The 57671-nt window shown below is 58.1% G+C and carries 49 protein-coding genes and 3 tRNA genes (2 of these 52 only partly in view); 35 read left to right on the forward strand and 17 right to left on the reverse strand.

The window, feature by feature from the left end; translation table 11 throughout:
* Window positions 1-1070, forward strand: the 3' portion of a protein-coding gene (locus BLV81_RS01325) for a homoserine dehydrogenase (RefSeq protein ID WP_092351609.1). 241 nt of this gene lie to the left of the window's left edge; 1070 of the gene's 1311 nt are visible here — the last part of the coding sequence; the start codon falls outside the window, past its left edge; it ends in the stop codon at window positions 1068-1070.
* A 113-nt stretch (window positions 1071-1183) separates the two neighbouring features.
* Here the strand turns inward: BLV81_RS01325 and BLV81_RS01330 are convergent, their stop codons facing one another.
* The gene (locus tag BLV81_RS01330; protein WP_255364851.1) at window positions 1184-2092 is read right to left on the reverse strand and encodes a YicC/YloC family endoribonuclease; all 909 of its coding nucleotides are present in this window, start codon (window positions 2090-2092) and stop codon (window positions 1184-1186) included.
* Between the two features lie 95 nt (window positions 2093-2187).
* Here BLV81_RS01330 and BLV81_RS01335 point away from each other — a divergent pair, with 95 nt between their 5' ends.
* From BLV81_RS01335 to BLV81_RS01355, 5 genes are all read left to right on the forward strand, one after another.
* The gene (locus tag BLV81_RS01335; protein ID WP_061540532.1) at window positions 2188-3204 is read left to right on the forward strand and encodes a serine/threonine protein kinase; all 1017 of its coding nucleotides are present in this window, start codon (window positions 2188-2190) and stop codon (window positions 3202-3204) included.
* A 95-nt stretch (window positions 3205-3299) separates the two neighbouring features.
* Entirely contained in the window at window positions 3300-4214 is a 915-nt protein-coding gene (locus BLV81_RS01340) for a PP2C family protein-serine/threonine phosphatase (RefSeq protein ID WP_092351613.1), read from the forward strand.
* Window positions 4215-4223: 9 nt separating this feature from the next.
* Window positions 4224-4958, forward strand: a complete 735-nt coding sequence (rph, locus tag BLV81_RS01345; RefSeq protein ID WP_092351615.1) for a ribonuclease PH — start codon at window positions 4224-4226, stop codon at window positions 4956-4958.
* An 81-nt stretch (window positions 4959-5039) separates the two neighbouring features.
* Window positions 5040-5834: a TatD family hydrolase gene (locus BLV81_RS01350; RefSeq protein ID WP_092351617.1), complete on the forward strand. Its 795-nt coding sequence runs from the start codon at window positions 5040-5042 to the stop codon at window positions 5832-5834.
* On the forward strand, window positions 5827-6540 hold the full coding sequence (locus tag BLV81_RS01355; RefSeq protein WP_255364852.1) for an ankyrin repeat domain-containing protein: 714 nt from the start codon (window positions 5827-5829) through the stop codon (window positions 6538-6540). Before BLV81_RS01350 ends, BLV81_RS01355 begins: the two co-directional genes overlap by 8 nt.
* Window positions 6541-6557: 17 nt before the next feature.
* Here BLV81_RS01355 and BLV81_RS01360 read toward each other — a convergent pair whose 3' ends face one another.
* The 4 genes from BLV81_RS01360 to hpnC all read right to left on the reverse strand — a co-directional run bounded on the left by BLV81_RS01360 (window position 6558) and on the right by hpnC (window position 11020).
* Entirely contained in the window at window positions 6558-7688 is a 1131-nt protein-coding gene (locus tag BLV81_RS01360) for an alpha-hydroxy acid oxidase (protein ID WP_092351619.1), read from the reverse strand.
* A gap of 142 nt (window positions 7689-7830) precedes the next feature.
* The gene (gene hpnE / locus BLV81_RS01365; RefSeq protein ID WP_092351621.1) at window positions 7831-9177 is read right to left on the reverse strand and encodes a hydroxysqualene dehydroxylase HpnE; all 1347 of its coding nucleotides are present in this window, start codon (window positions 9175-9177) and stop codon (window positions 7831-7833) included.
* Window positions 9178-9225: 48 nt separating this feature from the next.
* Window positions 9226-10059, reverse strand: coding sequence for a presqualene diphosphate synthase HpnD (gene hpnD / locus BLV81_RS01370; protein WP_092351623.1), 834 nt, complete (start codon window positions 10057-10059; stop codon window positions 9226-9228).
* Window positions 10060-10207: 148 nt separating this feature from the next.
* Entirely contained in the window at window positions 10208-11020 is an 813-nt protein-coding gene (gene hpnC, locus BLV81_RS01375; protein ID WP_092351625.1) for a squalene synthase HpnC, read from the reverse strand.
* Window positions 11021-11217: 197 nt separating this feature from the next.
* Between hpnC and BLV81_RS01380 the strand changes: the two genes are divergently transcribed.
* The 12 genes from BLV81_RS01380 to BLV81_RS01435 all read left to right on the forward strand — a co-directional run bounded on the left by BLV81_RS01380 (window position 11218) and on the right by BLV81_RS01435 (window position 25808).
* The gene (locus BLV81_RS01380) at window positions 11218-12420 is read left to right on the forward strand and encodes an efflux RND transporter periplasmic adaptor subunit (protein ID WP_092351627.1); all 1203 of its coding nucleotides are present in this window, start codon (window positions 11218-11220) and stop codon (window positions 12418-12420) included.
* Complete coding sequence (locus tag BLV81_RS01385; protein ID WP_092351629.1) at window positions 12417-15512, forward strand: efflux RND transporter permease subunit; 3096 nt, start codon at window positions 12417-12419, stop codon at window positions 15510-15512. The genes BLV81_RS01380 and BLV81_RS01385 overlap by 4 nt, the downstream gene beginning before the upstream one ends.
* A gap of 174 nt (window positions 15513-15686) precedes the next feature.
* Window positions 15687-15773: transfer RNA gene (locus BLV81_RS01390), tRNA-Leu, on the forward strand.
* A gap of 168 nt (window positions 15774-15941) precedes the next feature.
* Entirely contained in the window at window positions 15942-16439 is a 498-nt protein-coding gene (locus BLV81_RS01395) for a CreA family protein (protein ID WP_092351631.1), read from the forward strand.
* 194 nt (window positions 16440-16633) lie between these two features.
* Entirely contained in the window at window positions 16634-17986 is a 1353-nt protein-coding gene (gene tig / locus BLV81_RS01400; protein WP_092351633.1) for a trigger factor, read from the forward strand.
* Between the two features lie 95 nt (window positions 17987-18081).
* Window positions 18082-18708, forward strand: coding sequence for an ATP-dependent Clp endopeptidase proteolytic subunit ClpP (clpP, locus tag BLV81_RS01405; protein WP_092351635.1), 627 nt, complete (start codon window positions 18082-18084; stop codon window positions 18706-18708).
* A 197-nt stretch (window positions 18709-18905) separates the two neighbouring features.
* Window positions 18906-20174 carry an ATP-dependent Clp protease ATP-binding subunit ClpX gene (gene clpX, locus BLV81_RS01410; protein ID WP_092351637.1) on the forward strand — a complete coding sequence of 423 codons (1269 nt, stop codon included), beginning with the start codon at window positions 18906-18908 and terminating at the stop codon, window positions 20172-20174.
* A 306-nt stretch (window positions 20175-20480) separates the two neighbouring features.
* Window positions 20481-22892 (forward strand): endopeptidase La, encoded by a 2412-nt coding sequence (lon, locus tag BLV81_RS01415; RefSeq protein ID WP_092351639.1) that lies wholly within the window; start codon window positions 20481-20483, stop codon window positions 22890-22892.
* Window positions 22893-23195: 303 nt separating this feature from the next.
* Window positions 23196-23468, forward strand: coding sequence for an HU family DNA-binding protein (locus BLV81_RS01420; protein ID WP_092351641.1), 273 nt, complete (start codon window positions 23196-23198; stop codon window positions 23466-23468).
* A 101-nt stretch (window positions 23469-23569) separates the two neighbouring features.
* Window positions 23570-23645: transfer RNA gene (locus tag BLV81_RS01425), tRNA-Val, on the forward strand.
* 59 nt (window positions 23646-23704) lie between these two features.
* Window positions 23705-23781 (forward strand) — tRNA-Asp (locus tag BLV81_RS01430).
* Window positions 23782-23870: 89 nt separating this feature from the next.
* Entirely contained in the window at window positions 23871-25808 is a 1938-nt protein-coding gene (locus tag BLV81_RS01435) for a SurA N-terminal domain-containing protein (protein ID WP_092351643.1), read from the forward strand.
* 131 nt (window positions 25809-25939) lie between these two features.
* On the opposite strand, the gene BLV81_RS01440 is transcribed toward BLV81_RS01435, so the two are convergent.
* Complete coding sequence (locus BLV81_RS01440; RefSeq protein WP_092351645.1) at window positions 25940-26632, reverse strand: arylesterase; 693 nt, start codon at window positions 26630-26632, stop codon at window positions 25940-25942.
* Between BLV81_RS01440 and BLV81_RS01445 the strand changes: the two genes are divergently transcribed.
* Together BLV81_RS01445 and BLV81_RS01450 are read left to right on the forward strand one after the other, a co-directional pair.
* Window positions 26631-27380, forward strand: coding sequence for an ABC transporter ATP-binding protein (locus tag BLV81_RS01445; RefSeq protein WP_092351647.1), 750 nt, complete (start codon window positions 26631-26633; stop codon window positions 27378-27380). The two genes, BLV81_RS01440 and BLV81_RS01445, sit on opposite strands and share 2 nt — an antisense overlap.
* A 100-nt stretch (window positions 27381-27480) precedes the next feature.
* Entirely contained in the window at window positions 27481-28395 is a 915-nt protein-coding gene (locus tag BLV81_RS01450; protein WP_092351649.1) for a LysR family transcriptional regulator, read from the forward strand.
* A 43-nt stretch (window positions 28396-28438) separates the two neighbouring features.
* Here the strand turns inward: BLV81_RS01450 and BLV81_RS01455 are convergent, their stop codons facing one another.
* A complete protein-coding gene (locus tag BLV81_RS01455; RefSeq protein ID WP_092351651.1) occupies window positions 28439-28861 on the reverse strand; it encodes a thioredoxin family protein in 423 nt (140 codons plus the stop codon).
* 164 nt (window positions 28862-29025) lie between these two features.
* Here BLV81_RS01455 and tsaB point away from each other — a divergent pair, with 164 nt between their 5' ends.
* Genes tsaB through BLV81_RS01475 form a run of 4 tightly spaced genes read left to right on the forward strand, consistent with a single transcriptional unit; the run spans window position 29026 to window position 32048 of the window.
* Complete coding sequence (gene tsaB / locus BLV81_RS01460; protein WP_092351653.1) at window positions 29026-29730, forward strand: tRNA (adenosine(37)-N6)-threonylcarbamoyltransferase complex dimerization subunit type 1 TsaB; 705 nt, start codon at window positions 29026-29028, stop codon at window positions 29728-29730.
* Complete coding sequence (rimI, locus tag BLV81_RS01465) at window positions 29727-30212, forward strand: ribosomal protein S18-alanine N-acetyltransferase (RefSeq protein WP_092351655.1); 486 nt, start codon at window positions 29727-29729, stop codon at window positions 30210-30212. Before tsaB ends, rimI begins: the two co-directional genes overlap by 4 nt.
* Window positions 30209-31075 carry a uracil-DNA glycosylase gene (locus BLV81_RS01470; RefSeq protein WP_092351657.1) on the forward strand — a complete coding sequence of 289 codons (867 nt, stop codon included), beginning with the start codon at window positions 30209-30211 and terminating at the stop codon, window positions 31073-31075. Before rimI ends, BLV81_RS01470 begins: the two co-directional genes overlap by 4 nt.
* Window positions 31056-32048, forward strand: a complete 993-nt coding sequence (locus tag BLV81_RS01475) for a DUF1853 family protein (RefSeq protein WP_092351659.1) — start codon at window positions 31056-31058, stop codon at window positions 32046-32048. The genes BLV81_RS01470 and BLV81_RS01475 overlap by 20 nt, the downstream gene beginning before the upstream one ends.
* Window positions 32049-32108: 60 nt before the next feature.
* On the opposite strand, the gene lplT is transcribed toward BLV81_RS01475, so the two are convergent.
* Window positions 32109-33371 (reverse strand): lysophospholipid transporter LplT, encoded by a 1263-nt coding sequence (gene lplT / locus BLV81_RS01480; protein ID WP_092351660.1) that lies wholly within the window; start codon window positions 33369-33371, stop codon window positions 32109-32111.
* A gap of 202 nt (window positions 33372-33573) precedes the next feature.
* On the opposite strand from lplT, the gene alr reads away from it, so the two are divergent.
* The 4 genes from alr (at window position 33574) to fghA (ending at window position 38138) form a co-directional block, all read left to right on the forward strand.
* A complete protein-coding gene (gene alr / locus BLV81_RS01485) occupies window positions 33574-34650 on the forward strand; it encodes an alanine racemase (protein WP_092351661.1) in 1077 nt (358 codons plus the stop codon).
* A gap of 81 nt (window positions 34651-34731) precedes the next feature.
* Window positions 34732-36102: a DNA repair protein RadA gene (radA, locus tag BLV81_RS01490; RefSeq protein ID WP_092351662.1), complete on the forward strand. Its 1371-nt coding sequence runs from the start codon at window positions 34732-34734 to the stop codon at window positions 36100-36102.
* Window positions 36103-36177: 75 nt separating this feature from the next.
* Window positions 36178-37284: an S-(hydroxymethyl)glutathione dehydrogenase/class III alcohol dehydrogenase gene (locus tag BLV81_RS01495; protein ID WP_092351664.1), complete on the forward strand. Its 1107-nt coding sequence runs from the start codon at window positions 36178-36180 to the stop codon at window positions 37282-37284.
* Window positions 37281-38138 (forward strand): S-formylglutathione hydrolase, encoded by an 858-nt coding sequence (gene fghA / locus BLV81_RS01500; RefSeq protein ID WP_092351666.1) that lies wholly within the window; start codon window positions 37281-37283, stop codon window positions 38136-38138. The genes BLV81_RS01495 and fghA overlap by 4 nt, the downstream gene beginning before the upstream one ends.
* A gap of 42 nt (window positions 38139-38180) precedes the next feature.
* Here fghA and BLV81_RS01505 read toward each other — a convergent pair whose 3' ends face one another.
* The 5 genes from BLV81_RS01505 to BLV81_RS01525 form a co-directional block, all read right to left on the reverse strand.
* Window positions 38181-38567, reverse strand: coding sequence for a DUF1801 domain-containing protein (locus BLV81_RS01505; RefSeq protein ID WP_092351668.1), 387 nt, complete (start codon window positions 38565-38567; stop codon window positions 38181-38183).
* Between the two features lie 117 nt (window positions 38568-38684).
* Window positions 38685-39095 carry an SRPBCC family protein gene (locus BLV81_RS01510; protein WP_092351670.1) on the reverse strand — a complete coding sequence of 137 codons (411 nt, stop codon included), beginning with the start codon at window positions 39093-39095 and terminating at the stop codon, window positions 38685-38687.
* Window positions 39092-39415, reverse strand: a complete 324-nt coding sequence (locus tag BLV81_RS01515) for an ArsR/SmtB family transcription factor (protein WP_092351672.1) — start codon at window positions 39413-39415, stop codon at window positions 39092-39094. Before BLV81_RS01515 ends, BLV81_RS01510 begins: the two co-directional genes overlap by 4 nt.
* Before the next feature lie 240 nt (window positions 39416-39655).
* On the reverse strand, window positions 39656-40378 hold the full coding sequence (locus BLV81_RS01520; RefSeq protein ID WP_369823779.1) for a TerC family protein: 723 nt from the start codon (window positions 40376-40378) through the stop codon (window positions 39656-39658).
* Window positions 40379-40715: 337 nt separating this feature from the next.
* Window positions 40716-41621 (reverse strand): LysR family transcriptional regulator, encoded by a 906-nt coding sequence (locus tag BLV81_RS01525; RefSeq protein ID WP_092351675.1) that lies wholly within the window; start codon window positions 41619-41621, stop codon window positions 40716-40718.
* Window positions 41622-41879: 258 nt separating this feature from the next.
* On the opposite strand from BLV81_RS01525, the gene aceB reads away from it, so the two are divergent.
* The 5 genes from aceB (at window position 41880) to BLV81_RS01550 (ending at window position 48320) form a co-directional block, all read left to right on the forward strand.
* A complete protein-coding gene (gene aceB, locus BLV81_RS01530) occupies window positions 41880-43466 on the forward strand; it encodes a malate synthase A (protein ID WP_092351677.1) in 1587 nt (528 codons plus the stop codon).
* A gap of 207 nt (window positions 43467-43673) precedes the next feature.
* Complete coding sequence (locus BLV81_RS01535; protein WP_092351679.1) at window positions 43674-44120, forward strand: RrF2 family transcriptional regulator; 447 nt, start codon at window positions 43674-43676, stop codon at window positions 44118-44120.
* Window positions 44121-44205: 85 nt separating this feature from the next.
* Window positions 44206-45432 (forward strand): NO-inducible flavohemoprotein, encoded by a 1227-nt coding sequence (gene hmpA, locus BLV81_RS01540; RefSeq protein ID WP_092351681.1) that lies wholly within the window; start codon window positions 44206-44208, stop codon window positions 45430-45432.
* A gap of 120 nt (window positions 45433-45552) precedes the next feature.
* Window positions 45553-47610 (forward strand): S46 family peptidase, encoded by a 2058-nt coding sequence (locus tag BLV81_RS01545; RefSeq protein WP_255364855.1) that lies wholly within the window; start codon window positions 45553-45555, stop codon window positions 47608-47610.
* A 143-nt stretch (window positions 47611-47753) separates the two neighbouring features.
* Window positions 47754-48320, forward strand: a complete 567-nt coding sequence (locus BLV81_RS01550; protein ID WP_176992693.1) for an NnrU family protein — start codon at window positions 47754-47756, stop codon at window positions 48318-48320.
* A gap of 35 nt (window positions 48321-48355) precedes the next feature.
* On the opposite strand, the gene BLV81_RS01555 is transcribed toward BLV81_RS01550, so the two are convergent.
* The 4 genes from BLV81_RS01555 to BLV81_RS01570 all read right to left on the reverse strand — a co-directional run bounded on the left by BLV81_RS01555 (window position 48356) and on the right by BLV81_RS01570 (window position 53327).
* On the reverse strand, window positions 48356-49861 hold the full coding sequence (locus tag BLV81_RS01555; protein ID WP_092351686.1) for an NAD(P)H-hydrate dehydratase: 1506 nt from the start codon (window positions 49859-49861) through the stop codon (window positions 48356-48358).
* Window positions 49862-50008: 147 nt separating this feature from the next.
* Window positions 50009-51286 carry an FAD-dependent oxidoreductase gene (locus BLV81_RS01560; protein ID WP_092351688.1) on the reverse strand — a complete coding sequence of 426 codons (1278 nt, stop codon included), beginning with the start codon at window positions 51284-51286 and terminating at the stop codon, window positions 50009-50011.
* Between the two features lie 103 nt (window positions 51287-51389).
* On the reverse strand, window positions 51390-52592 hold the full coding sequence (locus BLV81_RS01565) for a DUF2252 domain-containing protein (RefSeq protein ID WP_092351690.1): 1203 nt from the start codon (window positions 52590-52592) through the stop codon (window positions 51390-51392).
* Window positions 52593-52724: 132 nt separating this feature from the next.
* Entirely contained in the window at window positions 52725-53327 is a 603-nt protein-coding gene (locus BLV81_RS01570; RefSeq protein WP_092351692.1) for a short chain dehydrogenase, read from the reverse strand.
* 132 nt (window positions 53328-53459) lie between these two features.
* On the opposite strand from BLV81_RS01570, the gene BLV81_RS01575 reads away from it, so the two are divergent.
* Window positions 53460-54389 (forward strand): LysR family transcriptional regulator, encoded by a 930-nt coding sequence (locus BLV81_RS01575; RefSeq protein WP_092351694.1) that lies wholly within the window; start codon window positions 53460-53462, stop codon window positions 54387-54389.
* Between the two features lie 241 nt (window positions 54390-54630).
* Window positions 54631-57671 carry the 5' portion of a phosphoribosylformylglycinamidine synthase gene (gene purL / locus BLV81_RS01585; protein ID WP_092351698.1) on the forward strand. 973 nt of this gene lie beyond the right edge of the window, so the window shows 3041 of its 4014 coding nt (coding positions 1-3041); it begins with the start codon at window positions 54631-54633; its stop codon lies off the right edge, out of view.

The following is a 57671-nucleotide window of genomic DNA, read 5'->3' on the forward strand; positions in this document are numbered from 1 at the left end:
GCGGCTACGGCATCGCCAAGGATCTGGTGCTGCAGGCGATTGCGAACGGCAAGCATGTGGTCACCGCCAACAAGGCGCTGATTGCGACGCATGGCAACGAGATTTTCAAGGCGGCGCAAGAGAAGGGCGTGATCGTTGCCTTTGAAGCCGCGGTTGCCGGCGGCATTCCTATCATTAAAGCACTGCGCGAAGGCTTGACTGCCAACAGCATCCAGTGGATTGCCGGCATCATCAACGGCACTACCAATTTCATCCTGTCCGAAATGCGCGACAAGGGACTCGACTTTGATGTCGTGCTGAAGGAAGCGCAACGCCTGGGATATGCCGAAGCTGATCCGACTTTCGATATCGAAGGTGTGGACGCTGCCCACAAGCTGACCATCATGGCGTCGATTGCCTTCGGCATCCCGGTGCAGTTCAACAAAGCGCATGTGGAAGGCATTACCAAGCTGCAGGCGACCGATATCCGCTACGCCGAACAACTCGGCTATCGCATCAAGCTGCTCGGCATCACCAAGCGCACTGCGGGCGGCATCGAGTTGCGCGTGCATCCGACGCTGATCCCGAGCGCACGCCTGATCGCCAATGTCGAAGGCGCCATGAATGCGGTGCTGGTGCGCGGCGACGCTGTGGGCGATACGCTGTATTACGGCAAAGGCGCGGGTTCCGAACCTACCGCTTCGGCGGTGATTGCCGACCTGGTCGACATCACTCGCCTGGCGACCGCCGATCCTGAACATCGCGTACCGCATCTGGCGTTCCAGCCGAACGCCATGGCGGATACGCCGATCCTGCCGATGGCGGAAATCACCACCAGTTATTATCTGCGCATGCACGTCGCCGATCAGCCAGGGGTGCTGGCCGATGTCACGCGGATTCTGGCCGACTCGTCGATTTCGATCGATGCCATGCTGCAAAAGGAACCTGCGGCAGGCGAGACGCGTACCGATATCATCATGCTGACGCATCAGACGCAGGAAAAAAATGTCGAAGCGGCGATTGCGAAGATCGAAGCCTTGGCGACCGTGGTTGGCACGGTGACCAAGATCCGCTTGGAAGAGTTGGGTTAAGAACTTTATCGTCGCGTAGCAAGGGCCGGGAGAAATTGCCCGTATCACGCAAAAAGCCGCTGCAGATGCCATACCTGCAGCGGCTTTTCAGTTTACGGCGCTACGACGGCTTGCTATTCGAGGTTTTGCACCTGTTCGCGCATCTGGTCGATCAGCAACTTCAATTCCATCGACGCATCCGCCAGCTCCTTGATTGCAGCTTTCGAGCCAACCGTGTTCGCTTCACGATTCAATTCCTGCATCATGAAATCCAGGCGCTTGCCAACCTGGCCGCCTTTTTTCAGGATATGGCGGGTTTCGCCCAGGTGGGCCGCCAGTCGCGATAATTCTTCGGCAATGTCGATGCGGATGCCGTACAGGGTGACTTCCTGGCGGATCCGGTCCAGCGCTTCTTCGCGCGACAGGCTTGAATTGTTGGCATCCTGTTGCGCCAGGCCCAGCGCCTCCTGCATGCGCTCTATGGCTTTTTGCTGGAATTGCGCCACCACCTGCGGCACCAGCGGCGTGATGCGCTGTACGATGGCGTCCATGGCGTCGATACGAGCGATCAGCGTGGCCTGCAGGGCTGCGCCCTCGCGCGCGCGCGACTCGACGAACGCCTCTAGCGTTGCGCTCATGGTGGCCTGGATATCGGCTTGCAATGTGTCCTGGCTGATCACCGCTTCCTCGATGACGCCTGGCCAGCGCAGCAATTCATTGACGGTGAGCGGCGCCGCTTCGATGAATTGCTGGCGTACCGCATTTTGCAAATCGGCAAGGGAAGCCAGCAGCGTCGTGTTCAGGGCTTGCGATGCGCCGGACGCAGTCTTGCGCCCGAAACTCAGCCGGCATTCGACTTTACCGCGTGCAATGCGGCCGATGATGGCCTCGCGCAGTGCCGGTTCGAGCGAGCGCAGGTCGTCGTTGATGCGGAATTGCAGGTCGAGAAAGCGCGAATTGACGCTCTTGATCTCGATGGTAATCGTGCCTGCGGCCGTCTCGCGATTGTTGACGGCGTAACCTGTCATGCTACAGATAGTCAAAATGCTGTCCTTTGTTTCTGGTTTGCAAGGGTTTTTCTTTACAAGTCAGCGATTTATCAAGACAATCCTTACACCAATTACTAGGGTAGGATCGCATGGCCGCGCAAAACAATGCACCATTGCCTGACGGGCTAAAAATTGCTGGATACCGCATTGTAAAGAAGATTGCTTCTGGCGGGTTCAGTATTGTCTATCTGGCATACGACGAGGATGGCAACGCAGTCGCCATCAAGGAATATCTGCCAAGTTCGCTGGCGCTACGACAGTGGGGTGAACTGGCGCCGGCAATTTCGCCGGAAAACCTGCCGACTTTCAGGATCGGCCTTAAATGCTTTTTCGAGGAAGGCCGCGCTCTGGCGCGCATCGCTCATCCGAACGTGGTGAGCGTTATCAATTTCTTCCGCGCCAATGAAACGGTATACATGGTGATGGCCTACGAGTCTGGGCGCTCGCTGCAGGAACATATCCTGCGCCGCCGCGACAAAGGGGAAAAGCCGCTGGTATCGGAAAAATTCATCCGCAAGATGTTCCGTCACGTGATGAACGGCCTGCGCGAGGTACATACGCATAAGCTGCTGCATCTGGACTTGAAACCGGCAAATATCTATTTGCGCGCCGACGGCACGCCGATCTTGCTGGACTTCGGCGCCGCCCGCCAGACCCTGCGCTCCGATTCGCCTAAGCTGTACCCGATGTATACGCCGGGTTTCGCCCCGGCCGAACTATATGAGCGCAACGGCAACCTGGGGCCGTGGACCGACATCTATAGTATCGGCGCCTCGATTTTTGCCTGCATGGTCGGTGCGCCGCCGCAGCCGGTGGATCAGCGCAAGGTCAACGACAAGATGGAGGGGCATTTCCGCAAGCTGGAAGGCCTGTATTCGCCGGAGTTGATCCAGGTGGTGCGCTGGTGCCTGATGATCGATCCGCTGCAACGGCCGCAAAGCGTGTTTGCGGTGCAGCGCGCCTTGATGGAGCCGGTGCAGGAAGAAGAGGTGAGCGTGCGCGATATGGTGACGCGCAAGATACGCAACGTCTTTTTCACGCATATCCAGTTCCGCCGGAAAGTCGAGAGCAATCCGGATACGACCATCCAGGAAAACACACAATAAGTATGCAGTAACGCGTGCGGTAATGCGTGCAACAGCGCGCCGCGTCATTGTTTCCAGGTTTTTAGCTGCATTTTTAGCAAGAATTGTACATAGTCATGCGATTTTCTGTTTATCAAGAAAGCCATATCGGCGGCCGCAAGGTCAATCAAGACCGGATGGGCTACAGCTTCACGCGCGACGCCTTGTTGCTGTTGCTGACCGACGGCATGGGCGGCCACCTGCACGGCGAGATCGCCGCCAACATTGCGATGCAGACCATCGGCTCCTTGTTCCAGAAGAATGCCCAGCCTTATATCAAGAAGCCGGAGCGGTTTCTGGAAGACGCGTTCTACGCTGCGCACATGGAAATCCATCGTTACCGGGAAGTGCACAAACTCTCGGAAACCCCGCGCACCACGGTGGTGGCCTGCCTGATCCAGCACAACAGCGCATTCTGGGCGCACTGCGGCGATTCGCGCCTGTACTGGATGCGTAACGGCCAAATCCTGGCGCGCACCCGCGATCACTCGCGCATCGAGAGCCTGATTGCGCAAGGCAAGGCCGATCCGTCCGAGCGCGCCACCCATCCAGACCGCAACAAGCTGTTCAACTGCCTCGGCGCGACCAATATGCCGATCGTAGAACTGTCGCGCCGCGTCAGCCTGCAGGCGGGCGATGTCGTGCTCTTGTGCTCCGATGGCCTATGGTCGATGTTGCCCGATCACGTATTGGCGCAACGCCTGCAAACCAGCACCATCGTGCGGGCGGTGCCGGAGCTGGTGAATAATGCGCTTGGGATTGCAGGTAAAACCAGCGATAATGTTACCGCTTTGGCAATGGCCTGGGGCAGCGACCCGAACATCGACGATCCCTCCAGTTCGATCGTCACCCATACGCTGCCGATCGGCAGCCTGACTACCACCATCCAGGCGCCGCGACTTGGGGCGACCGATGATCCGGGCGGCTTTAGCGATGCCGACATCGAACAGGCGATTGCGGAAATCCGCGGCGCCATTGAGAAAAATATTTAAGGAATTTACATGTTGCCTATTACCCGTCCTAGCGGACGCGCCGCCGATGCTTTGCGCACCGTCCGTCTGACCCGCAATTACACCAAGCACGCCGAAGGTTCGGTACTGGTCGAATTCGGCGACACCAAGGTTATCTGTACCGCCAGCCTGGAAGAAAAAGTTCCGGGCTTCCTGAAGGGTAAAGGGCAGGGCTGGCTGACGGCTGAGTACGGCATGTTGCCGCGTTCCACCAATACCCGCATGGACCGCGAAGCAGCACGCGGCAAGCAATCCGGCCGCACCCAGGAAATCCAGCGCCTGATCGGACGTTCGTTACGGGCGGCATTCGATCTGCAGGCTTTCGGCGAACGTACCCTGCATCTGGATTGCGACGTGATCCAGGCTGACGGCGGCACCCGCACGGCGTCGATTACCGGCGCCATGGTGGCGGCTTACGATGCATTTTCCCGGTTGTTGGAAAGCAAGGCGATCGCAGCAATTCCTTTGAAACACTTTGTCGCCGCGATTTCGGTCGGCGTCTATCAAGGCACGCCGGTGCTGGACCTGGATTATGTCGAGGATTCCGGTTGCGATACCGATATGAACGTAGTGATGAGCGACGCCGGCCATTTCATCGAAGTGCAAGGCACGGCAGAAGGCGTCGCTTTCGACCGTCCTACCTTGAACAGCTTGCTGGATCTGGCGCAAGGCGGGATCGGCGAGTTGATCCAGCTGCAAAAACAAGCCTTGGGCCTGGCGGAGTAAAAATGGCAGGTGGGCAGGTTTTTGTGCCCACGCTGCGCTCACGTCTTCGATGGCGCGTGCGTAAGCGATATAATCCTGTCCATGTATATCGATTCCCACTGCCATATCAATTTTCCGGAGCTGTCCGCCAGGATGCCGGAAGTGCTCGCCAAGATGGCGCAAAACCAGGTTACCCATGCATTGTGCGTATCGGTCGACCTGCCTGATTTCCCGCAAGTGCTGGAGCTGGCCAAGACCTATCCGCATATCTATGCCTCGGTCGGGGTGCATCCCGACTATGAAGATACGCCGGAGCCTAGCGTCGATGATTTGATTCGTCTTTCCGATCATCCGAAAATCATCGCCATCGGTGAAACCGGCCTTGATTACTACCGTTTGCAAGGCGACCTGGAATGGCAGCGCGAGCGTTTCCGCCGCCACATCCGGGCTTCGCGCGCGACCGGCAAGCCTTTGATCATTCATACCCGTGCTGCCTCGGCAGACACCATCCGCATCATGCGGGAAGAGGGCGCCGGCACCGATGCCGGTGGCGCCGGCGGCGTGATGCACTGTTTTACCGAATCGCTGGAGGTGGCCGAGGCGGCGATGGCGATGGGTTTCTATATTTCGTTTTCCGGCATCGTCACCTTCAAGAGCGCCAAGGAGCTGCAGGCCGTCGCTTTGGCGGTGCCTTTGAGCAGCACCTTGATTGAAACCGACTCTCCGTATCTGGCGCCGGTGCCGCATCGCGGCAAAATGAACGAACCGGGCTGGGTCATGCATGTCGGCGAATTCCTGGCTAAGCTGAAGGGTGTGCCGGCGACGCAGGTGGCGCAGCAAACCACCGATAATTTCTTCAACTTGTTCAAACTGGCAAAGGATCAGGCGCATGCCTAACTTATTTAATCGCACGGTCAATCGCATGTACGGGCATGCGCAGTTTTCAGCATTTTTTTTGCTGTTGCTGGCGCTGGCTTGTTTGCCGTCCGTGAGTTTTGCCAGTGGCGAGAGCAAAAATGCCGACGCCTTTGCCAAGGCCGTCCAGCTGGATGACGCGCGCGGCATGAAGGCCTTGCTGGCAGCTGGCGTCGATCCGAATCTGATCGCGCAAAAGCAGCGCGGCGAAACCGGCTTGATGCTGGCCGTGCATGAAGAGTCGAAGAAAGTGTTCGCCGTCCTGCTCAACGCGCGCGGTATCGATCTCAACCTGCGCGCGCGCAACGGCGACACCGCTTTGATGATTGCTTCTTACAAGGGCGACGCGGCGGCGGTCAAGGCTTTGCTGGACAAGGAAGCCGAGCCCAACAACACCGGCTGGACGGCGCTGCACTATGCCGCCGCGATCGGCAATGATGAAATCGTGCAGATGCTGCTGGATGCCTCGGCTTACATCGACGCCGGTTCACCCAACAACACGACGCCGATCATGATGGCTGCGCGCGCCGGCAAAATCCTGACAGTCAAGCTGCTGCTCGATAGCGGCGCCGATGTCACCTTGAAAAACGACGTCGGCATGACGGCGATCGACCTCGCCAGGAAATTCGAGCACGACGATATCGCCGACGGCTTGACGCATCGCCTCAAGCAAGCCGGCAAGCTGTAGTCAGTCTATGTAGTGGCTCAAGTGAGGATGTGCGGACCCACATCCTTGATATCTTTAGTACCGGTCAGCGCCATGCTGACATCGAGTTCCTGCTGCAGGATCTGCAGCATCTTGGTGACGCCGGCTTCCCCCATCGCACCCAGGCTGTAGAGGAAGGCGCGACCGATCATGGTGCCCTTGGCGCCCAGGGCGACCGCTTTCAGCACATCCTGGCCGCTGCGGATGCCGCCGTCGAACCAGACTTCAATCTGATCGCCCACCGCATCGACAATCGCCGGCAGCGCCGAGATCGACGACACCGCGCCATCCAGTTGCCGGCCGCCGTGATTGCTGACGACGATGGCGTCGGCGCCGGTAGTGGCGGCGATCTTGGCGTCTTCGACGTCCATAATCCCTTTCAGGATCAGCTTGCCGCCCCATTGTTCCTTGATCCAGGCGATGTCGTCCCAGTTCAGGGTCGGGTCGAACTGGCTGGCAGTCCATTTGCTCAGGGTCACGATGCCATCGGCGCCGGAGACGTGGCCGGCCAGGTTGCCAAACGATTTGCGGCCGCCCAGCGCGCGCAGAGCCCAGCCGGGTTTGCCGGCGAGGTCGAGCAGGTTGGCCAGGGTCATTTTCGGCGGCACCGACATGCCGTTTTTCAGGTCTTTGTGGCGCTGGCCGAGGATTTGCAGATCCAGCGTCAGCACCAGCGCCGAGCATTTGGCGGCCTTGGCGCGCTCGATCAGCGATTTGATGAAACCGCGGTCGCGCATCACGTACAGTTGAAACCAGAACGGCTTGTTGGTGACGCTGGCGACATCTTCGATAGAGCAGATACTCATGGTCGACAGCGTGAACGGGATGCCGAATTTTTCGGCGGCGATGGCGCCCAGCATTTCGCCGTTGGCCCATTGCATGCCGGTCAGGCCGGTAGGCGCGATTGCCACCGGCATCGTCACGTCTTGGCCGATCATGGTGCTGCGGGTGGAGCGTTGATCGACATTGATGGCAACCCGCTGGCGCAAATGCAGCGCGGCGAGGTCGCTGCTGTTGGCGCGGTAGGTTGATTCGGTATACGAGCCGCTGTCGGCATAATCGTAAAATGCTTTAGGTACGCGTTTCTTGGCCAGCAGACGCAGGTCTTCAACGCAGGTAATCACAGGCATAGGGTTCTCTTGGTGACTTGTATGGCGCTATATTAGATGAAAAGAATGCCGCCATAGCAGAAAACAATTGATGTCTGGCATGAAGCATTTTCAAGTCCAACCATGGGATCAGCGATTTTCGGCGAATGAACCGATGCGCAGATCAGCGGATTTGGGCCAGCAATTCCCGTGCCGCCTGCTGGCCGCTGCGCACCGCCGACTCCAGCGTGGCCGGATAGTCGCTGGCGGTGTAGTCGCCGGCCAGCATCAACTTGTCCAGCCCGCTATCGTTGGCGGGCCGCGCCAGTCCCGGGGTGCAGGCGAAGGTGGCGCGCTTTTCCGAAATGACCTTGGTCCAGATTGGCGCTGCCAGTTGCGGCTGCTTGAAGGCTGCGGCCAGTTGTGCGGCGACGGTTTTTGCTAACGCGTCGTGGCCCGCTTGTATGGCGCCGGAGGAGGCGCTGATGACTACCGCCAGCAAGCCCGCCTGAGCCGGATCGAGCTGGCCGCGATCGAACACGAACTGGCCCCAGGCCGCAGTGCCGCCAGCATTTTCCGGATCATCCAGCAAGGCGAAGAAAGGCCGCGGCAGGCGCATGCCGCCAGTATATTGCAGGTAACAGGTGGTAATCGGTTCGTACTCATAACTGCGCAAAGTGGCAAGAAGCCCCGCATCGGCGCTACCGTCCAGCAGCGTGGCCGCGGCTTCGGGCGGCGTGGCGATCACGACGGCATCGAAATCCAGGTTGGCGTCGTTGCCCTGCAACTGCCATTGTGCGCCGTGGCGGCGCAATTGCCTGATGCTGCTGCCGGACTCGACATTGCCGCCGCGTTCCTCGATAAATGCCGCGGCCCTTTGCGGAAACAAGCTGCTCAGGTCCAGCCGTGGCAGCAACATGTCCGATGCGCTTCTGCGGGCGCCGAGGCTGTCGCGTAACACCGCCAGGAACACCTGCGCCGAGGCCTGCTCCGGCCTGGTGTTCAGCGCCGCGATGCATAGCGGCCGCCACATCAGCTGGGTTAAGCGCTCGGTCTGGTCGAAGCGTTCCAGCAGCGTGCTAACGCTGCAATCGTCGTGCAACTGCCAGCCCATCCAGCGCGCGGCCGAAGAAAATCGTGCGAGCGCCAGTTTGTCCTGACGATCCAGGCCCTGCGCGCGCCAGAGCGCAAGCAGCAGATGCAAAGGCGCCGGCAGGCGCGGCGCGATAAAAGTCATGCCGCCGCTATCGGCGGGGTAGCACATTTGCAGGGGCAGGCGCAGCATGGCGCTGGCCGGGTCTATGCCGACCTTGCGCATCATCCGCAGGGTTTGGCTATAGGCGCCGAGCAGGATGTGCTGGCCGTTGTCCAGCGTGACTTCGTTGATGTCGACCCGCCGGGCGCGGCCGCCGAGTTGTCGGCTGGCTTCAAACAGGGTTACCTGGTGGCCAGCCTGCGTCAGCTCCACGGCGGCGGTGCAACCGGCCCAGCCGGCGCCGATCACGGCGATATGTCGCGCTTCTGCGGCCATTTTCAGGAAAAAGGAAAGAACGAAGGAAAGAGCGGTGACGACATGCTGTTAGCCGCGCACATAGGTTTTCCATGCCAGCCACAATTTGCGGATGGGCGTGAGCGAGATGCGCTGATTCAATACATGGAAACCGTCGCGTTCGATCTCGTTCAGCAAGGCCCGATAGATGGCCGCCATCATCAAGCCGGGCCGCTGCGCGCGCCGGTCTTGCTTGGGCAGCATGGCAAATGCGTCGTCGTAGGCTTGCTGGGCGCGCGTTACCTGGAACCGCATCAGCTTGACAAAATTCTCGCTATAACGCGCGTTCAGGATGTCGGCAGCGGTGACGCCGAACTGCTGCAGCTCGTTGACCGGCAGGTAGATACGGCCCTTGCGGCCATCCTCGCCGACGTCGCGGATGATGTTGGTCAATTGGAATGCGAGGCCGAGTTTCTCGGCGAACTGCAGCGTCTGCGGCTGGCTCACGCCAAAAATGCTGGCCGACAGGATGCCGACCACGCCGGCTACATGCCAGCAGTATTGCTTCAAACCCGGATAGTCCAGATAGCGGGTCTGGTTCAGATCCATCTCCATGCCATCGATGATCGCTTGCAGGTGTTTGCCGTCCAATCCGTAAGTGTGCAGATGTGGCTGCAAAGCCTGGGTCACCGGATGCGATGGATTGCCGGCCAGCATGGCTGTGATCTCTTTGCGCCACCACATCAATTTGGTGCGCGCCACGCTCTCGTCGGTGCAGTCGTCGACCGTATCGTCCACCTCGCGGCAGAAGGCATACAGCGCCGTGATGGCGCGCCGCCGCTCTGCCGGCAGGAACAGGAAGCTGTAATAAAAACTGGATCCGCTCTGAGCGGCCTTTTGCTGGCAGTAATCGTCTGGGGACATGGATTTGGGAAGCGGCTTAAAAACAATTTGCCCGAAGTATACGTAAGAACGTCGATTGTTTGCTGATTTTTAGTATTTTCATGGATATGCCCGTCATCCCCGTGAACGCAGCGCCTTCGGGGCGGCTTTGCAGTGCTCTCGCAGTACTCTATCTCATGCGCCAGGCGCGCCAAAGCAGCAGGAACCAGTCGCCTTTGCCCAGTTTCGGACGCTGACGGAACATGTCGTAATCTGCCGCTTCCAGCATTTCCAGGATGCGCAAGCCGCCTTGTATCACCAGCCGCAATTCCCAGCCGATCCGGCCCGGCAGCCGCAGCGCCAACGCCTGGGCGCCGACCATCATGCTGCGCGCGCGTTGCACCTCGAACTGCATCAGCCGGCGCCAGGCGTGATCCACCGTGCCGCCGGCGAGCTGAGCCTGCGACACGCCGAACCGTTGCAGGTCTTCCAGCGGCAGATAAATCCGTCCTTTGTCCCAGTCGATCGCGACATCTTGCCAAAAATTAATCAATTGCAATGCCGAGCAGATGGCATCCGAATCATGCAGGTTTTGTTCGGTGGCCGCGCCATACAAATGCAGCATCAGGGCGCCGACCGGATTGGCGGAGCGCCGGCAGTAATCGAGCAAATCGGTGAACTGGCTGTAGCGGGTAGTGACCACGTCCTGCTTGAAGGCGGACAGCAAATCACGGAACGGCGCCAGCGGCAGCCGGAATTCGACGATCACTTGCTCCAGGGTTCGAAACAAGGGGCTTTCTGCGGCTTGCTTATGTTCTATCCTGTCTAATGCCGCTTCAAAGGCATGCAGTTCGCGCAAGCGCTGGTCGGCGCCGGCGTCGCCTTCGTCGGCGATATCGTCGGCGCTGCGGGCAAATGCGTAGATCGCCTTGACCGCGGGACGCAAACTGGCTGGCAGGAGCAGAGAGGCGACCGGGAAATTTTCGTAATGATTGATAGACATTAAGGCATTAGTTAAGAGACATTGGGACAGCAAGGAAAAGGAAATGTTTTATCAAAAGAACATTTTTTGCTTCTTCCAGTCAGATGCAAAAAAAGCTTTGGGCAAACTTGATCCGGCGCAATTATAATAACTGACTTAAAAGTTATTAACGTTCGACCTGTAGCAACAATGCAGCCCAGAATAGTAAAGGAAAAACCGTGTTGACCCAGATAAATCCGCATCCGGTTGCAGCAACCCGAGCGCTCATGCGCGCTCCCGGGCTGTTGCTTATTTGCACATTACTGTTGGCGGCTTGTTCCAAGCCGGTCGAAAAAGTTGAAGATATCCGCCCGGTGCGCGTGGTGGTGCTGAATCCGGCCAATGCCGACGTCACCTCCGAGTTTCCAGGCGCCGTGCAAGCCCGTTATGAATCGCAACTCGGATTCCGGGTGGCGGGCAAGATCATTGCGCGCCAGGTCGATGTCGGTACTGTCGTCAAGCGCGGCCAGGTACTGATGCGGCTGGATCCGAAAGACCTGCAGCTGGCGCAGGCGCAGGCGGTGGCTGCGCTGAGCTCGGCTACCAGCAATCGCGATACGGCCAGGGCGGACTTGAAGCGCTACCAGGAGCTGCGTGACAAGAATTTCGTCAGCCAGGCGGTATTGGATGCGAAAGAAACGGCGTTCAAGGCCGCCCAAGCCACTTACGACCAGGCTGAAGCAGCGTTCAAAGGACAATCGAACCAGACCGCTTATGCCACTTTGGAGTCGGATGTGGACGGTGTGGTCACCGCCATCAACGCCGAGGCGGGACAAGTCGTTGCGGCAGGTACGCCGGTGGTCAGCGTGGCGCGTCAGGGAGCCAAGGAAGTGGTGGTGGGCGTTCCCGAAAACCAGGTCGATAAGCTGCGCGGCAGCCACGATGTGCAAGTGCGCCTGTGGGCCGATCCCAAGCAAGTGATACAGGGCACGGTACGCGAAGTATCGCCGATTGCCGATCCGGCCACCCGCACTTACGCCATCAAGATCGCGATCCCGGACGATACGCCCAACGTCAAGCTGGGGATGACGGCTTATGCGAGCTTCATCAGCAAGACCAGCGACGATGCGATCAAGGTCCCGCTGACTGCGCTTTTGCGGGTGCAGGATCATAGCGCGGTATGGGTGGTCGAGGGCGGCGCGGTGCGTCAGGTGGCGGTGCAAATCACCGGGCAGCATGGCAACGAAGTGTGGATTCAAGGTGCGCTGCGCGGTGGCCAGCAGGTGGTTACCGCTGGCGTCAACCAACTCAAACCGGGACAGAAAGTCACTATTCTGAATGCGCCGGAAGGCAGTCTGCCCGCGCCTAAAGGCGCGCTGAATCAGTCACTGGCGTCGAACGCCGATTCGGTTGCCACAGCGGCGGGCGGAGCGGCCCGATGAGCGATGGCAAAAAGACCGGTTTCAATCTGTCGCGCTGGGCGCTGGAACACATACCTCTGACGCGTTACCTGATGGTGGTGCTGGTGATCGGCGGCATCCTCAGTTATGGCCGCCTGGGGCAGGACGAAGATCCGCCGTTTACCTTCCGCGCCATGGTGGTATCGGCCCAATGGCCGGGCGCTACCGCCCTGCAAATGGCGGACCAGGTGACCGACAAGCTGGAAAAGAAGCTGCAGGAAACGCCGCACGTCGATACCATCCGCAGTTACTCCAAGCCGGGCGAAACGCTGATCATCCTGCAACTGCAAGAGTCGGCCACGCCGAAGGAGACGGTCGATGCCTGGTATCAGGTGCGCAAGAAGATCGGCGACATCAAGCTGAGCTTGCCGCAAGGTGTGCTGGGGCCTTTCTTCAATGATGAATTCGGCGAAACCTACGGCTCGATTTTCGCAGTCTCGGGCGACGGTTTCAATTATGCCGACGTCAAGGACTACGCCGATTTCGTCCGTCAGCAATTGCTGACCTTGCCGTCGGTTGCCAAGGTGGATTTGTTCGGCGCCCAGGATGAAAAAATATTCATCGAATTTTCGCAGAAGAAATTCTCGCAGCTGGGGATTACCGTACAAGACATCGTCAACCAGCTGAGCGCGCAGAATGCCTTGCAGTCGACCGGTGTGCTGGCGACTGCCACCGACAATCTGCAAATCCGCGTGAGCGGCGCGCTGGCTTCTCCCAAGGATCTGGAAAACCTGCAATTGCGGGCCAATAGCACGACCTTCAGGTTAGGCGATTTTGCCGTCGTCAAGCGCGAATACCAGGATCCGCCGCAGACCAAGATGCGCTTCAACAGCAAGGAAGTGATCGGGCTCGGGGTGTCGATGGTGAAGGGCGGCGACATTATCGAGCTCGGCAAGGATATGGAAAAGATCACGGCTCAGATCAAGGCCAAGCTGCCGGTGGGCATCGACCTGGAACGGGTCTCGAACCAGCCGAAGATCGTCGCCGAATCCGTCAACGAATTCTTGAAGACCTTGATGGAAGCGGTCTTGATCGTGCTGGCGGTGAGTTTCCTGTCGCTCGGCTTTCATACCAAGCCGTTCCGCATCGACGTCCGGCCTGGACTGGTGGTGGCCTTGACGATTCCCTTGGTGCTGGCGATCACTTTCCTGTTCATGAATATCTTCAGCATCGATTTGCACAAGATCTCGCTGGGAGCGCTGATCATTGCGCTGGGTTTGCTGGTCGACGACGCCATCATCGCGGTGGAAATGATGGTGCGCAAGATGGAGGAGGGCTTGTCGCGCCTGGAAGCGGCGACCTTTGCCTACACCTCGACCGCGATGCCGATGCTGACCGGAACGCTGATCACTGCGGCCGGTTTCCTGCCGATCGGCCTGGCCAAATCGGCGGCGGGTGAATATACCTTTTCCATGTTTTCGGTGAATGCGCTGGCCTTGCTGATCTCCTGGCTGGTGGCAGTGTTGTTTACGCCGTATATCGGCTACCTGCTGTTGAAAGTGAAGCCGGCCGCCGGCGCCGACGGGCATCATGAGTTGTTCAATACACCGTTCTATACGCGTGTCAGGAATGCCGTTAACTGGTGCGTCGAGTGGCGCAAGACCACCATCGCCTTGACGCTGATGGTATTTGCATTGGGCGTGTTCGGCTTCAAATTTATCGAAGAACAGTTTTTCCCCGATTCCAGCCGGCCCGAGCTGATGATCGAACTGTGGTTGCCGGAGGGCTCGTCTTTTGCCGCAACCGAAGCCCAGGCCAGGAAGTTCGAAGCATTCATTCATGCCGCGCCCGAACTGGAAAGCATGACCACCTATGTCGGCAGCGGCAGTCCGCGCTTTTATCTGCCGCTGGACCAGATCCTGCCGCAAACCAATGTGGCGCAAGTGGTGTTGCTGACCAAGAACCTGGCGGCGCGCGATGCCCTGCGCCTGAGGATTGCCGAGGCATTCAAACATGGCTTCCCGGAAGTAAGGGGGCGCGTCAAATTGCTGCCTAGCGGCCCGCCGGTGCCGTATGCGGTGCAATTCCGCGTCAGCGGCACCGATGCCGCCAAAGTCAGGACGATTGCCGACCAGGTCAAGAATGTCATGAACGGCAATCCGAATATTATCGGCCTGAATGACAACTGGAACGAGTCGGTCAAGGTGCTGCGGGTAGACCTGGACCAAGATAAGCTGCGCGCCCTCGGCATCGGGTCGCAAACCGTGATGCAGACGGTTAACACCATGTTGACCGGCACCGCCATCGGCCAATATCGCGAGCATGATCGCTTGATCGACATCGTGGTGCGGCAACCGCTGGATGAAAGGGCCACCATCGACGCCTTGAACCAGGCCAACGTGCCGACCGCCAGCGGCAAGTCGGTGCCGCTGGCGCAAATCGCCGCCGTCAAGCTGGTGTGGGAACCTGGCGTCGTGTGGCGCGAATGGCGTAATTGGGCCATCACGGTGCAAGCCGATGTGATCGATGGCGTGCAAGGGCCGACTGTCACCGACCAGATCAATCCTCAGCTCGACAAGATAAGAGCGCAATTGCCGCCGGGCTACCTGATTGACGTCGCCGGCGCGGCCCATGATAGCGGCAAGGCGCAGGCTTCGATTGCCGCCAACGTGCCGCTGGTGATCTTCATTATCTTCACCTTGCTGATGCTGCAATTGCATAGCTTTTCGCGTTCCTTGCTGGTATTCCTGACCGGGCCGCTGGGCATTGCCGGTGCGGCGGCGGCGTTGTTGCTGTTGCAGCGGCCGTTCGGGTTTGTCGCCCAGCTGGGTGTGATCGCACTGTTTGGCATGATCATCCGCAACTCGGTGATCCTGATCGACCAGATCGAACACGATATCGCCAATGGCGTGGCGCCGTGGAATGCGATTGTCGAGGCGGCGGTGCGCCGTTGCCGGCCGATCATGCTGACCGCGGCGGCGGCGGTGCTGGCCATGATTCCCTTGTCGCATTCGGTGTTCTGGGGACCGATGGCGGTAGCGATCATGGGTGGCCTGATTGTTGCGACCGGCTTGACCCTGTTGTTTTTGCCGGCGCTGTATGCGGCCTGGTTCCGGGTTGAGAAGCCGCAATAGGTCGAGCAAGCTTGAGGTAGCGCTCGGGGTGCGCTCAAGCGAGTGGAAATTTGACCTGAAAATGCGCCGGCCTATCGCCATATCGGACAGCTTGCAGTAGAATAGCGGGCTGTCCAATCTTGCTGGGCAGGTTTGTGCTGTAAATGTGAGGAATGTTGGCAGCGCTTTGGAAATGCGACCGTGGCGAAATTGGTAGACGCAACAGGTTTAGGTCCTGTCGAGAGCAATCTTGTGGAGGTTCGAGTCCTCTCGGTCGCACCAGCTCTGTCAATATGATTGGCGGTTAGCTGAGCATGGAAGAACCCTCTGATGAGGGTTTTTTTACGCCTGCAATTTTTCTCTTAAATAATACACTCGAATTTCCCTTGCAATGGCCGGCTGCAAACGGATTCCCCGACATACAATCGTAATTTCTTTCCTGGAATAGATATGCGTACAAAATCCTTGGTGTTGATCGTATCGCTTGCTTTGGGTTTGGCGGCAATTGCGATGGGTTCGGTGCAGGCAGCGACGGAGCAGGTGGGTGAGGTGAGTACCGCGTTTCGCTGGGTCGGGCGCAATGACCGGGTGGTAGTCGAGGCTTACGACGATCCCAAGGTGCAAGGGGTTACCTGCTATGTGTCGCGGGCACGTACCGGCGGCGTCAAGGGCACGGTAGGATTGGCCGAGGACCGGGCGGAGGCGTCGATAGCCTGTCGCCAGGTCGCCGCTACGGTGCAGTTCGGCGCCAAGCTGCCGCTGCAGGAAGATGTATTTACCGAGCGCATGTCGGTGCTGTTCAAGCGCCTGCATATTGTGCGGCTGGTCGATCCCAAGCGTAATACACTGGTGTATCTGACCTATTCGGATAAATTGATCGACGGCAGCCCGCAAAACAGTGTCACGGCGGTGCCGGTGCCGGCCAGTAGCCCGATTCCGCTCAAATAAGCGGGCTCGTTGTAGCGTTATTTATAGCGCTATTGCGGCAGCGGAGTGACGCGTTTTGGCGCAACCGGCTGTTTTACGTATAGAATATCGGACTTTAGCGCGGCTGGGCTGGGGTTGAAATGACAATATTTCATCGCTTTACTCCATATTTGCCTTAGCCGCACCACGGAATTTTTAATTTTTGGACGATCCACATGGCAACTGCAGTCGAAACTCTGGATAAACTTGAACGCCGCCTTACCCTCACTATCGCTCTGAGCGAAGTGCAAACCGAAGTCGAAAAGCGCCTGAAAGTTCGCGCCCGCACAGCAAAAGCACCTGGCTTCCGCCCAGGTAAAGTGCCGATGAAGATGGTCGCTGCACAATATGGCTATCAGGTCGAAACCGAAGTGCTGAACGACAAGGTCGGCAATGCTTTCAACACCGCTGCCAACGAAAACAACCTGCGTGTTGCCGGTTACCCGAAGATCGAGCCAAAGAACAGCGAAGGCGTGGCTGAAGGCACGCTGGCGTTCGACGCTACTTTCGAAATCTATCCTGAAGTCAAGATCGGCGATCTGACCAGCGTTGAAGTCGAAAAAACCAAGGCTGAAGTCAGCGACGCTGAAATCGACAAAACCATCGATATCCTGCGCAAGCAACGCGTGCACTACCACGTCAAGGGCGAGCAAGGCGCGCACGGCGATGGCGGCAGCGATCTGACAGCCAAGAACGGCGACCGCGTGACTGTCGACTTCGTCGGCAAGATAGCCGGCGTTGAATTCCAAGGCGGCAAAGCTGACGATTACGCATACGTACTGGGCGAAGGCCGCATGTTGCCTGAGTTCGAGAATGCGACTATCGGTTTGAAAGTCGGCGAATCCAAGACCTTTGAACTGGCTTTCCCTGCGGACTACCATGGCAAGGACGTCGCCGGCAAGACAGCAGAATTCACCATCACGCTGAAGAAGCTGGAATGGGCGCACCTGCCGGAGGTTGATGCCGAATTTGCAAAGACCCTGGGCATCGAAGACGGCGATCTGACAAAAATGCGCGCTGACATCAAGCTCAACCTGGAGCGCGAAGTCGGTTCCCGCGTCAAGGCCAAGAACAAAGACAGCGTCATGGATGCACTGATCAAGGTCAGCGCTCTGGAAGTGCCGAAAGCGCTGGTCGAGCAAGACGTCGAGCGCCTGGTCGAAATGACACGCCAGGATATGGCGCAGCGTGGCATGAAGGTCAACGACATGCCGTTCCCGCCAGAGCTGTTCACAGCCCAGGCTGAGCGCCGCGTTCGTCTGGGTCTGATCCTGGCCGAAGTGGTCAAGGAAAACAAACTGCAGGCAACTCCTGAGCAAGTTAAGGCCCAGGTTGAAGATTTCGCCCAAAGCTACGAAGATCCACAGCAAGTCCTGAAATATTATTTCAGCGATCGCCGCCGCCTGGCAGAGGTCGAAGCCCTTGTTTTGGAAGAAAACGTCGTTAACTACGTGTTGGGCAAATCGAAAGTGACTGAAAAAGCGGTCGCGTTCGATGAATTGATGAGCAACAACGGGCAACAGGCTTAATCGAGCTGTAGTTCAGCTGCACTCCAGGTCCAGGCGCAAGTCTGGACCTGTTCGGTGGATAGATTAAGTTTTGAGCGCTCTCCATAAGGAAAAATATGACAGGCTTTAATCGTAATTCGGCACTGGATACCGACATGCTTGGCATGGTGCCTATCGTGATTGAGCAGAGTGGCCGCGGCGAGCGATCCTATGATATTTATTCGCGTTTGCTGCGTGAGCGTGTGATTTTCCTGGTGGGTCCGGTCAATGACCAGACCGCCAACCTGATCGTGGCGCAATTGCTGTTCCTGGAAAGTGAAAATCCTGACAAGGATGTTTCTTTGTACATCAATTCTCCTGGCGGTTCGGTGTCGGCCGGCATGGCGATTTTTGATACCATGCAGTTCATCAAGCCGGACGTTTCCACCTTGTGTACCGGGATGGCGGCTTCCATGGGTGCCTTCCTGCTGGCGGCCGGCGCCAAGGGCAAGCGCTTCTCGCTGCCTAACTCGCGCATCATGATTCACCAGCCTTTGGGCGGCGCTCAAGGGCAGGCTTCGGATATCGAAATCCAGGCACGCGAAATCCTGTATTTGCGCGAGCGCCTGAATGGTATCCTGGCTGACAAGACCGGCAGAACCATTGAGCAGATCAGCAAGGATACGGATCGGGATAATTTCATGTCTGCCGATGCAGCTGTGGAATATGGCCTGATTGATAAAGTCCTGGCGACACGCGCTTGATTGCACAGTGATAGACGGAATGCTAGGCGCCCGGCCCCAAAGGTACGGGCGTTTTGCTTTTCAAAAATCGCCCGAGCGTGACGGATTTGGATTTCACGGGTAATATAAATTCAATACCGGATTTCAATGCCGGATATCGGTGCTGCAAATCAATGCTGCGGTCCACCCTCTAAAGTTTTACTTAAACTCTGCCCTTTATGTCTGATAAAAAATCTTCCAGCGGCGAAAAACTGCTTTATTGTTCCTTCTGCGGCAAAAGCCAGCATGAAGTGAAAAAACTCATCGCCGGGCCGTCGGTATTCATTTGTGATGAATGTATCGATCTCTGTAATGACATCATTACCGATGAAGCTTCGAACGTCGAGACGCTGGATGGTCAAAAATCGGAACTGCCGATCCCGCAAGAGATTTGCGAGCTGCTCGATCAGTACGTAATCGGCCAGGAGCCTGCCAAGCGGATTTTGTCGGTGGCGGTGTACAACCACTACAAACGTCTCAAGCATCTCGGCAAGAAGGACGATATCGAACTGGCAAAAAGCAATATTTTGCTGGTGGGTCCAACCGGCTCCGGCAAAACCTTGCTGGCGCAAACTTTGGCGCGCATGCTGAATGTACCGTTCGTGATCGCCGACGCCACTACCTTGACCGAAGCCGGTTATGTCGGTGAGGACGTTGAAAACATCATTCAGAAATTGCTGCAAAATTGCAATTACGAAGTCGAGAAGGCGCAAAGAGGCATCGTCTATATCGATGAAATCGACAAGATTTCCCGTAAGTCGGATAACCCGTCGATTACCCGCGACGTGTCAGGTGAAGGTGTGCAACAGGCTTTGCTGAAGCTGATCGAAGGCACCATGGCTTCGGTACCGCCACAGGGCGGGCGCAAACATCCGAATCAGGATTTCGTGCAAATCGACACCACCAATATCCTGTTCATTTGCGGCGGTGCTTTTGATGGCCTGGCCAAGATCATTTCCGAGCGTTCGGAAAAGAGCGGAATCGGTTTTTCGGCAAATGTGAAAAGCCAGAGCCAGCGGACTTCCAGCGAAGTGTTGCTGGATGCCGAGCCGGAGGACTTGACGCGCTTCGGCTTGATTCCGGAGTTGGTCGGCCGTCTGCCGGTGATTGCGACGCTGGCCGAACTGAACGAGGAAGCGCTGATCGAGATCCTGATCGCGCCGAAGAACGCCCTGGTCAAGCAATACTCGAAATTGCTGCAGATGGAAGGCGCTGAGCTGGAAATCCGGCCTGCCGCGCTGCAAGCCATCGCCAAACGCGCCTTGGCGCGTAAAACCGGTGCGCGCGGTTTGCGTTCGATCCTGGAGCATGTATTGCTCGACGTAATGTACGACTTGCCTAGCCAGCAAAATGTCGCCAAGGTCGTCGTCGATGAGAATACCGTCAACAACGGTGCGAAACCATTGTTGATTTACCATGATCAGCCTAAGGTGTCCGGCGCAAAATAATAGGCAGCCTTAAAAATTCCGTCGTCCCCGCGAAGGCGGGGATGACGCCAAATTTTGGTAAATTTGTAAAACCATGTAAAAAGCAGGGGTTTAAGCAGGTTTTTGACCTAAAAGTAGTACAATTTACCAAAATATACGATTTGGCTTCAATCGCAAAGCCACCCGAAGTTAACTTCGCGTGTGGCTTTTTTATTGGCCATCGCAAATGCATCGCAAATAGAAGTGGTGATTTATTGTTGAAACCGGGGCTTGAGTTTCGGCCACTCGTGCCAACATCATTAATAAGTTTTTTTGATAGGGCTCACCATGACGACTTCTACATTTACTGAACAAACTCAGTTACCTCTCTTGCCTTTACGGGATGTCGTGGTATTCCCGCATATGGTGATTCCATTGTTCGTCGGCCGCCCGAAATCGATCAAGGCTCTTGAAGCTGCGATGGAGCAGGGCAAGAGCATCATGCTCGCGGCCCAGAAAGCCGCGGCCAAGGACGAGCCGTCGCCGGACGATATTTATGAAATCGGCTGCGTGGCCAACATCTTGCAAATGTTGAAATTGCCTGATGGCACGGTCAAAGTGCTGGTGGAAGGGGCGCAACGCGCCCGCATTCATCACATCAGCGAACTTGACACGCATTTTGTCGCCGATCTGACGCCGGTAGAATCCGAGTTGGGCGATGAGGCCGAGGTGGAAGCGATGCGTCGCGCCATCGTTCAGCAATTCGACCAGTACGTCAAACTGAACAAGAAAATCCCGCCGGAGATCCTGACTTCGCTGTCCGGCATCGACGACGCCGGCCGCCTGGCCGATACCATTGCCGCGCACTTGCCGCTGAAGCTTGAGCAAAAGCAGGTGATCCTGGAGATTTTCAATATCGCCAAGCGTTACGAGCACCTGCTGGGCCAGCTCGAAGGCGAGTTGGATATCCTGCAAGTTGAGAAGCGCATCCGCGGCCGCGTCAAACGTCAGATGGAAAAATCGCAGCGAGAATACTATCTGAACGAACAGGTCAAGGCGATCCAGAAAGAATTGGGCGAAGGCGAAGAAGGCGCGGATCTGGAAGAGCTGGAAAAGAAGATCCTGTCTGCCAAGATGCCTAAGGAAGCGCTGGAAAAGGCGCAGAGCGAACTGAAGAAGCTGAAGCTGATGTCGCCGATGTCGGCCGAAGCGACGGTGGTGCGCAACTATATCGATACGCTGGTCGCTTTGCCATGGAAGAAAAAGTCCAAGGTCAACAATGAGCTGGGCAATGCGGAAAAAGTATTGGAAGGCGATCACTACGGCCTTGATAAGGTTAAAGAACGCATCCTGGAATATCTTGCCGTGCAACAGCGCGTCGACAAACTGAAAGCGCCGATCCTGTGTTTCGTCGGTCCTCCGGGCGTGGGTAAAACCTCGCTGGGCCAATCGATCGCCCGTGCCACCAATCGCAAATTCGTGCGGATGGCCCTGGGTGGTGTGCGCGATGAAGCCGAGATCCGCGGTCATCGCCGTACCTACATCGGCTCCATGCCGGGCAAGATCTTGCAAAGCCTGTCCAAGGTCGGGGTGCGCAACCCGCTGTTCCTGCTGGATGAGATCGACAAGCTCGGTATGGATTTCCGTGGCGATCCATCGTCGGCCCTGCTGGAAGTGCTTGATCCTGAACAAAACCATACGTTCTCGGACCATTACATCGAAGTCGATTTCGATTTGTCGGATGTGATGTTCGTGGCGACTTCGAACTCTTTCAACATCCCGCCGGCGCTGCTGGACCGGATGGAAGTGATTCGTTTGTCCGGCTATACCGAAGACGAGAAGACCAATATCGCGTTGCGCTATCTGCTGCCTAAACAAATCAAGAACAATGGTTTGAAGGTCGAGGAAATCAGCCTTGCCGAAGGTGCAATTCGCGACATCATTCGTTATTACACGCGTGAAGCCGGGGTTCGTTCGCTTGAGCGGGAAATCTCGAAAATCTGCCGCAAGGTGGTGAAACTGCTGCTGTTGAAGAAGCAAGAGAAGAAGGTGGCTGTCACTTCCAAGAACATCGATAAATTCCTCGGTGTGCGGCGCTTCGACTACGGCGTTGCCGAGAAAGAAAATCAAATCGGCCAGGTGGTCGGCTTGGCGTGGACTGAAGTGGGCGGTGAATTGCTGACCATCGAAGCCGTCAAGATGCCAGGCAAGGGGGCGATCATTCGTACCGGCACCCTGGGCGATGTGATGAAGGAATCGATTGAGGCAGCGCGCACCGTCATGCGTAGCCGTGCCGCCAAGCTTGGCATCAAGAGTGAGGCGTTCGAGAAGAGCGATATCCATATCCACGTGCCCGAAGGCGCGACACCAAAAGACGGTCCGTCGGCCGGTGTCGGGATGACTACCGCTTTGGTCTCGATCTTTACCGGGATTCCGGTGCGTGCCGATGTCGCCATGACTGGCGAAATCACTTTGCGCGGCGAGGTCTTGCCGATCGGCGGCTTGAAAGAGAAGCTGCTGGCGGCACATCGCGGCGGCATCAAGACGGTATTGATTCCGGAGCAGAATGTGAAGGACCTGGCCGAGATCCCGGACAACGTCAAGAACAAGCTGGAAATCGTACCGGTGCGCTGGATCGACAAAGTGCTGGAGATCGCTCTGGAGCGGCAGCCGGTGCCGTTGACCGAAGAGGAAGCCATGCTGGATGCGACGGTCGCCAAGAGTAGCGAGAAGGCCGATCCCAGTGTAGTCAAGCATTAAGTTGGCACTAAGCTGCCAGGAGATTGGAATAAGCCGTTGAATCCACAGGCTTAATTTCGTTCTTTAAAAAAGCGCTCGCAAGGGCGCTTTTTTTATGCGCGCGCGCATCTGATGTTGAATATATCAAGTTTGTAAAATCAAGTTAAACCCCTGCCATAGCGCCCGTAAAGCGCTTGACACAAGGCTTTGCGGCTTGTTTAATACGTCCTTGCAGATTTTTTTCGCACTCCGTCTGCGATGATTTTACGAAAAAATACTGGAACATCCGCCATCTCGAATTGCCATCCATGTGAGGGGACTTAAGTGAATAAAACAGAATTAATCGATCACATAGCCAAGTCAGCAGATATCTCCAAAGCCGCGTCGGCGCGCGCATTGGACGCTGTGGTCGCCGCCGTTAAAACCACTCTGAAGAAGAGCGGCTCCGTGACGCTGGTCGGCTTTGGCACGTTCTCGGTGAGCAAACGTGCAGCGCGTACCGGCCGTAATCCACGTACCGGAGAGGCAATTAAAATCAAGGCAGCGAAAGTTCCTAAATTTAAGCCTGGCAAAGCGCTGAAAGATGCTGTAAACTAGCATCTTTTGGCGTGGTGACAAACGCCAAATGTTTGACTGGCTAATCTGTCGTGTTTTCTTTCAGGTGGTTTTGTGTTGATCCTGATAAATCCGGCAAGCGAGGGTGCTTAGCTCAGTTGGTAGAGCGGCGCCCTTACAAGGCGTAGGTCGGGAGTTCGAGCCTCTCAGCACCCACCAACAACAGTCAGGCGAAAAATTGCGAATTTGCTGTATAAGATTTGCGAATAGTAGTTTTAGGAGTGGTAGTTCAGCTGGTTAGAATACCGGCCTGTCACGCCGGGGGTCGCGGGTTCGAGTCCCGTCCACTCCGCCAAAATACAAAAAAGGCGAACGAGAGTTCGCCTTTTTTCTTATGTCCATCTGGTTTGTATTGCAGCCTTACTTGATCTCGATTGGCCGACCATGTTTGAATTTGTCCGTACCCACCAGCGCTTGATGCAATTCCTGTTGCTGTTGTTGATCATCCCTTCGTTTGCTCTAGTCGGGCTGCAAAGTTATAGCAGTTTTGGCGATGGCGCCAACACGGTGGCGAAAGTCGCCGGCCAGCCGATCAGCAAGCAGGATCTGGACGCTGCCTTGCGCCAGCAAATGGATAGCATGCGCCAGGCGTTCGGCGAGCGCTTCGACCCGAAGATGCTGGAGACGCCGGAAGCCAAGCAAGGCGTACTGGACAATCTGATCTCGCAGCGTGTGTTGGCCGCGACCGTCAACAGCGAGCACCTGTCCGTATCCGATCAAAGCTTGCAGCAAGCTATTCTCGGCGTGCCGGCATTGCAGGGCGCGGATGGCAAGTTCGATAATGAACGATACAAGGCTTTGCTGGCGGCACAAGGCATGGCGCCGACCATGTACGAAGCCCGTCTGCGGCAGGACATGGCCATGCAGCAATTGAATGGTGCGGTGCAGGCAACCGCGTTTACACCTAAAACCGTCGCCACGCGTTTGTCTGATATCAATGATCAGGAACGTGACGTGCAGGAATTGCTGTTCAAGACTGCCGACTATGCCGCGCAGGTGAAAGTCACTGACGCCATGCTGCAGGACTATTACGCCAAGAACGCCAAGGCATTCGAGATTCCCGAACAAATCAAGGCCGACTATGTGCTGCTCGACAGCGCCGCGATTGCCGCGCAAGTGACGGTCAGCGATGCCGATATCAAATCCTATTACGATCAGAACCTGAAAAGTTATACAACGCCGGAAGAGCGCCGCGCCAGCCATATCCTGATTTCGGTAAAAAAGGATGCGCCGGCTGCCGAGCAGGCTGCGGCCAAAGCCAAGGCCGAGAGTTTGCTGGCAGAAGTGCGCAAGAATCCGGCTGATTTTGCCAAAGTAGCCAAGGCCAATTCGCAAGATACTGCGTCTGCTGAAATGGGCGGCGATCTCGGTTATTTCGGCAACGGCATGATGGTCAAGCCTTTCGACGATGCCGCCAGCAAGCTGAAGCAAGGCGAGATCAGCGATCTGGTGCAATCCGATTTCGGTTATCACATTATCGAACTGACCGGCATCAAGGCTGCCCAGGTCAAGCCGCTGGATGAGGTCAAGGCGGAAATCGGCGCTGAAATCAAGAAACAACTGGCGGCGCGCAAATTCACTGAAATGGCAGAAGCATTCAGCAATACGGTGTATGAACAGGGCGACAGCCTGAAGGCGGTCGCTGACAAGCTGCATCTGCAAATTCAATCGGCGGCGAATCTGGGCCGCCAGCAGAATCCAGCCGTTGCGCCTGCCGTTCCATACAACAACCAAAAATTCCTGACGGCGCTGTATGCGGACGAGTCCTTGAAGAACAAGCATAATACCGAAGCAATCGAAGTTGCGCCGAATACGTTTATCGCGGGTCATGTCGTTGAATACAAGCCGGTCACGAAACGCTCGTTTGAAGAAGTCCAGGCGATTATCCGCGACAAGGTTACCCGCAGCGAAGAAGCTGCACTGGCCAGGAAAGCCGGCGAAGCAAAGCTGGCAGCTTTGAAGGCACAAGACGGCGGCAGCGCCAGCGATTTCGGCGCAACGCAAACCGTATCGCGCGCCAAGAGCCAAGGTATCGATCCGTTGGCATTCGAGGCGGTGATGAAGGCCAATGTCAATAAATTGCCGGCCTACGTCGGCGTGACGTTGCCGCAGCAGGGTTATGCGCTGTACCGCATAGCCAAGATCGGTCAGCCGGCAGCCCAGGATCAGGCGCGTCGCGTCGCCGAACAGCAGCAAATTACCGGCGTCCTGGCGCAGCAGGAAATGCTGGCTTATGTGAATGTGCTGAAAGAGAAAGCCAAGGTCAAGATCCTGAAGCCGCTGGCAGTGACACCGGTTGACGGCGGCGATAAGCAAAACTGATATGGCTAAATCGACTAAAGCGATTTGATCAGGCCGGATTGAAAAAAGCCCATTCAATGCAGGTTGAATGGGCTTTTTCACTGATTGCGCGCAATGAGCGTGAGCGGGAGCTCTTGCGAGCCTGGCCGATGCTATTTAGCGAGCAGCGGCTTTAATCCCGACCAGACGTTGTTCAATATCACCGGGTGTGCCTGGGCAACCGGGTGAATGCGATCCGCCTGAAACAACTCCGGTTTGTCGGCGACGCCGTCCAGCAGGAACGGAACCAGCGGCACCTTGGTTTGCTGCGCCAGCGTTGCATACAGCGAAAAGAATTTTTCGGTGTAGTCTCTGCCGTAGTTCGGTGGAATCCGCATGCCGACCAGCAGGACTTTTGCCTTGGCCTGTTGCGCAGCGCTGATCATCGCCCGCAGATTGCTTTCGGTTGCGCTCAATTGCAAGCCGCGCAAGGCGTCGTTAGCGCCGAGCTCGATGATGACGATATCTGGCCGCTGCTGCAGGAGCGCCGGCAAACGCGTCTTGCCGCCGCTGCTGGTTTCGCCGCTGATGCTGGCATTGGTGATGCTGCTGTCGAATTTTTCCGCCTGTAGGCGTTGCTGCAACAGGGCAACCCAGCCGCTGCCGCGTGCCAGCCCATACTCTGCCGAAAGACTATCGCCTAACACGAGTATCGATTTTGATGCAGAATAGGCATTGTTCGCCCATACTAGACCGAGCAGGCCAAACAACAAGGTCGCCAGCCGCAAGCTGCGAATGACTTTGCTACGCAAGCCGCCGATCAAATTCTGAAAACCTGTTCCCATTCCGGAGTCGATAATCTGCATGCATCAATCCTCTTCTGTTCATTCTGCAACGGTAATTTCCAAAGCCCCGGCCATCGACGTGCAACGTTTGACCAAACGTGTCTCTGACGCCAGCGGCGAGCTGCTGATCCTTGATGATATCAATTTTAACGTCCAGGGCGGCACCACGTTGGCAATTGTCGGCGCTTCCGGTTCCGGCAAGTCGACCTTGCTGGGCTTGCTGGCCGGGCTGGATACGCCTTCCTCCGGCACCGTGCATATCGACGGCAGTGATATTTTTGCTCTGGATGAAGATGGGCGGGCTGGTTTGCGTAAAGAGAAGCTCGGCTTCGTATTCCAGTCTTTCCAGCTGTTAAGCCATTTGAGCGCGTTGGAGAACGTCATGCTGCCGCTCGAACTGCGAGGCGACAAAGACGCCAGGGAGAAAGCGCAGGCCAAGCTGGAGCGGGTCGGCCTGGCGACACGCTTGCAACATTACCCCAAATATTTATCCGGCGGCGAGCAGCAGCGGGTCGCATTGGCCCGCGCGTTCGTGACCGAGCCGCCGTTATTGTTTGCCGACGAGCCTACCGGCAGCCTCGATGCCGCTACCGGCGATGCGGTGATTCAGCTGATGTTCGACCTGAACCAGGAACGCGGTTCAACCTTGGTTCTGGTGACGCACGATGCGTCGATTGCCATGCAGTGCCGCCAGACCATCACGATCGCCGCCGGCCGCCTGCTGCGGCCAGGCGATACCAGCGCCGCGGAGGCACAGATATTCCAGTAAGCCTGGCATGAGGGTTGACGTGAGGCGCCGCTGTTCCCGCGTTGCTCAGGGCAGCCGGCTTAATCATACATCGTGCAGTGCATAAGATAGGACGAAGAATATGGATCGCTTGCAGTCAATGCGGGTTTTTGCGAAGGTGGTCGAGCAGGGCAGTTTTGTCGCCGCGGCCAAGGTGCTGGATATGTCGAATGCGGTGGTGACGCGCCTGGTCGCCGATCTGGAAAACCACCTCGGGATCCGCTTGCTGCATCGGTCGACGCGCCGCATGGCCTTGACCGAGCCGGGCCAGGCCTACCTGGAGCGGGTGCGGCAGATTCTGGATGAAATCGACGAAGCGGAAGCCGCGGCCTCGGTGCTGTCGGGCCATCCGGCGGGGACGCTGCACATCTATTCTCAGATCGGCTTTGGCCAGACCCAGCTGGCGCGTTTGCTGCCTCTTTATTCCAAACAGTATCCCGATGTCCAGCTGGATGTGACGCTGTCGGATCGTACCGTCGATCTGATCGAAGAGGGCTTTGACGTCGGCGTTTTTTCGGTCAGCCAGAAATTCGACGCCAGCATGGTGGCGCGGCAGCTCGGCATTGCGGAGGTACTGTTATGCGCCTCGCCGGCCTATATTGCGGAACACGGCGTGCCGCAGACGCCGGAGGACCTGGCGCAGCATTCCTGCCTCAATTTCTCCCTGGAGCACTTGCGCCATCATTGGACTTTCCAGTCCGCCCAGGGCACCTCGGTTATTCCTATCACCAGCAAAGTGATGTCGAACAATACCGACCTGCTGCGGCACTGCCTGCTGGCCGGGATGGGAATCGCCATGCGCAGTTCTTATACGCTGGGCGACGACATGGTGGCGGGGCGCGTGGTGCGGGTGCTGGCGGACTATCAGATCAACAAGGTGGCGGTGCGCCTGGTGTATCCGAGCCGGCGGTTGCTGTCGGCCAAGGTGCGTAGTTTTGTCGACTTCATGATGGCGCAATTCCCGCATCCGGATTGCGATCCCTGGCTGGCATCGTGATAAATTGCGGGACAGAGTTTAATAGCCGCCGTAGCGCCGCCGATCAGACGCCGGTCAGGCGTCGCAATAAATTGCCTTCTTGCTGCCAGTGGCGGCGCTCCGGAGTGCTCTGAGCTTCGGCTTGCAGCTCTGCTGCGCTTTTTTCCATCTGCGCCTGCAGGATTCTTTCGGCCAGGCGCAAATCCATTTCTACCGGCGCCAGAAAAGCTACTACGTCACCGCGCTGTATCAGCAGGGTCGGGAAATTGTCGACGTCAAGGTCGCCGATGAGGTCGGCCTGGTCCTCTATGTCTATCCAGGTGAATTGCGCTTGCGGGTGGCGTTGCGCCAGCGCCGTGAAGTTCGCGAAATACTCCCGGCAACTGCCGCACCAGGCCGCGCACAGGCAAGCCACTACCCAGCCATCGTTGGATAGGGTGGCGGCAAGTTCTTGGTGGTTATCGTTGTTGAGAGTAAGGATCAGCATTCGCGGTATTTTACAGCGAGCGGGCGTAATTCTGCTTGAATACCCGCGGTTTGGGGGTTCTTGGGACGTTTGCGCTGCGTTTGTGTTGATTTAGCGCCGATTTGGCCTGTGCCAATCGCGCAGAGTGCAGCCGAAGCGGCGTCGGGCGCGGTAAAATACGGCCCATGCAGACCATTCTTGCCATCGAAACATCTACCGAACTGGCCTCCGCCGCCTTATTGCGCGACGGCCAGGTGATCACGCGCGAATCGGCGGGCGTCCAGACACACTCTCTTGCCATTCTCCCCATGGTGCAAAGCTTGCTTGCCGAGGCCGGCATCAGCCTGGCGCAATGCGATGCGCTGGCTTTCGGCGTTGGCCCTGGCTCGTTCACCGGCGTGCGCACCGCTTGCGGCATCGTGCAAGGGCTGGCATTCGGCGCCGATTTGCCGGTGTTGCCAGTGGTGACGCTGGCCGCCATGGCGCAAGCTTGCCGCGACCTCAACGGCGCCGGCGAAGTACTGGCGGTGCTGGATGCGCGCATGGGCGAGGTGTATTGGGCGCAATACCGTTTTGCCGCGAATCTCTGGCAGGTGGTCGTCGAGCCGACTTTATCGGCGCCGGTGCTAGTGTCGCCCTTGGCCGCAGAAAACGGTGCGCTGCAAGCTTGCGGTAATGGCCTGACGGCGTATGCGGAAGCGTTTGCGACGGCGCCTTTCGCAGCCGGCGGCTGGCCGGCGGTGATGCCGAATGCACGCCAGATCGCCCAGTTGGGCCGCGTTGCGCTGGCTCAGGGGCTGGGTCTAAGCGCGCTCGAAGCACAACCCTTGTATTTACGTAACAAGGTGGCGCTCACCATTGCCGAGCGCGCCGCCAAGGTGCATCCATGAGTGCGAACGTACGGTCAACGCTCGATTTGTTGCGGCCGCTGTCATTTGCCGCCATGCGCATCGAAGACCTGGATGAGGTGGTGGCGATCGAAAAGAGTGTGTATTCCCATCCCTGGACCCGTGGCAATTTTGTCGATTCTATCCAGAGCGGTTATCAGTGCTGGGTCTTGCGCGATGCCGCCCAGGTCATGCTGGGTTATTTTTTCGTGATGCAGGCGCTGGATGAAGCGCATCTGCTGAATATCAGCGTGCATGGCGACATGCATGGGCGCGGCATCGGCAAGATGCTGCTCGATAAAGTCTGCCTGCTGGCGCATCAGCAGAAGATGCAATCGATATTGCTGGAAGTGCGGCCCTCGAATACGCGCGCGATTGTTATCTATCAGCGCTATGGCTTTGTCGAGATCGGCCGGCGCCGGGACTATTATCCGGCGGCTGGCGACAAGCGCGAAGAAGCTATTGTGATGAGGCTGGCCTTATGAGCGAGCTGAGCAGGCGCGGCGTTTTCCTCGACGAGATCGGCCTCGGCCCGCTGTGGCTGCGGCGCGACGGCGGTTTGCCGGAGGCGGAACCGATCGATGCAGATGCAACGCCGCAGCAGGCGTTCGCGCCGGCAATTGAAATTCCTGTTGCAGAGTCGCCTGTCGAAGCTGAAGCAGTAGTCCAGGCGCAGAGCGTGCCGCTGAACAACGCCGCTGTTTCGGCCTGGGGCGACGACGATGCGCCAGTGACGTCGCCTGTAACGACCACCACGGTTTTACCCGCTGCCATGGATTGGCGGCAATTGCAAAAAGCCGTCGCCGGCTGCACTGCTTGCGGGCTTTGCCGTGGGCGCAAAAATACCGTGTTCGGTGTTGGCGACAACAAGGCAAAATGGCTGTTTATCGGCGAAGGCCCGGGACGCAACGAGGATATCCAGGGGGAGCCGTTCGTCGGTCCGGCCGGTAAATTGCTCGATAACATCCTGCTGGCGATGGGCTTGAAGCGCGGCGAAAATGCCTACATCGCCAATATCGTCAAATGCCGGCCAACCGACGGCACCGGCCGCGACCGTCCGCCTGCAGCTGATGAGGTGGCGGCTTGCCTGCCGTATCTGCAACGCCAGATAGAACTGATCCAGCCGACCATACTGGTTGCCTTGGGCAAGACTGCGGCCTTGTCTTTGCTCGGACTCGATCCGGCGACTCCTGTCTCGAAACTGCGCGGCACCGTGCATCGTTATGCCGATCGTCCTTTGGTGGTGACTTACCATCCGGCTTATCTGTTGCGCCAGCTGGCCGACAAAGGTAAAGTCTGGAGCGATTTGTGCCTGGCCATGAGTACCTATGCCAACGTCGATCGGTGATCTTGCCGCAGCGCATGCCGGTGCATGCCAGGAGCAGTTTCACCGGCGCTGGAATCACCTGTTTGATCCGCATGTGCGGGCGCTGGCCTGGTTGCTGGATGCGCCTGATTTGCTCGATCCCAAGGCTGCGCAGTGGCAAGGAAAGATCGCCAGCTACGCTGACGCCGATCTGGCCGCGTGGCTGACCGAGCTGGAGCAGATCCCGGAAAAGCTGCAGGCATTGCATCACTACATAGGCCGCCTGCCATCGAGCCGTCTGGGACTATATGCAGAAAAATTGCTGGCGTTCTACTTTGAACAACGGCAGATGCTGGTGGCGCACGGCGTGCAAGTCCGGGCCAGCAAGAACGACACCATAGGCGAATTCGATTTCTTGTTGCAGCTCAACGGCGGCCTGGTCCACTGGGAGTTCGCGACCAAGTTTTATTTGCTGGAAACCAGCGGCAAGAGTCTGCAGCCGGACGATTTTCTGGGGCCGAACCTGGCCGACTCGCTGGGCGCGAAAATGCAAAAGATTTTGCAGCGTCAACTGGTTTTATCGCAGCATCCTGCCGCCCAGATCCATCTGAGCGAGCCGGTCACCTCAGCGCAGGCCTTGATAAAAGGCTGGTTGTTTTATCCCGATGCGCATGTGCGTCTGCCCGCAGTGCTGGGCGTATCCGCCCACGCTTGCCGTGGCTATTGGTGCAGCCTGTCAGCCTTGCCGCTGGAGCCGTCAGCCATGTATCAGATATTGCCGCGCCAGCGCTGGCTGGCGCCGGCAAAAACAGCGCTTGAGCATGCACTCAGCGCGGCGGATGCGCGGTTGGCCCTGTCGGAGCATTTCGCCGGCGACGCTGCGCCGGTATTGCTGGCGACCTTACGCCCGGAAGGCGGCTACGGCCTGGAAACAGGCAGGGGTTTTGTGGTGCCGGACGACTGGGCGGGAAGAGCCGCAGCCCAGCGCCATCTGACTGTGGGTAAGGCGGGGTAGAGGTCTGATGCGGAGCGGGTGGATTTATTCGACCGTTCTAATGCCTGCTGAATGCTTGACTCAGTGTTTGACTTCACCAATCAAGGCCAGCGAATCGTGTTCGCGTTGATTCTCCGCATGCTTGCGCATGATGAGAAGCATGATGCCGGCGACAAACGAGCCAAACAGGAAGATCACGATATTCACGTCAAGATCCATTTTGATCATCAGCGCATACAGCACCAGCATGGTGAGTATCGACAGGTTTTCATTGAAATTTTGCACCGCGATCGAATGACCCGCGCTCATCAGCACGTGACCGCGATGTTGCAGGAGGGCATTCATCGGCACGACGAAATAGCCTGACAAAGCGCCAATAATGATCAGTAAGGGATAGGCCAGCCAGACCGAGTGCACCACCGTCATCGCCATCACGACCAGCCCCATCACAACTCCCATGGGCATCACTGTCAGCGATTTTTTCAAGGGAATCATGCGCGCTGCGACGCCCGCGCCGATGGCCACGCCAAATGCCACCACGCCTTGCAGTATGGCCGCTTTGTCGAGCGGCATGCCGAGCGATTTTTCAGCCCATTTCAGCACGATGAATTGCAACGTTGCGCCGGCGCCCCAGAACAGGGTGGTGACTGCCAGCGAGATCTGGCCCAGTTTGTCTTTCCACAGAATTGAACAGCAATTGGCAAAATCAACGATGAGCTTGCTGGGCCTGTGTTGCTGGTGCGGGTAGCGGGCGCCGGTGTCAGGGATATTCAGATTGAAAATCGTGGCGACGATATACAGGATGCCGATAACGGTGAGCGCTGCATGGGTGGGGGTATTCAGATTCAGGTTAAGAATCGGTATATGCCATTGCAGCAAGATTGCAGTGATATGGGGGCTGATCAAAGCGCCGCCCAGAACCGTGCCGAAGATGATCGAGGCCATGGTCAGGCCTTCAATCCAGCCGTTCGCCGCTACCAGCTTTTCCGGTGGCAGCAATTCGGTCAGGATGCCATATTTGGCGGGCGAATAAGCAGCCGCGCCGAAGCCGACTATGGCATAAGCGATCAATGGATGGACATCGAAGAACATCAACAGACAACCGAAGATCTTGAGCATGTTGGTGATGAGCATCACCCGGCCTTTCGGCAGAGAATCGGCGAAAGCGCCGACAAAAGCGGCCAACAGCACATAAGACAAGACAAAAAACAATTTCAGCAGCGGTGTCATCCAGTCCGGTGAGGACATTTCCGCCAGTACGGCGATTGCCGCTATGAACAGGGCGTTATCGGCCAGCGAAGAAAAAAACTGCGCCGCCATGATGGTGTAAAAACCGCGATTCATCCGCATCCCAGAATGTAACAATGTGTCCCCGGCCTGCTTTATACCATGAAAATATGACCGATTCGTGATTATGAGACATGCCAAAGACAAAACGTTCTGTGAAATTTCGATGGAATTATAGTGATTGCCAATTCATCACCGACGGCGCATCCGGTAAAATGGACGCTTCAACGCGCCTCGCAAATTCTGCCTATTCCCACCCATGCCAAGACCCCTAGTTGCCACCATAGATATTTCTGCGCTGCAGCACAATCTGCGTATTGCCAAATCGCACGCTCTCGACGCGAAGATCTGGGCAGTGGTCAAGGCCAATGCCTACGGCCACGGTTTGGAGCGCGGCATACGCGGTTTTGCGGAAGCGGACGGGCTGGCGTTGATTGAGCCGGAAAATGCGCTGCGTCTGCGCGAGCTGGGTTGGCAAAAGCCGATCCTGCTGCTGGAAGGCATCTTCGACGCCGCCGATCTGGAGACCGTGGTCCGGGCCCGGCTCGACTTTGCCATCCATTGCGTCGAACAGATCGTCTGGCTGGAGCAGGCCCGGTTGAGCGGGCCGCTCGACGTTCATCTGAAAATGAACAGCGGCATGAACCGGCTCGGTTTCAAGCCGGAAGCCTATCGCAGCGCCTACCAGCGTTTGCGGGCGATCCCGGCGGTACAAAAAATCACGTTGATGACGCATTTCGCGAATGCCGATGAGCCGTTGAATCCAGGTTTGCCGTTGCAGCAGCAGGTGCAGCGGTTCGAGCAAGGTATTTCAGGTCTCAGCGAAGAACGCAGCGTCGCCAATTCTGCCGCAGATCTGATGCATCCCGAGCTGAAATCGGATTGGGTACGGCCTGGCATCATGCTATATGGCGCCACCCCCGGCGGCGCCAGCGCCGAACAGTTCGGCCTGAAGCCGGCGATGACGCTCACCAGCAAGATTATCGGCATCCAGCGTATCGGCGCCGGCGAAGCGATTGGTTACGGGAGCCGTTTTGTCGCGGCCGCACCGATGGTCATAGGTGCAGTTGCTTGCGGTTATGCCGACGGCTATCCGCGCCACGCGCCGAACGGTACGCCAGTGCTGGTTGACGGTGTGCGTACTGTTACCGTGGGGCGGGTATCGATGGACATGTTGTCGGTCGACCTGACCAGCGTGCCGGGCGCAGCGGTCGGTAGCGCGGTGACCTTGTGGGGCAAGGGCTTGCCGATCGATGAGGTGGCGCATGCGGCCGGGACGATCGGATATGAATTGATGTGCGCCCTGGCTGCACGGGTTAAAGTGGTGGACTTGTAACAGTGCAGCAGTACGCCAGCGCAGCGCGCAGACCGACAGTAAGGGGCAGTAAGCCCGCCACTAATATGACTATGGAATCGAATGGCCAAAGCTAAAACCAATTACACCTGCACCGAATGCGGCGGCGTTGCCAACAAATGGACCGGCCAGTGCCCGTCGTGCGGGCAATGGAACACATTGGTGGAAACCATCGTGGAAGCAGTCGGCAACCGTTTTTCCAATCAGCACCAGGGCCTGGCGCAGACCGCGCCGGTGATGACCCTGGCCGATATCGAGGCCATCGACGTGCCGCGCTTCGGCACCGGTATCGAGGAATTCGACCGGGTGCTAGGCGGCGGACTGGTGGCCGGCGGGGTAGTGCTGATCGGCGGCGATCCGGGTATCGGCAAATCGACCTTGCTCTTGCAAGCGTTGGCAAACCTGTCGAAAATAAAGAGTGTGCTGTACGTCAGCGGCGAAGAATCCGGCGCGCAAATCGCCTTGCGCGCCAAGCGGCTGGCGGTGGACGCCAAGGATCTCAAGCTGCAGGCTGAAATCCAGCTGGAAAAAATTCTCAACACTTTGGCGGAGCATAAACCCGAAGTGGCGGTCATCGATTCGATCCAGACCGTTTATTCCGATGCCCTCAGCTCGGCTCCCGGCTCGGTGGCGCAGGTGCGTGAATGCGCGGCGCAGCTGACGCGGGTTGCCAAGCAATCGGGCATCACCATCATCATGGTCGGCCACGTGACCAAGGAAGGCGCGTTGGCAGGGCCGCGCGTGCTGGAGCATATTGTCGATACGGTATTGTACTTTGAAGGCGACACCCATTCCAGCTTCCGCCTGGTGCGGGCATTCAAGAATCGCTTCGGCGCGGTCAATGAGCTTGGCGTGTTTGCGATGACGGAAAAGGGCTTGAAGGGGGTCTCCAATCCGTCGGCGCTGTTCTTGTCGCAGCATGACAACCAGGTGCCGGGCTCCTGCGTGATGGTGACGCAGGAAGGCACGCGGCCGCTGCTGGTGGAAATCCAGGCGCTGGTCGATGCCTCGCACGTGCCGAATGCGCGCCGGCTGTCGGTCGGGCTGGAGCAGAATCGGCTGGCGATGCTGCTGGCGGTGTTGCATCGTCATGCCGGCATTGCGGCGTTTGACCAGGATGTGTTCATCAATGCGGTCGGCGGCGTCAAGATTACCGAGCCGGCCGCCGATATGGCGGTACTGCTGGCGATTAATTCGTCGATGCGCAACCGGCCGCTGCCGCGTGGCTTGGTGGTGTTCGGCGAGGTTGGCCTGGCGGGGGAAATCCGGCCGGCGCCGCGCGGCCAGGAACGTTTGCGCGAAGCCGCCAAGCTGGGCTTCTCGATTGCCATGATTCCCAAGGCGAATATGCCGAAACAAGAGATCGAAGGTTTGAAAGTGATTGGCGTCGAGCGCATCGATGACGCTTTGAGCAAGATACGCGACGCTGAGTAGTCAGCAATATTAGTCTGCGTCGCGTATCTTGCTCCAATACATTCGTGTAAATACAAGTAGATAAAGGTCATCAACATGAAAACCAAAGCAGCTATCGCATGGAAAGCCGGTCAGCCGTTGACGATCGAAGAAGTCGAACTGGGCGGCCCGCGCGCCGGTGAAGTGCTGGTCGAGATCAAGGCCAGCGGCATCTGCCATACCGATTACTACACGCTGTCCGGCGCCGATCCGGAAGGCATTTTCCCGGCTATCCTGGGCCATGAAGGCGCCGGTATCGTGGTGGATGTCGGCCCGGGCGTCAAAAGCCTGAAGAAAGACGATCACGTCATTCCGCTTTACACGCCGGAATGCCGCGAATGCAAATTCTGTTTGTCGCAAAAAACCAATCTGTGCCAGTCGATCCGTTCGACCCAGGGACGCGGCTTGATGCCGGACGCCACCAGCCGTTTTTCGCTCGACGGCAAGCCGATTTTCCATTACATGGGGACTTCGACTTTTTCCAACTACATCGTGGTGCCGGAAATCGCCCTGGCCAAGATCCGTGAAGACGCGCCGTTCGACAAGGTTTGTTATATCGGTTGCGGCGTCACGACCGGTGTCGGCGCGGTGCTGTTTACCGCCAAGGTGGAAGCGGGCGCCAATGTGGTGGTGTTCGGGCTGGGCGGCATCGGCTTGAACGTGATCCAGGCGGCGCGCATGGTCGGCGCCGACAAGATCATCGGGGTCGATATCAATCCGGCCCGTCAAGAGATGGCGCGCAAATTCGGCATGACGCATTTCATCAATCCCAAGGAAGTCGAGAGCGTGGTCGACGCCATCGTGCAACTGACCGATGGCGGCGCCGATTACAGCTTTGAATGCATCGGTAACGTCAACACCATGCGCCAGGCTTTGGAATGCTGCCATAAGGGCTGGGGACAATCGATCGTGATCGGCGTCGCCGCCGCCGGCCAGGAAATCAGCACCCGGCCGTTCCAGCTGGTGACTGGCCGCGTCTGGAAAGGCTCGGCGTTCGGCGGCGCCCGCGGCCGCACCGACGTTCCCAAGATCGTCGACTGGTATATGGACGGCAAGCTGAATATCGATGACTTGATTACCCATCGCCTGCCGCTGGAGCGCATCAATGAAGGTTTCGATTTGATGAAGAGCGGCGAATCGATACGTTCGGTGGTGATCTACTGATGGAACTGATCAGCGAACACGCCTGCTTCGGCGGTACGCAGGGGTTTTACCGGCATGCGTCGGCCGAGATCGGTTTGCCCATGCAGTTTTCCGTGTTCCAGCCGCCGCAAGCCAGATTGGCGCCGGTGCCGGTGTTGTTTTTCCTGGCCGGCCTGACCTGCACCGAAGAGACGTTCATGATCAAGGCCGGCGCCCAGCGTTACGCGGCGCAGCACGGCATCATGCTGGTGACGCCCGATACCAGTCCGCGCGATACCGGGATAGCCGGTGTCGACGCCAGCTGGGATTTCGGCAACGGCGCCGGTTTCTATCTGGATGCGACGCAAGCCCCGTGGGCCACGCATTTCCGGATGTACTCTTATATATTGCATGAGTTGCGGCACACCATCGTCCAGGAGTTTCCGGCGCAAGCCGGCAGCATCGGTATCTTCGGCCATTCGATGGGCGGCCATGGTGCGCTGGTGCTGGCCCTGCGCAACCCGGATGTGTTTCGCTCGGTGTCGGCGTTTGCGCCGATTGCGGCGCCGGGCAATTGTCCGTGGGGGCAAAAGGCGTTTAGCCATTATCTGGGAGCGGATCAGGCCAGCTGGCGCGATTATGATGCGACGCAGCTGATGTTGCGGCTGCAGCAGCCGTTTCCGCAGGAGATACTGATCGATCAGGGCTTGGGGGATAAATTCCTGGCCGAGCAATTATTGCCGGAGCAGTTTGAAGCGGCGTGCCTGCAGGCCGGGCAGAAACTGACGCTGCGCCGTCATGCAGCGTATGACCACGGTTATTATTTCATTTCGACCTTGATAGAAGACCATCTGGCTTTTCATCAACGGCTATTGACGGCAAGCCAGATGTCTTGAGTCAAAAAAACGCGCCTGATTATCGGCTATCGATGATCGGACCTATGACCCGTTCAGGGCTGCAGCGGCGCGGATGAGCGCCTTGAAGGCATCCTCGTCTATTTCATCGTCCTCATGGAAATCGATGGCGCGCCTGGTGTTGCCTTCAAGACTGGAGTTGAATAGTCCTGCAGGATCCTCGAGCGCAGCGCCCTTGGCAAAAGTCACCTTCACCACGCTCTTGTAGGTTTCTCCGGTGCAGATCATGCCATCGTGATACCAGACCGGAACGCCTCTCCACTTCCACTCTTCGACCACCTCCGGGGCAGCCTGTTTGATGAGAGCGCGGACCTGGGCGAGCATCTTGCCCCGCCAGTCGTCCAGCTCCTTGATCCTGGCGTCGATCAGCCGGGAAGGGGATACCTCATTGACCGTTGCGCTTTTTTTCATATTGTTTGCACCTCATTCGACGGTTTTTCTATCCTGCGAAGCTGCCAGAAGGCAGCAGTCGCCAATTATCCGCGCCAGCCCGGATGAGGCCGGCGCCCGTTTTTGTGCCGCCAGACTTCAGTCTGTCCGCGCCAATACCTGCTCCAGGGCCGCAAAGAACCGCGGCCAGCCGACCTTGGCGCCCTGATAGGCCTGTTGCTGATCCGGCCGGAAGCCCGACTGCTCCATGCGCAGGTGGGTCCCCGTGCTCGTAGGAGTGAGAGTCCAGGTAACGACGCTCTCGAGACCATAGGCCGCCCACGTGTAAGACAGCGTTTTGTCCGGCTCGATTGCCAGGACCTGGCAATCGACTGCGCCCCAGTCTGCGCGAAAATTGAAACGGTGGTCCGCGACCGGCTTGAAGTCGCTCTTCATCAGCCATTCCTCGATCAGGTGCGGCTGGGTGAGCGCGCGCCAGATTTTTTCCGACGGAAAAGGCAGCTCCCGTTCGACAACGACGGCAAGCGTTTCGGTTACAGTGTTGATCATTGGTCCATCCTTTTCAAAAGTGATTCGAGATGATCGAATCGTTCGTTCCAGAAGGCGCCATAGAGGTTCATCCAATCGTGTATGGGCGCCAAAGCTAACGGTTGGGCGCTGTAATGGGTCTCGCGTCCCTCGTGTCTGTCATTCACCAACCTCGCGTGCTTTAGAACGCGCAAGTGCTTGGACACTGCCGGCTGCGACACGCCGGCGTGATCAGTCAATGCGCGTACGGTCAGCTCCCCGTCACGGGCCAGGCGTTCAAAGATCGCCCGGCGTGTCGGGTCGGCAAGGGCCTTGAAAATGTCGTTCGCTACTGTTTGCATTCGGAAATCATAACCCGATGGTTATTGATCGTCAACTCCGATTTTGGTGCTGTGGTCGCGTAGCGGCTCAGCGCTCTTCATCTAAGTGCCGGATGCGACCGGAATCCGGCAGGAGGCGGAGATAATGCCTGGGTGGTGAGAAAACGGCGGAGAGTGGCAGTTGTGCCAAAGGAAACTAAATCACCCCCCTCGTGTTGTTGATACGAAGGGGGGACTTGCGTTCAGGCGGGGGTTTTAGTTTTATTCAGCGATTTTTTCAGCGCCACGCCGCCTGGAAGCCAGCCAGCCGCCGCCCAGCACCACCATAAAGCCAATCGCGTAGACGGCATAGCTCAGCCCGGGGAGGCTATCCCACAGTGGCTTTGCTACCGGTTCCGCGACGATCATGTGCATTGCGGTATACACCAGGATTGCCGCGCCGATAAAGATCGTGGCTGGAAAACGCTCGATCAGCTTGAGCGCCAGGGTCGAGCCCCACACCATGATCGGCACCGAAATCAGCAAACCGATAATCACCAGGGCCATGCTGCCTTTGGCGGCGCCGGCCACGCCCAGGACATTGTCGATGCCCATGACGGTATCGGCGATGATGATGGTTTTCAGCGCGGCGGCCATGGTGGTGGCTTGCACCCCATGCGTTTCGCCGTCGTCCGACTGCGTCAGCAAGCGGTAGGCGATCCAGAGCAGGGCGATGCCGCCAACCAGCAGCAAACCGGGTATTTGCAGCAGCCACACGACGCCGATAGTCATCAGCGCCCGGGCTACGACTGCGCCCGCGGTGCCCCAGATAATGGCTTTGCGGCGCAGATGGTCGGGCAGGCTGCGGGCCGCCATCGCAATCACGATGGCGTTGTCGCCCGCCAGTACCAGGTCGATGACGACGATAGCCAGCAGCGAGGCAAGGAAGGCGCCGGCGTTCCAGTCGGCCATGCCTAGCATTGAGAGTAAACCAGAAAAATCCATAAAGTCTCCAACAGGGTTAGCAAATAACCTCATGCATGGATAACGACAGGAGCGGTGAGGAGCTAATTTTGAAAAATTAGACGACACATTGCCTGCATGGAATCCATGCCGACAAAGGTCTTGCTCAACAGCGTTGCTGCCAAGGTAACCGGGCGCAGGCGTGGTGCCTGTTCCGTGATGACGACTACCTTGCAGAACATCGGACAGCGGCTGATATGCCGGACCAATGTTCAGGAGCTACTCCCCTTTGAGAGGGTGCTGCAGGCAGAATGCCGTGCAACTGGGCGCTATTGTACATCAGCAAGGAAAAAATGGGAGCGTGCCTTGGAAGCCCGGTTTAACCGTGGCGCCAGTATTCGGGCTGGGCATAGGCGCGCCGCAGGAAATCGACAAATACCCTGATCCGCAACGGCAGATGGCGCCGCTGCGCGAAAACTGCGTAGATATCGTTGCCCGGCGCGGCAAAGTCGTCCAGCACCGAGACCAGCTTGCCGGATTCAATCTCGCTGCCGACTTCCCACATCGAGCGCCACGCCAGTCCCTTGCCGGCCAGCGCCCAGTCATGCAGGACCTGGCCGTCGTTGCAGACCATGTTGCCGGCTACCTTGACGGTGACGGTCTTGCCGTTTTGCCGGAAACTCCAGCCGCGCTGGCTGCCTTCGCTACTGATCGCAAGGCAATTATGCTTTTGCAGGTCGTCGACAGTGCGCGGTTGGCCGTGACGTTTGATATAGGCCGGCGAGGCCACCACGATCCGCTTGTTATCCGCCAGCTTGGCGCCGATCAGCGACGAGTCCGACAGCGATGCGATACGGATCGCGACGTCTATCCCTTCGCCGATCAGGTCGACCACGCGGTCGTTCAGGTTCAGGGTGAGGGTGACGTCGCGATGTTCGGTAAGAAAGGACGGCATCAGCGGCGCCACGTGCTGCCGCCCGAAGCCGGCCGGCGCCGAAATCAGCAGATGGCCGCTGGCGTGGGCGCTGCGCTCGGAGACCGCCGATTCGGCATTTTCCAGGTCGGACAAGATGCGCTGGCAATCCTCCAGGAAGGCTTCGCCTTCGTTGGTCAGTGCGATTTTGCGTGTGGTGCGTTGCAAAAGTTTCACACCGAGGCGTTCCTCTAATGCGTCCAGTCGCCGCCCTATCATGGCGGGAGCGATCCCTTCGGCGCGTGCCGCTGCGGACAGGCTGCCTTTGGCCGCTACCTCGACAAAGGTGGAAATCTGCTTGAATTGATCCATATCGCCGCAGCTTTGAGTTTATTGGAAGTCAGTGCCGTGCAGTGCTGTGATAAGCTCACTTGTGACTAAAACGCATAGATCAAATGATAAATCGTTCGACCTATGATGATTTAGTTTAAATATACTATATAGCGTAAAAATTAGATAATGCCATTCAGGTTTTAGCATACCGGACATGGCCAAAAACAGAATTTGGCGGCGCACAATAGATGTGCTGCAGACGACACTGATCCTTATTAGAACAAACAGGAGTAAAGCATGACTCAACTGACACTGCCCGCAGGAATGGAAATCAAGGGCGCGATTGAACCCGGATACGCGGAAATTCTGACACCTGATGCGCTGGCCCTGGTAGCCAAGCTGAGCCGCGCTTTCGAAGCGCGTCGTCAGGAATTGCTGGCAGTGCGCGTAGAGCGCGCCAAACGCCTGGACGCCGGCGAGCGCCCGGATTTCCTGCCTGAAACCGCGCATATCCGCAATGGCGACTGGAAGATCGCGCCGATCCCGGCCGCGCTGGAATGCCGCCGCGTCGAAATTACCGGTCCGGTCGAGCGCAAGATGGTGATCAACGCCTTCAATTCCGGCGCCGACAGCTACATGACCGACTTCGAAGATTCGAATTCGCCAGTCTGGGATAACCAGATCACCGGCCAGATCAACCTGCGCGACGCGATTCGCAAGACCATTTCGCTGGAACAGAACGGCAAATCCTACAAGCTGAACGACAAGGTGGCAACCCTGGTGGTCCGCCCGCGCGGCTGGCACCTCGATGAAAAGCACGTGCTGGTCGACGGCAAGCGTGTCTCCGGCGGCATTTTCGATTTCGCCCTGTTCATGTTCCACAACGCCAAGGAACAGCTGGCGCGCGGCGCCGGTCCTTATTTCTACTTGCCGAAGATGGAGTCTCACCTGGAAGCGCGGCTGTGGAACGACATCTTCGTGATGACCCAGAACGAACTCGGCCTGCCGCAAGGTACGATCAAGGCCACCGTCCTGATCGAAACCATCCTGGCCGCTTTCGAAATGGATGAAATCCTGTACGAACTGCGCGAACACAGCTCCGGCCTCAACGCCGGCCGCTGGGATTACATTTTCTCTTGCATCAAGAAGTTCAAGCTGGACAAGGATTTCTGCCTGGCCGACCGCGCCAAGGTAACCATGACAGCGCCATTCATGCGCTCCTACGCATTGCTGTTGCTGAAGACCTGCCACAAACGCAATGCGCCGGCCATCGGCGGCATGGCTGCGCTGATCCCGATCAAGAACGATCCGGAAAAGAATGACGTCGCCATGGGCGGCGTGCGTGTCGACAAAGCACGCGATGCGACCGACGGCTACGATGGCGGCTGGGTTGCCCATCCGGGCCTGGTCGAGCTGGCGATGACCGAATTCAAGAAGGTGCTGGGCGACAAGCCGAACCAGATCAGCAAGCAGCGTGAGGACGTCAACGTCAGCGCCGCCGATCTGCTCGATTTCAAGCCGGAAGCGCCGATCACCGAAGCCGGCCTGCGTTACAACATCAACGTCGGCATCCATTACCTGGGCGCCTGGCTGGCCGGCAACGGTTGCGTGCCGATTCATAACCTGATGGAAGATGCCGCTACCGCGGAGATCAGCCGCGCGCAAGTGTGGCAATGGATCCGTTCGAGCAAGGGCGTGCTGGAAGATGGCAAGAAGGTGACTGCCGAGATGGTCGTCGCGATGATTCCTGAGGAACTGGTCAAGGTCAAGGCGCTGGTCGGCAATGGCGCTACCTATGACCGCGCTGCGAAGATCTTTGAAGAAATGTCGACTTCGGCTTCGTTTGCTGAATTCCTGACATTGCCGTTGTACGAAGAAATTTAAATTGAGGGTTGCGGCTTGTTGGGCCGCATGCAGGACAAAAAACCGATCGAGAGATCGGTTTTTTTATGGCGATTAGCGGCGGGGCCGGAGTGGCCCGTAAATAAGCAAGGTCAATGTTGTAGGATTTTAATGTTGCATTTTAAATGCTATATTAATATAATGGCGTCATCCCGTAGCGCCATTTCGCTCTAAACAGGAAGCAAAACCATGCAATTCACCAAATTCACCGATTTCGGTTTGCGCGTCTTGATGTATCTGGCGGCGACGCCAGAACAAGGCGTGATCACCGTCGGTGAGCTGGCGAGTTATTTCGACATCCCGAAGAATCATTTGAACAAGGTGGTCAACCGGATGGTCAAGCTGGGCTGGATCAGCGCCACTCCAGGCCGCAACGGCGGCTTGCGGATGGCGCAGGCGCCGGCAACTTTGCATCTGGGCGATATTCTCAGCGCGCTGGAAGGGCATGGCGGCCTGGTCGATTGCGACAAGCCGCCCTGCGTGTTAAAGGGAAGCTGTCATCTGAAGCGCGTGCTGGATATCGGCCAGCAAGAATTTTATGACGGCATGAACCGGCACAACCTGGCTGAACTGATCATGCCGCCGACCTCCACTGTCATCGCCCGCATGCATTTTCAGCCGGCGGCAAGGGCTTGATCCTGTCGAAAACCGAGCTGCCGCCATAGCGCGCATTTTTTTAATTTTATTGTAGTATTTTAAATGTCACAATAGGAGTGTTTATATGATTTCCGCTGCTTCCCGTCCCTACATTGCCGCTTCCGTTCCCGTCTTGCGCGAGCATGGCCTCACCATTACCCGTTGCTTCTACCAGCGCATGTTTGCCGCACATCCCGAACTCAAGAATATTTTCAACATGCCGAACCAGGAGTCCGGCACGCAGCAACAGGCACTGGCTTCTGCCATCTTTGCCTATGCCGCCAATATCGATAATCCGGATGCATTGGCGCCTGTGATCAGCCGCATTGTGCAAAAGCATGTCAGCCTGGGAGTCCGTGAAGAACACTATCCGATCGTCGGTAAACATTTGCTGGATGCGATTGCGGAAATCCTCGGCGCAGCGGCAACGCCGGAATTGCTGGCGGCCTGGGCCGAAGCTTATGGTTTGCTGGCCACAGCTTTAATCGCAGAAGAGCGCAAGCAGTATCAGGCGCATGGCGTCGAGCCAGGCGAATACCGGTCGGTCACGGTGGTCCGCAAACAGAAGGAAAGCGATACCGTTACCTCATTCTATCTGGAGGCCACAGATGGCAAGGCGCTGCCGGTTTTCCAGTCGGGCCAGTACATCAGCGTGGCGGTGAATATCGAACAACTGGCTTTGCGTCAGCTGCGCCAGTACAGTTTGTCGGATGCGCCGGACAACGGCCACTGGCGCATCAGCGTCAAGCGCGAGCAGGGCAGCGCCACTGCGCACTGTCCTTATCCGGCCGGCCTGGTATCGAACCTGCTGCATGATCAATATCAAGAGGGCGATCTGCTGTGGGTCAGCCCGCCATGCGGCGATTTCGTTTTGCCGCAAAACGATGACACGCCATTGGTGTTGATCAGCGCCGGCGTCGGCGTCACGCCGATGATGAGCATGTTGCAGAGCAGCTTGCAACAAAGCCCGCAACGGCCGGTGAATTTTCTGTATGCCACACTGAATGGACGTCACCATCCGCTCAAAGGGGAGTTGAGCAACCTGCGTCGCCGGCACGGCCAGATGCGCTCGCACATCGCTTATGAAAAGCCGGCTGACGACGATCGCCTGCAGAAGGATTATCAGCAACAGGGCTATTTGCAACTGGCGCAATTGCCCGACGCCTTGCTGCCGCATGACGGTTCCTACTTCTTGTGCGGGCCGACGCCATTCATGCAGATCCAGCGTGATGCCTTGCTGGCGCGCGGTGTGGCCGCGCATCAGATTCAGCAGGAAGTGTTTGGCCCGTCCTTGCTGCAGCACCTGCAATAGCGATAGCGCGGTTTGAATGCTCTGGCCGCTGATGGCTAACAGCTGATGATGTTGATTACGCATCGTGTTTCTATGTGGTAATGTTCCACTCCTAAAATTTTATTAATGTTAGGAAAGACGATGCGATTTCATTGGCTTTTTGCGGTACTGCTGGTTCCAGGCATGACGATGGCGGCGGAGGGGATGTGGACTTTGGACAATTTGCCGAAGGCAAAGATGCAGGCCGAATACGGGTTTACCCCGAGCGAAGGCTGGATCAAGCGCACCATGTTGGGTTCGGTGCGGATTGCCGGCGGTTGCTCGGCATCCTTTGTCTCAAAAGACGGCTTGGTGATGACCAATCACCACTGCGCTTCCGAGTGCCTGGACCAGTTGTCGACGGCAAAAAAGAATCTGATCAAGGACGGTTTCCTGGCTAAGGGCCGCGCGCAGGAATTGAGTTGCCCGGAAATCGAATTGAACCGGCTGGAACTGATCACCGATGTGACTACCGAAGTCAAGAGCGCGACCGCCGGCCTGGATGGCGCGGCGTTCAAGAGCGCGCAAAATGCGGTTAAGGCCAAGCTGACGTCAGCCTGTGTCGGCAGGGATAAAGACACCGTGCGTTGCGACGTCGTCGACCTGTATCACGGCGGCCAATACCAGGTCTATAAATACCATCGCTTCCAGGATACGCGCCTGGTCTGGGCGCCGGAAAAAGCCGCAGCATTCTTTGGCGGCGATCCGGATAATTTCAACTTCCCGCGCTACGACTTGGACATCACCTTGTTGCGTGCCTATGAAGGCGGTAAGCCTGCCAAGATCGAGAACTATTTCCCGTTCAGTAAAAGCGGCGCAGAGGAAGGTGAAATGGTATTCGTCACCGGCCAGCCTGGCTCGACCCAGCGTCAGCTGACAGTCTCACAACTGACTACCTTGCGCGACCTGACGCTCGTCAACAGCGTGATTCGGCTAGCCGAAATGCGCGGAGTGCTGGAGCAGTACAGCAAAAGCAGCCCGGAAGCGGCGCGTAACGCCGAGCATGCCTTGTTCGGTGTGGAAAACGGCTACAAGGCGCTGAGGGGACGCCTCAGCACTTTGCAGGACCCGGCGCTGATGAAGCAAAAGCAGGACGATGAAACCGCCTTGCGTGAATTCGTATCAAAGCGGCCTGCCTTGCAAGCCAAGATCGGCGGCGCCTGGGATGCAATTGCGGCGTCACAGCAAGTTTATCGCCAGATTGAAGCGTCTTACGGCATGATTGAAGGCGGCCGCGGCTTCTATAGCAAATACTCCGGTTATGCGCGCGCCCTGGTGCGCGGTGCGGAAGAACGCGCCAAGCCGAACGGCGAACGACTGCCGGAATATGCCGACGCCAAATTACCGGAACTGGAGCAAGAGTTGTTTTCCACCGCGCCGGTATATCCGGAATACGAAAAAGTCATGCTGGCATTTTCGTTCACCAAGCTGCGCGAAATCCTCGGCGCCGACGATCCTTTCGTCAGGCAGGTACTCGGCAAGCAATCGCCCGATCAGCTCAGCGCTGCTTTAATCGACAACACCAAGCTGGGTGATCCGGCGGTGCGCAAGGCGTTGTGGCAGGGCGGCAAAGAGGCCATCCTGAAATCCAGCGATCCGTTCATCAAGCAGGAACTGGCGCTCGATCCGGCCGCGCGAGCCATTCGCACTCGCTATGAAAAAGAAGTGGAATCGGTACAGCAAAAGAATTCCGAGCTGATCGCCCAGGCCCGCTTTGCCCAGCAAGGTACCAGCGCCTATCCGGATGCTACTTTCACCTTGCGCTTGTCGTACGGCGAAGTGAAAGGGTGGCAAGAAGGAGATAAGAAAATCTCGCCGTTCACCACACTCGCTGGCGCATTCGAGCGTGATACCGGGGCCGATCCGTTTGCCTTGCCTGCTTCCTGGCATGCCGCCAAGAGCAAGCTGAATTTGTCGCAGCGCTATGACCTGGCAACTACCAACGACATCATCGGCGGCAACTCGGGTAGCCCCATGATCAATCGTAACGGTGAAATCGTCGGTTTGATTTTCGACGGCAATATTCATTCGCTGGGCGGCGCATTCTGGTTAGATCCACGCTTCAACCGCTCGATTGCGGTGCATAGCGGCGCCATTCTGGAAACCCTGGGCAAAGTCTACGGCGGCGCCGATCTGGTCAAGGAAATCCAGGCGCATTGAAGCATCCAGGCAGAACCGCAGCAAGCTTCTTGAATTAGTATCTATAATGAATCCCTTCCGGTGGCGACGCCGGGAGGGATTTTTTGATTTCACGTGCCGGACGGCTGCGGTCTTCGCGTAATTGTCATGGAAGGAGAAGGATTTTGGAAATATTGAGCCTGGGGCTGGTCCTCTTTCTTGGACTCCATCTGATTCCCACTGTGCCGGCTTTGAAAGCGCAGCTGGTCCACGTTTTTGGTGAAAATCGCTATAAAGGCCTGTTTGCCTTGTTGGCGGCGCTGGGACTGCTCCTGATCATAGCCGGCTACGGCAGGGCGCCCGCCGGACCGACGCTGTTCGCGTCATCCATCGGCGCCAGACATGCCGCCCCGTTGGCCATGATCATCAGCTTCATCCTGTTTGCCGCCGCCAATATGAAAGGCCATATCCGGGCCTGGGTAAAACACCCGATGTTGCTGGGGCTGACTATCTGGGCTTTGGTCCATCTGCTGGCGAACGGACATGCCAAAGCCACGCTGCTGTTTTCCGCTTTCCTGGCTTATGCGATGATCGATTTGTTGTCCGTGATTCGCCGTAAGAGTTACAAACCATTCACCCCGGTGCTTAAGTTCGACGTGATTGCATGTGTCGCCGGCCTCTTGCTAGCATTGCTGGTGATGACATTTCATCGTCAGCTGATGGGTGTGGCGGTGGTGCCTTGGGGCGTTTAGCCGAGGCTCGGTTGCCTGTAAATCAGGCCGAGCTGTCAGCGCTCCTGCAGCAGTCGGTTCAGCAGTAGCCGCACTTCCGGGATCAGCTCGCTGGCAGTCAGCCCGATCGGCCCGATGCCTTCCGCCACCAGCTGATCGGCGGCGCGGCCGTGCAGCCATGCTGCCGCCAGCGCGGCTTCCCATTGCGGCCAGCCCTGCGCCAGCAAAGCGCCGCAAATACCCGACAAGACGTCGCCGCTGCCGGCGGTGGCCAGGGCAGGGTTGCCGGTGGAATTGACCACCACCTCGCCATCGGCGCGGGCGATGATGCTGCCGGCGCCCTTCAGCACAACTACCGCATTGAAGCGGCTTGCCAGGGTGCGGGCGGCGGCGACGCGATCGGCCTGGATGTCGCCGGTGCTGATGCCCAGCAGGCGGGCGGCTTCCAGCGGATGCGGCGTCATCAAAACGGCGTGCGGGCGTTGCGCGGCCTGTGCTTGCAGCTGCGGCTGGCGCGCCAGCAGATTCAAGGCGTCGGCGTCCAGCACCAGCCAGCTGAGTGCGGCTAGCGCACGCGTCAGCAACGCCAGCGCGGTATCGGCCATGCCCATGCCGGGGCCGACCACCAGCACGGCCGAGGAAAAATCGAGATCGGCAGCATGGCGGCACATCAGTTCCGGCTGGACGCTATCGTAGGCTGGCGGCTGGTCCGCGTAGCCGACAAACACCCGGCCCGCACCGCATTTGGCGGCGGCACGGGCCGCCAGGATCGGCGCACCGGCCATTCCTGCGGCGCCGCCGATCACGGCGACATCGCCAAAACTGCCTTTGTGCGAATTGCGCCGACGTGGCCGCAGGTAGCCGGCGAACAGCTCGGGCTGGCTGAGCCACATGTGCGGCGCGGGAAAATGGTTGGCTGCAAGCGCCAATGTCGCCACTTCGACTTTGCCAGCGTAGTCGGGGCCGTCGCCGGTGTGCAAGCCGGCTTTATCGGCGATGAAGGTGATGGTGTGGCTGGCTTTGATGGCGATGCCTGCCGCGCCGCCTACCACCACGCCGGTATCGGCGTTCAAGCCGCTCGGCACGTCCAGCGCCAGCACCGGGCAGCTCATCGCATTGACGGTTTGCACCAGCTTGCGCCAGTCGCCATCCAGCACCCGGCTCAGGCCGATGCCGAACAGGCCGTCTATCACCAGGGTCCATTGATTGCTGTCGATGTCGGCGAATTGCTCGGGCGGCATCAGGTGCACGCCGTGTTGTTGGGCCCGTACCAGCGCTTTGGCAGCATCGGCCGGCAGTTGCGAGGGGGCGGTTTTGAGCAGCGCGACTACTTCGGCGCCTGCCTTGGCCAGGCCGGCGGCGGCTTCGAGGGCGTCGCCGCCGTTGTTGCCTGGGCCGGCCAGTATCAGGATTACGGCTGCATGGGCGGGGCCGGGCAATATGCGCAAGGCGGCTTGGGCTGCCGCCTGGCCGGCGCGTTGCATCAGGGTGTAGGGGGGCAGGTCGCGCAGGGCGGCTTGTTCGATTTTCCGGATTTCGGCTGCGGGGTAGATGGCGCTCATTGGAATTGTGTACTCCGTGTTCCGTTAACTGGGGTCAGAGCCGCGCGGGGAGTGTAATTTTACGACGATAAGGCTGTCGTAAAAAACTGGCCCCACTTAACTACGCTTGCCGGTGTTTGGGGATAAAACCGGGCTTGTGATGTACTACTAACGATAGCGCGCTACTGTCAGGCCGTCCAGGTCAACCTCGGGGACCTTGCCGCAGATCTGGTCTGCCAGGACCTTGGCGGCGCCTAGCGCCATGCTCCAGCCTGAACCGCCATGGCCGATGTTGACGAAAACATTGCTGGCGCCGGTGTGGCCGATGAGCGGTACTTCGTCGGCCAGCATCGGAGTGTGGCCGCACCAGAAACTGGCGCTGTTGAAATTGGCGGCGTCGGGGAACCAGTCGTGCGCTACTTTCAGCAGGGTGCGCAGGGCCTTGTCGTCGAATGACATGTCTTGCGCGCCGAATTCGGCGATGCCGGCTAGGCGCATGCGGGCGCCGATACGCGCCATGGTGACCTGGTAAGTATCGTCCAGAACCGCCATTTGCGGCGCTACCTCATAATTCTTTACGGCTGCGGTGGCGGCGTAGGTCTTGATCGCGTGCAGCGGCAGGCGCAGGCCCAGCGGCCGCAGCAGCTGGGCGCTGGCGCTGCCGGCGGCACACACCACGGCGTCGGCCATCAATACGTTGCCATCGATGTGCAAGCCTACCTGAGCGCCTTGCGGCGCGATGGCGGTAACCCGGCTGTCGAAATGGAACTGTACCCCCAGCCCTTGCAGGATGGCTTTCAATTGTTTGGTAAACAGGGTGCAATTGCCGGAGCCCATATCCGGAAAGTACAAGCCGCCCGCCAGTTTGCCGGCGCCGGCCAATGCCGGTTCCTGCAGCCGCACCGCAGCGTCGTCGAGCAGTTGATGCGCCACACCGCATTCGCTCAGCAGCTCTTGCACCGGCGCCAATGCCGCCAGCTCGGTTTCGCTGCGCAACAGGCGTAGCAAGCCGGGGTTCTGTTCAAAATCGAGCTGGAAATGCTGTTGTATCTGCTCTAGCAGCTCCTGGCTGTAAGAGGCCAGTCTTTGCATTTGATGGGTGTGCGCGCGAAACCGCTGAATCTCGGACTCAGCCATCCAGCGCCGCATCCAGCGCCAAAGAGAGGGATTGAAGCGGGCGTTGAGTACATTCGGCGCTTCCTGGTTAAACATGCCTGCCAGGATTTTCCGGTGCATGCCTGGAACCGACCACGGCAGCGCTGCGCCGGCCGACAAGATGCCGGAATTACCCAGCGTCGACTGTTCCGCGACGTTGCCGCGTTGTTCTACTACGGCGACCTGATGTCCGGCTTCAGCTAGAAAATAAGCGCTGCAGACTCCCATCACGCCGCCGCCGATAACCACGATCTGTTTCTGTGTCTGCTGCTGTATCACTATTGTTCTCAAGGGGTTCTGCGTAGCACCACGCGTTGCAGACGATCAGAATCATACCTTGAATTACTTGATAATAGGACAGCAAAGAACACAATTGCCGCGTCGCCGGCAGTTGCTACAGTTTAAACACGCCGGCATCATACGCTTTGCTATAGGCTTGCCAGTCCTTGCGCACCTGCGCCGCACAGATCAGAGCGGCATCCAGCAGCTGCTTTTTCCATTTCTTGCTTGCGCCGAAAGCGATCAGTTCATCGGCATTCGCCGATCCCTGGCGGCCGGCGCTGCGCAACTGGGCCCAGGCAGCCAGGTTGCCCATGACAGTCATCACTTGTCCGATTTGGGCGGACGTGTGATTTGCATGCAGGACGCTTACCCGGTCTTCGCTAGGCTGGAGGCCGCGCAGCACATAAGATACCTTGCCGAGCATGACCGGTTGCAAAAACGCCATGGACACCGCCTGGCAACGCTGCTGTAGCGTCACCACGCGCTGCGCCTGGCTCTGCCACTTGGGTTGCGCCACCTTTAAGTAGGGCGCTAATGAAGATGGCAGCGCCTGCTTCAGGTCAAGCAGGTAGTTGCTGTTCGGCGAACCCTTGCCATGCACCAGGATGACATAGCGCTCGACGCCAAGGCTGCCGGTGCCGGCAACGCGGCGCGCGACGTCCAGCACTTTGTAGAAATCGGGGTTGGCTTGTCCGCTGGCAAAGCGCTGCATGAATGCGGTGACTTTGGCGCGCTGTTTATCGGACACCGGCAGCGCCTTCCTGCCATCCAGGCGCAGCGTGCGCAGTTTGCCTTTGCGCAGGGTGCGCGTATCCAGATAGGCGGCGCGCTGGCGGCCGCGTAAGCCATTCAGCAAGTCGCCGACCATGCCCTGCGCAAGATCACGCTCGACCCAACGCGGTTTGCCGTTAGCCAGGGCGGCACCGTAAGCGTCGATTAGGCTGCGGCACATGATCTTGCCGTTGGCAGCGTTGTCGGGCGCGCCGTCTGCGGCAATCAGCACGCTGGTCAGCAAGCGCACCATTTCCCAGCTGACCGGAGCCAGCGTAGCCTCGTCGAAATCGTTCAGGTCAAAATAAGCCAGGCGGTTATCGCCCTTGTAGCTGCCAAAGTTTTCCAGATGCAGATCGCCGCAAATCCAGGCCAGCGGCGCCGTTCGCATCACTCCGCTTTGCGGCAGGCGTTCGTAGAACAGATGGCAAGTCCCGCGCAGGAAGGTGAAGGGATCGTTGCGGATGTTCTTGTATTTCATCTGCAAACGTTGCGGATCGCGGCCCGCGTTGTATTCCTGAATGCGCTTGACTACATTCACCATGGCATGCCTCCTGAGGAAAGGGATTGGTCGCATTGCAACGACGACCAATCTTAATCCATCGCCTTGACAAAATGCTGACAAAACCGTCAGGCGTCCTCGGGAGCGTCACCCGGCCACGTATACGCCTCATTGCTATTGCCAGACTTTATATACGCGGCCGGTCTGCGCACCTTCGACGCTGCGGCTGTAGGCTTGGGCGACACGGCTGGCCGGCGCCGCCTGGAAGCCGTAAAAGAACGGGCCGTAGCTGGCCAGCGATTCTTCCAGCACGGTCGGGCTGACGACGTTGATGCGGATGCCGCGCTTCAATTCGATCGCAGCGGCGCGCACAAAGCCGTCCAGCGCCGCATTGACAGTGCTGGCGTTGACGCCTTGCAGGATCGGCTCGTCGCTGAGGATGCCGCTGGTCAGCGTGATCGAGCCGCCGTCGTTCAGGTGATGCTGAGCCACCAGCGCCAGGTTGATTTGCCCCATCAGCTTGTCGCGCAAGCCGATCCCGAATTTCTCCGGCGTCAGTTCTTGCAGCGGGCCGAAATGCAATTTTCCGGCGGTCGAGACGACGGCGTCGACTTTGCCGATCTTTCCGAACAAGGCTTCGACGCTGCGGATATCGGTCATGTCGACCTGATACTGGCCGCTGCGGTTGCCGACTTCGATGATTTCATGGCGGCTTGCCAGTTGCGCTACGACTGCCTTGCCGACGGTGCCTGTGGCGCCGATAACTGCGATTTTCATGGTGTGCTCCGTTAAAAGTGAAATCCGAGTGAGATCCGGGTGAGATCCGGCTTACATTATGATTGCATCTTCATGTTGGATAAATGGCGTAATATTCCTATGACTTGAAACTAACAGTGCGGAATAGGGGCTATGGATAGACTGACCAGCATGCAGATTTTCGTTCGCGTGGTCGAAAAAGGCGGATTTTCCGCCGCGGCGGAAGAGGCACGGATTTCGCCCACCATGGCGGGCAAGCACGTGCGCCAGCTGGAGGAGCAGCTCGGCGTACGCTTGCTGAATCGTACTACGCGCCGCCAAAGCCTGACCGAGATCGGCCAGCTGTATTTCGAGCGCTGCAAACAAGCCTTGCTGGAAATCGAGGCGGCTGATGCTTCGGTCAAGCAAATGCAGTTGCAGCCGCGCGGTGTGTTGCGGGTAACCGCGCCAGCCACGTTCGGCGGCCAGATGCTGACGGCTGTGGTGCGCGCGTATCTGGAACGCTATCCCGACGTCGAAATGGACCTGTCTCTGAATGACCGGGTGGTCGATCTGGTGGAGGAGGGTTTTGACGTGGCGATACGGATCGGCGCGCTGCCCGATTCCTCGCTGGTTGCACGGCCTTTGCAGCCGTACCGGGCAATGGTGTGCGCAGCGCCGGAATACCTGGCGCGTTGCGGCACGCCGCAGACGCCGCAACAACTGGCCAACCATAATTGTCTCAGTTTCGCGCACGGCAATCGCTATAACCTGTGGCGGTTTTCACAGGCAGGCGTGCTGCACGAAATTGAAGTGCACGGCAATTTCCGCGCCAATAACGGCCTGGCGTTGCGGACCGCAGCGCTCAAGGGCATCGGCATCATCATGCAGCCGGAGGCCCTGCTGCGCGACGAAGTCTGCGCCGGGCGGTTGCAGCGCCTGCTAACCGACTATGAGTTGGAACACCGGCCGATGCACATCGTGGTGGCCTCGAACCGCAAGATGACGCCCAAGTTGAAGTCGTTTATCGAATTCGTGGTGGCGCATTTCGGCAGAGACAACCCGCCAGACGGCGCAGCACTCACAGCTTTTGTCCCCGATTAATGCGGCGTTGGCAACCGGACGTGCGATAAGCAAGACCGTCCTGAGGGATTCCTAAGGATTAAATTATCTTAAATGCAATAGTTTATCGAGAGAACTTGCGCTTTCCCGGCCCATCATGTTTTTTTCGCGAACCGGCAAGGTGATTTTGTCATCAGTTGGCGGGGCGGCGGACGGGGCGGCACTGTATAATGACGGCTTCTGATTTAACCCGCAGCCATGCTGCATCAACTCCCTCCACGCCATGTTGATTTTGCCCGGTTCCAACGCACTGCCTGCCTTCCGTTCCCAACGTCTTCTAGCCCAGTTACAAGCGATCGACAGCAATGTCGTCGAAGTGACAGGGCGTTTCGACCATTTTGTCGATGCTTCGACCCCGCTCAACCAGGACGATATCGGCCGTCTGAACGCCTTGTTGACCTATGGCGATCCGTATACTGCCGCTGAAGGCGGCGAAGAATTCATCGTGATTCCACGCTTCGGCACGATTTCCCCGTGGGCCAGCAAGGCCACCGACATTGCCCACAATTGCGGCATGGCGCACATCAAGCGCATCGAACGCGGGATTGCGTATCAGGTAAAACTCAAGAGCGGTTTGCTGGGCGGAGCTAAAAAGCTCAGCGACGACAGCGTGCGCGCGATCGCCGACGTGCTGCATGACCGCATGACGGAAACCGTCTTGCGCAGCGCCGAGCAAGCTGCGGACCTGTTCCGCGAGCTGGACGCCAAGCCCTTGGCCTTCGTCGATCTGCTGGCCGGCGGCAAAGGCGCTCTGGAGCAAGCCAACGCCGAACTGGGCCTGGCCTTGTCGGATGACGAAATCGATTATCTGCTGGCGGCGTTCACCGGCGCCAAGCGCAATCCGACCGACGTCGAGCTGATGATGTTTGCGCAGGCCAACAGCGAACATTGCCGCCACAAGATTTTCAATGCCGACTGGATCATCGACGGCGAAGCGCAAGACAAGTCCTTGTTCGCGATGATCAAGAATACCCATCAGCTGCAGCCGAAGGGCACCATCGTCGCCTACAGCGACAATTCATCGATTATCGAAGGCGCAACGGTCTCCCGTTTCTACGCGCGCGGTGCGGCGGAAGGCAATACCTACCGCGCTTCGGATGAGCTGACGCATATCCTGATGAAGGTCGAAACGCACAATCACCCGACGGCGATTTCGCCTTTCCCTGGCGCCTCCACCGGCGCCGGCGGCGAGATCCGCGATGAAGGCGCAACCGGCCGCGGCGCCAAACCGAAGGCTGGCCTGACCGGTTTCACCGTCTCCAACCTGTTGCTGCCGGATGCGCAGCAAGCTTGGGAAAACGACGCTGACGTAACCTCCTTTACCGCTATCGGCCAGCAGGATGCCGGCCAATACGGCAAGCCGGAGCGGATTGCTTCGGCCTTGCAAATCATGATCGACGGCCCGCTCGGCGGCGCTGCGTTCAACAACGAATTCGGCCGTCCTAACCTGGGCGGTTATTTCCGTACCTACGAACAGAACGTCGGCGGCAATGTGCAGGGTTATCACAAGCCGATCATGATCGCCGGCGGCATCGGCAGCATCTCTGACAAGCACACCAAGAAGAACGAACTGCCGGTCGGCAGCCTGCTGATCCAGCTGGGCGGCCCCGGCATGCGCATCGGCATGGGCGGCAGCGCCGCGTCGTCGATGGCGACCGGCTCGAATACCGCCGATCTCGATTTCGATTCGGTCCAGCGCGGCAATCCGGAAATGGAACGGCGCGCCCAGGAAGTGATCAACGCCTGCTGGGCGATGGACGACAAGAATCCGATCTTGTCGATCCATGACGTCGGCGCCGGCGGTCTGTCGAACGCCTTCCCGGAAATCACCAACGACGCCAAGCGCGGCGCGATTTTCGATTTGCGTAAAGTGCCGCTGGAAGAAAGCGGCATGGCGCCGAAGGAAATCTGGAGTAACGAATCGCAGGAGCGTTATGTGCTGGCGATTGCGCCGGAAAGCCTGCCGCTGTTCGAATACTTCTGCCAGCGCGAGCGCTGCCTGTTCGCGGTGGTCGGTACCGCAACCGAAGAGCGCCAGTTGAAGGTGATCGATCCGCAGCATGACAATAATCCAGTCGATATGCCGATGGACGTATTGCTCGGCAAACCGCCGAAAATGCAGCGCGACGTCAAGCATCTGAATCCGGCCTTGCCTGCGGTCGACCTGACCGGCATGGACTTGCTGGAAGTATCGCAGCGCGTGCTGAAGCTGCCGACAGTGGCCGACAAATCCTTCCTGATCACCATTGGCGATCGCACCGTCGGCGCCACTTCGGTGCGCGACCAGATGGTCGGCCCGTGGCAAATCCCGGTCGCCGACTGTGCTGTCACCAGCATGAGTTTCGAAGGCTATCTGGGTGAAGCGATGGCGATGGGCGAGCGCACGCCGCTAGCCGTCATCAACGCCGCCGCCTCCGGCCGCATGGCGGTGGGCGAAGCCCTGACCAACATTGCCGCGGCAGCGATTGCCGACATCTCCGACGTCAAGCTGTCCGCCAACTGGATGGCCGCTTGTGGCCAGCCGGGCCAGGACGCCGCCTTGTTCGATACCGTCAAGGCGATCGGCATGGAATTGTGCCCGGCGTTGGGCATCAGCATCCCGGTCGGCAAGGATTCGCTGTCGATGCGCACTACCTGGAACGACCACGATCAAGCCAAGGCCGTGACTTCGCCGGTGTCGCTGATCGTGTCCGCATTCGCGCCGGTGAGCGATGTACGCCGCTCGCTGACGCCGCAGATCCGCACCGATCTCGGCGATACCGCAATCATCCTGATCGACCTCGGCCGCGGCAAGAACCGCATGGGTGCTTCGGCATTGACCCAGGTGATGCAGCAAATCGGCAATGAGACACCGGACGTCGACAGCGCAGAAGATTTGAAAGCATTTTTCGCCGCCGTTCAACAACTCAACAGCGAGCAAAAACTGCTGGCCTACCATGACCGCTCCGATGGCGGCCTGTTCACCTCCCTGTGCGAGATGGCGTTTGCCGGCCACAGCGGCTTATCGATCAATCTCGATATCCTGACGATGGAAGGCGAACATGCAGCCGACTGGGGCGATTCGAAAAACTGGACCGGCCAGGTGGCCGAGCGCCGTAATGAACTGACCTTGCGCGCGCTGTTCAGCGAAGAGCTGGGCGCGGTGCTGCAAGTGCGCGCCGAACAGAAATCGGAGGTCATGAATATGCTGCGCAGCTTCAACCTGGGCGCCTGCAGCCATATCATCGGCAAGCCGAATACGCGCGACGTCATCGAGTTCAGCCG

The organism is Collimonas sp. OK242, from assembly GCF_900107095.1.
Lineage (GTDB): Bacteria > Pseudomonadota > Gammaproteobacteria > Burkholderiales > Burkholderiaceae_D > Collimonas.

Excerpts from the sequence above, each read along its gene's own strand:
- BLV81_RS01340 (WP_092351613.1), top strand. The coding sequence starts at position 3,300 with ATGCGATTTTCTGTTTATCAAGAAAGCCATATCGGCGGCCGCAAGGTC.
- BLV81_RS01475 (WP_092351659.1), top strand. The coding sequence starts at position 31,056 with ATGCCAACGTCGATCGGTGATCTTGCCGCAGCGCATGCCGGTGCATGC.
- BLV81_RS01385 (WP_092351629.1), top strand. The coding sequence starts at position 12,417 with ATGAGCGATGGCAAAAAGACCGGTTTCAATCTGTCGCGCTGGGCGCTG.
- lon (WP_092351639.1), top strand. The coding sequence starts at position 20,481 with ATGACGACTTCTACATTTACTGAACAAACTCAGTTACCTCTCTTGCCT.
- BLV81_RS01470 (WP_092351657.1), top strand. The coding sequence starts at position 30,209 with ATGAGCGAGCTGAGCAGGCGCGGCGTTTTCCTCGACGAGATCGGCCTC.
- BLV81_RS01450 (WP_092351649.1), top strand. The coding sequence starts at position 27,481 with ATGGATCGCTTGCAGTCAATGCGGGTTTTTGCGAAGGTGGTCGAGCAG.
- BLV81_RS01435 (WP_092351643.1), top strand. The coding sequence starts at position 23,871 with ATGTTTGAATTTGTCCGTACCCACCAGCGCTTGATGCAATTCCTGTTG.
- aceB (WP_092351677.1), top strand. The coding sequence starts at position 41,880 with ATGACTCAACTGACACTGCCCGCAGGAATGGAAATCAAGGGCGCGATT.
- hpnC (WP_092351625.1), bottom strand. The coding sequence starts at position 11,020 with ATGTCTATCAATCATTACGAAAATTTCCCGGTCGCCTCTCTGCTCCTG.
- tig (WP_092351633.1), top strand. The coding sequence starts at position 16,634 with ATGGCAACTGCAGTCGAAACTCTGGATAAACTTGAACGCCGCCTTACC.
- hpnD (WP_092351623.1), bottom strand. The coding sequence starts at position 10,059 with ATGTCCCCAGACGATTACTGCCAGCAAAAGGCCGCTCAGAGCGGATCC.
- BLV81_RS01350 (WP_092351617.1), top strand. The coding sequence starts at position 5,040 with ATGTATATCGATTCCCACTGCCATATCAATTTTCCGGAGCTGTCCGCC.
- BLV81_RS01505 (WP_092351668.1), bottom strand. The coding sequence starts at position 38,567 with ATGAAAAAAAGCGCAACGGTCAATGAGGTATCCCCTTCCCGGCTGATC.
- BLV81_RS01445 (WP_092351647.1), top strand. The coding sequence starts at position 26,631 with ATGCATCAATCCTCTTCTGTTCATTCTGCAACGGTAATTTCCAAAGCC.
- radA (WP_092351662.1), top strand. The coding sequence starts at position 34,732 with ATGGCCAAAGCTAAAACCAATTACACCTGCACCGAATGCGGCGGCGTT.
- BLV81_RS01535 (WP_092351679.1), top strand. The coding sequence starts at position 43,674 with ATGCAATTCACCAAATTCACCGATTTCGGTTTGCGCGTCTTGATGTAT.
- BLV81_RS01545 (WP_255364855.1), top strand. The coding sequence starts at position 45,553 with ATGCGATTTCATTGGCTTTTTGCGGTACTGCTGGTTCCAGGCATGACG.
- BLV81_RS01570 (WP_092351692.1), bottom strand. The coding sequence starts at position 53,327 with ATGAAAATCGCAGTTATCGGCGCCACAGGCACCGTCGGCAAGGCAGTC.
- tsaB (WP_092351653.1), top strand. The coding sequence starts at position 29,026 with ATGCAGACCATTCTTGCCATCGAAACATCTACCGAACTGGCCTCCGCC.
- hmpA (WP_092351681.1), top strand. The coding sequence starts at position 44,206 with ATGATTTCCGCTGCTTCCCGTCCCTACATTGCCGCTTCCGTTCCCGTC.
- BLV81_RS01360 (WP_092351619.1), bottom strand. The coding sequence starts at position 7,688 with ATGCCTGTGATTACCTGCGTTGAAGACCTGCGTCTGCTGGCCAAGAAA.
- BLV81_RS01555 (WP_092351686.1), bottom strand. The coding sequence starts at position 49,861 with ATGAGCGCCATCTACCCCGCAGCCGAAATCCGGAAAATCGAACAAGCC.
- BLV81_RS01355 (WP_255364852.1), top strand. The coding sequence starts at position 5,827 with ATGCCTAACTTATTTAATCGCACGGTCAATCGCATGTACGGGCATGCG.
- BLV81_RS01455 (WP_092351651.1), bottom strand. The coding sequence starts at position 28,861 with ATGCTGATCCTTACTCTCAACAACGATAACCACCAAGAACTTGCCGCC.
- BLV81_RS01495 (WP_092351664.1), top strand. The coding sequence starts at position 36,178 with ATGAAAACCAAAGCAGCTATCGCATGGAAAGCCGGTCAGCCGTTGACG.
- hpnE (WP_092351621.1), bottom strand. The coding sequence starts at position 9,177 with ATGGCCGCAGAAGCGCGACATATCGCCGTGATCGGCGCCGGCTGGGCC.
- BLV81_RS01440 (WP_092351645.1), bottom strand. The coding sequence starts at position 26,632 with ATGCAGATTATCGACTCCGGAATGGGAACAGGTTTTCAGAATTTGATC.
- rimI (WP_092351655.1), top strand. The coding sequence starts at position 29,727 with ATGAGTGCGAACGTACGGTCAACGCTCGATTTGTTGCGGCCGCTGTCA.
- BLV81_RS01520 (WP_369823779.1), bottom strand. The coding sequence starts at position 40,378 with ATGGATTTTTCTGGTTTACTCTCAATGCTAGGCATGGCCGACTGGAAC.
- rph (WP_092351615.1), top strand. The coding sequence starts at position 4,224 with ATGTTGCCTATTACCCGTCCTAGCGGACGCGCCGCCGATGCTTTGCGC.
- clpX (WP_092351637.1), top strand. The coding sequence starts at position 18,906 with ATGTCTGATAAAAAATCTTCCAGCGGCGAAAAACTGCTTTATTGTTCC.
- BLV81_RS01565 (WP_092351690.1), bottom strand. The coding sequence starts at position 52,592 with ATGGTGAATGTAGTCAAGCGCATTCAGGAATACAACGCGGGCCGCGAT.
- BLV81_RS01515 (WP_092351672.1), bottom strand. The coding sequence starts at position 39,415 with ATGCAAACAGTAGCGAACGACATTTTCAAGGCCCTTGCCGACCCGACA.
- BLV81_RS01575 (WP_092351694.1), top strand. The coding sequence starts at position 53,460 with ATGGATAGACTGACCAGCATGCAGATTTTCGTTCGCGTGGTCGAAAAA.
- BLV81_RS01510 (WP_092351670.1), bottom strand. The coding sequence starts at position 39,095 with ATGATCAACACTGTAACCGAAACGCTTGCCGTCGTTGTCGAACGGGAG.
- BLV81_RS01335 (WP_061540532.1), top strand. The coding sequence starts at position 2,188 with ATGGCCGCGCAAAACAATGCACCATTGCCTGACGGGCTAAAAATTGCT.
- lplT (WP_092351660.1), bottom strand. The coding sequence starts at position 33,371 with ATGAATCGCGGTTTTTACACCATCATGGCGGCGCAGTTTTTTTCTTCG.
- BLV81_RS01525 (WP_092351675.1), bottom strand. The coding sequence starts at position 41,621 with ATGGATCAATTCAAGCAGATTTCCACCTTTGTCGAGGTAGCGGCCAAA.
- clpP (WP_092351635.1), top strand. The coding sequence starts at position 18,082 with ATGACAGGCTTTAATCGTAATTCGGCACTGGATACCGACATGCTTGGC.
- BLV81_RS01395 (WP_092351631.1), top strand. The coding sequence starts at position 15,942 with ATGCGTACAAAATCCTTGGTGTTGATCGTATCGCTTGCTTTGGGTTTG.
- alr (WP_092351661.1), top strand. The coding sequence starts at position 33,574 with ATGCCAAGACCCCTAGTTGCCACCATAGATATTTCTGCGCTGCAGCAC.